This is a genomic window from Chryseobacterium sp. (assembly GCF_019236175.1).
Lineage (GTDB): Bacteria > Bacteroidota > Bacteroidia > Flavobacteriales > Weeksellaceae > Chryseobacterium.
In genome coordinates this window covers 230,685-288,355 of the sequence record NZ_JAFAJM010000009.1, presented here as the reverse complement: position 1 = coordinate 288,355, position 57,671 = coordinate 230,685, and the positions used below count along the sequence as shown (strand labels likewise).

The 57,671-nt window shown below is 35.4% G+C and carries 48 protein-coding genes and 10 tRNA genes (2 of these 58 cut by a window edge); 41 read left to right on the top strand and 17 right to left on the bottom strand.

What is annotated here, in order from left to right; genetic code table 11:
• The 3 genes from JO178_RS08850 to rbfA form a co-directional block, all read right to left on the bottom strand.
• A protein-coding gene (locus tag JO178_RS08850; protein WP_291934408.1) for an endonuclease crosses the window boundary here: on the bottom strand, positions 1-522 show its 5' end (the start). It extends 1,260 nt beyond the left edge of the window; only the first 522 of its 1,782 coding nucleotides appear in the window; its start codon is at positions 520-522; its stop codon lies beyond the left edge, outside the window.
• Positions 523-601: 79 nt separating this feature from the next.
• Positions 602-1,807 carry an ABC transporter permease gene (locus JO178_RS08845; RefSeq protein ID WP_291934407.1) on the bottom strand — a complete coding sequence of 402 codons (1,206 nt, stop codon included), beginning with the start codon at positions 1,805-1,807 and terminating at the stop codon, positions 602-604.
• 3 nt (positions 1,808-1,810) lie between these two features.
• Positions 1,811-2,170, bottom strand: a complete 360-nt coding sequence (gene rbfA, locus JO178_RS08840; protein ID WP_291934406.1) for a 30S ribosome-binding factor RbfA — start codon at positions 2,168-2,170, stop codon at positions 1,811-1,813.
• 93 nt (positions 2,171-2,263) lie between these two features.
• Here rbfA and mce point away from each other — a divergent pair, with 93 nt between their 5' ends.
• Both mce and JO178_RS08830 read left to right on the top strand, forming a co-directional pair.
• Positions 2,264-2,662: a methylmalonyl-CoA epimerase gene (gene mce / locus JO178_RS08835; RefSeq protein WP_291934405.1), complete on the top strand. Its 399-nt coding sequence runs from the start codon at positions 2,264-2,266 to the stop codon at positions 2,660-2,662.
• Positions 2,663-2,724: 62 nt separating this feature from the next.
• Positions 2,725-2,798, top strand: a tRNA-Ile gene (locus JO178_RS08830).
• A 734-nt stretch (positions 2,799-3,532) separates the two neighbouring features.
• Here the strand turns inward: JO178_RS08830 and JO178_RS08825 are convergent.
• The 8 genes from JO178_RS08825 to JO178_RS08790 all read right to left on the bottom strand — a co-directional run bounded on the left by JO178_RS08825 (position 3,533) and on the right by JO178_RS08790 (position 16,923).
• On the bottom strand, positions 3,533-8,389 hold the full coding sequence (locus JO178_RS08825) for an AAA domain-containing protein (RefSeq protein WP_291934404.1): 4,857 nt from the start codon (positions 8,387-8,389) through the stop codon (positions 3,533-3,535).
• Between the two features lies 1 nt (position 8,390).
• Positions 8,391-9,161 (bottom strand): hypothetical protein, encoded by a 771-nt coding sequence (locus JO178_RS08820; protein WP_291934403.1) that lies wholly within the window; start codon positions 9,159-9,161, stop codon positions 8,391-8,393.
• Positions 9,158-9,862, bottom strand: a complete 705-nt coding sequence (locus tag JO178_RS08815; RefSeq protein ID WP_291934402.1) for an OmpA family protein — start codon at positions 9,860-9,862, stop codon at positions 9,158-9,160. Before JO178_RS08815 ends, JO178_RS08820 begins: the two co-directional genes overlap by 4 nt.
• Entirely contained in the window at positions 9,855-11,015 is a 1,161-nt protein-coding gene (locus JO178_RS08810; protein WP_291934399.1) for a MotA/TolQ/ExbB proton channel family protein, read from the bottom strand. The genes JO178_RS08815 and JO178_RS08810 overlap by 8 nt, the downstream gene beginning before the upstream one ends.
• Before the next feature lie 1,443 nt (positions 11,016-12,458).
• Positions 12,459-12,683: a hypothetical protein gene (locus JO178_RS08805; RefSeq protein ID WP_291934396.1), complete on the bottom strand. Its 225-nt coding sequence runs from the start codon at positions 12,681-12,683 to the stop codon at positions 12,459-12,461.
• 182 nt (positions 12,684-12,865) lie between these two features.
• The gene (locus JO178_RS08800) at positions 12,866-13,429 is read right to left on the bottom strand and encodes a DUF6705 family protein (protein WP_291934394.1); all 564 of its coding nucleotides are present in this window, start codon (positions 13,427-13,429) and stop codon (positions 12,866-12,868) included.
• 12 nt (positions 13,430-13,441) lie between these two features.
• Complete coding sequence (locus JO178_RS08795; RefSeq protein WP_291934391.1) at positions 13,442-14,740, bottom strand: hypothetical protein; 1,299 nt, start codon at positions 14,738-14,740, stop codon at positions 13,442-13,444.
• 416 nt (positions 14,741-15,156) lie between these two features.
• Positions 15,157-16,923, bottom strand: coding sequence for a helix-turn-helix domain-containing protein (locus JO178_RS08790; protein ID WP_291934388.1), 1,767 nt, complete (start codon positions 16,921-16,923; stop codon positions 15,157-15,159).
• Between the two features lie 271 nt (positions 16,924-17,194).
• On the opposite strand from JO178_RS08790, the gene JO178_RS08785 reads away from it, so the two are divergent.
• From JO178_RS08785 to JO178_RS08740, 10 genes are all read left to right on the top strand, one after another.
• On the top strand, positions 17,195-17,332 hold the full coding sequence (locus tag JO178_RS08785; RefSeq protein ID WP_291934386.1) for a hypothetical protein: 138 nt from the start codon (positions 17,195-17,197) through the stop codon (positions 17,330-17,332).
• Entirely contained in the window at positions 17,329-19,497 is a 2,169-nt protein-coding gene (locus tag JO178_RS08780) for a prolyl oligopeptidase family serine peptidase (protein ID WP_291934383.1), read from the top strand. Before JO178_RS08785 ends, JO178_RS08780 begins: the two co-directional genes overlap by 4 nt.
• On the top strand, positions 19,497-21,686 hold the full coding sequence (locus JO178_RS08775) for a lantibiotic dehydratase family protein (protein ID WP_291934381.1): 2,190 nt from the start codon (positions 19,497-19,499) through the stop codon (positions 21,684-21,686). Before JO178_RS08780 ends, JO178_RS08775 begins: the two co-directional genes overlap by 1 nt.
• A gap of 27 nt (positions 21,687-21,713) precedes the next feature.
• A complete protein-coding gene (locus JO178_RS08770) occupies positions 21,714-22,553 on the top strand; it encodes a thiopeptide-type bacteriocin biosynthesis protein (protein ID WP_291934378.1) in 840 nt (279 codons plus the stop codon).
• A gap of 463 nt (positions 22,554-23,016) precedes the next feature.
• Positions 23,017-24,768 (top strand): alkaline phosphatase D family protein, encoded by a 1,752-nt coding sequence (locus JO178_RS08765; protein WP_291934375.1) that lies wholly within the window; start codon positions 23,017-23,019, stop codon positions 24,766-24,768.
• A gap of 97 nt (positions 24,769-24,865) precedes the next feature.
• The gene (locus tag JO178_RS08760; protein WP_291934373.1) at positions 24,866-25,558 is read left to right on the top strand and encodes a hypothetical protein; all 693 of its coding nucleotides are present in this window, start codon (positions 24,866-24,868) and stop codon (positions 25,556-25,558) included.
• Positions 25,559-25,652: 94 nt separating this feature from the next.
• On the top strand, positions 25,653-26,519 hold the full coding sequence (locus JO178_RS08755) for a helix-turn-helix domain-containing protein (protein WP_291934370.1): 867 nt from the start codon (positions 25,653-25,655) through the stop codon (positions 26,517-26,519).
• A 199-nt stretch (positions 26,520-26,718) separates the two neighbouring features.
• Positions 26,719-27,642 (top strand): alpha/beta hydrolase, encoded by a 924-nt coding sequence (locus tag JO178_RS08750; protein WP_291934369.1) that lies wholly within the window; start codon positions 26,719-26,721, stop codon positions 27,640-27,642.
• Positions 27,643-27,798: 156 nt separating this feature from the next.
• Positions 27,799-29,379, top strand: a complete 1,581-nt coding sequence (locus tag JO178_RS08745) for a Na+/H+ antiporter (protein WP_291934365.1) — start codon at positions 27,799-27,801, stop codon at positions 29,377-29,379.
• An 11-nt stretch (positions 29,380-29,390) separates the two neighbouring features.
• Positions 29,391-30,437: an MBL fold metallo-hydrolase gene (locus tag JO178_RS08740; RefSeq protein ID WP_291934363.1), complete on the top strand. Its 1,047-nt coding sequence runs from the start codon at positions 29,391-29,393 to the stop codon at positions 30,435-30,437.
• A gap of 118 nt (positions 30,438-30,555) precedes the next feature.
• On the opposite strand, the gene JO178_RS08735 is transcribed toward JO178_RS08740, so the two are convergent.
• Positions 30,556-31,413: a DUF4822 domain-containing protein gene (locus JO178_RS08735; RefSeq protein WP_291934360.1), complete on the bottom strand. Its 858-nt coding sequence runs from the start codon at positions 31,411-31,413 to the stop codon at positions 30,556-30,558.
• 199 nt (positions 31,414-31,612) lie between these two features.
• Here JO178_RS08735 and JO178_RS08730 point away from each other — a divergent pair, with 199 nt between their 5' ends.
• The 3 genes from JO178_RS08730 (at position 31,613) to JO178_RS08720 (ending at position 33,832) form a co-directional block, all read left to right on the top strand.
• Entirely contained in the window at positions 31,613-32,326 is a 714-nt protein-coding gene (locus JO178_RS08730; RefSeq protein WP_291934357.1) for a DUF434 domain-containing protein, read from the top strand.
• A gap of 3 nt (positions 32,327-32,329) precedes the next feature.
• On the top strand, positions 32,330-32,980 hold the full coding sequence (locus JO178_RS08725) for a hypothetical protein (protein WP_291934355.1): 651 nt from the start codon (positions 32,330-32,332) through the stop codon (positions 32,978-32,980).
• A 66-nt stretch (positions 32,981-33,046) separates the two neighbouring features.
• Complete coding sequence (locus tag JO178_RS08720) at positions 33,047-33,832, top strand: TatD family hydrolase (protein WP_291934352.1); 786 nt, start codon at positions 33,047-33,049, stop codon at positions 33,830-33,832.
• A gap of 55 nt (positions 33,833-33,887) precedes the next feature.
• On the opposite strand, the gene deoD is transcribed toward JO178_RS08720, so the two are convergent.
• Positions 33,888-34,598: a purine-nucleoside phosphorylase gene (deoD, locus tag JO178_RS08715; protein WP_291934349.1), complete on the bottom strand. Its 711-nt coding sequence runs from the start codon at positions 34,596-34,598 to the stop codon at positions 33,888-33,890.
• Between the two features lie 292 nt (positions 34,599-34,890).
• Here deoD and JO178_RS08710 point away from each other — a divergent pair, with 292 nt between their 5' ends.
• The 24 genes from JO178_RS08710 to JO178_RS08595 all read left to right on the top strand — a co-directional run bounded on the left by JO178_RS08710 (position 34,891) and on the right by JO178_RS08595 (position 50,862).
• Positions 34,891-35,280, top strand: a complete 390-nt coding sequence (locus tag JO178_RS08710; protein ID WP_291934345.1) for a VOC family protein — start codon at positions 34,891-34,893, stop codon at positions 35,278-35,280.
• Between the two features lie 379 nt (positions 35,281-35,659).
• Positions 35,660-36,307, top strand: coding sequence for a hypothetical protein (locus JO178_RS08705; RefSeq protein ID WP_291934342.1), 648 nt, complete (start codon positions 35,660-35,662; stop codon positions 36,305-36,307).
• On the top strand, positions 36,307-37,440 hold the full coding sequence (locus JO178_RS08700) for an AAA family ATPase (protein WP_291934340.1): 1,134 nt from the start codon (positions 36,307-36,309) through the stop codon (positions 37,438-37,440). Before JO178_RS08705 ends, JO178_RS08700 begins: the two co-directional genes overlap by 1 nt.
• Complete coding sequence (locus tag JO178_RS08695; RefSeq protein WP_291934338.1) at positions 37,413-38,156, top strand: hypothetical protein; 744 nt, start codon at positions 37,413-37,415, stop codon at positions 38,154-38,156. Before JO178_RS08700 ends, JO178_RS08695 begins: the two co-directional genes overlap by 28 nt.
• Positions 38,147-40,543, top strand: coding sequence for a hypothetical protein (locus JO178_RS08690; protein WP_291934335.1), 2,397 nt, complete (start codon positions 38,147-38,149; stop codon positions 40,541-40,543). The genes JO178_RS08695 and JO178_RS08690 overlap by 10 nt, the downstream gene beginning before the upstream one ends.
• Entirely contained in the window at positions 40,533-42,224 is a 1,692-nt protein-coding gene (locus tag JO178_RS08685) for an APC family permease (protein WP_291934330.1), read from the top strand. Before JO178_RS08690 ends, JO178_RS08685 begins: the two co-directional genes overlap by 11 nt.
• Positions 42,214-43,236 (top strand): hypothetical protein, encoded by a 1,023-nt coding sequence (locus tag JO178_RS08680; RefSeq protein ID WP_291934328.1) that lies wholly within the window; start codon positions 42,214-42,216, stop codon positions 43,234-43,236. The genes JO178_RS08685 and JO178_RS08680 overlap by 11 nt, the downstream gene beginning before the upstream one ends.
• Before the next feature lie 137 nt (positions 43,237-43,373).
• Entirely contained in the window at positions 43,374-43,502 is a 129-nt protein-coding gene (locus JO178_RS08675) for a penicillin-binding protein (protein WP_291934325.1), read from the top strand.
• 570 nt (positions 43,503-44,072) lie between these two features.
• A tRNA-His gene (locus JO178_RS08670) sits at positions 44,073-44,146 on the top strand.
• Positions 44,147-44,153: 7 nt separating this feature from the next.
• Positions 44,154-44,227 (top strand) — tRNA-Ile (locus JO178_RS08665).
• 66 nt (positions 44,228-44,293) lie between these two features.
• Positions 44,294-44,365 (top strand) — tRNA-Pro (locus JO178_RS08660).
• A 6-nt stretch (positions 44,366-44,371) separates the two neighbouring features.
• Positions 44,372-44,443: transfer RNA gene (locus JO178_RS08655), tRNA-Glu, on the top strand.
• A 5-nt stretch (positions 44,444-44,448) separates the two neighbouring features.
• Positions 44,449-44,520, top strand: a tRNA-Asn gene (locus JO178_RS08650).
• A 271-nt stretch (positions 44,521-44,791) separates the two neighbouring features.
• Positions 44,792-44,876, top strand: a tRNA-Cys gene (locus tag JO178_RS08645).
• A 407-nt stretch (positions 44,877-45,283) separates the two neighbouring features.
• Positions 45,284-45,355 (top strand) — tRNA-Glu (locus JO178_RS08640).
• A 351-nt stretch (positions 45,356-45,706) separates the two neighbouring features.
• Positions 45,707-45,779 (top strand) — tRNA-Leu (locus JO178_RS08635).
• A gap of 82 nt (positions 45,780-45,861) precedes the next feature.
• Positions 45,862-45,934: transfer RNA gene (locus JO178_RS08630), tRNA-Phe, on the top strand.
• 231 nt (positions 45,935-46,165) lie between these two features.
• Entirely contained in the window at positions 46,166-46,651 is a 486-nt protein-coding gene (locus tag JO178_RS08625; RefSeq protein ID WP_291934322.1) for a ribonuclease H-like YkuK family protein, read from the top strand.
• Between the two features lie 21 nt (positions 46,652-46,672).
• Positions 46,673-47,458 carry a hypothetical protein gene (locus JO178_RS08620; protein ID WP_291934319.1) on the top strand — a complete coding sequence of 262 codons (786 nt, stop codon included), beginning with the start codon at positions 46,673-46,675 and terminating at the stop codon, positions 47,456-47,458.
• Positions 47,459-47,467: 9 nt separating this feature from the next.
• Positions 47,468-47,839 (top strand): cyclic-phosphate processing receiver domain-containing protein, encoded by a 372-nt coding sequence (locus JO178_RS08615; protein WP_291934318.1) that lies wholly within the window; start codon positions 47,468-47,470, stop codon positions 47,837-47,839.
• A gap of 11 nt (positions 47,840-47,850) precedes the next feature.
• The gene (locus JO178_RS08610; protein ID WP_291934316.1) at positions 47,851-48,867 is read left to right on the top strand and encodes an RNA ligase, Rnl2 family; all 1,017 of its coding nucleotides are present in this window, start codon (positions 47,851-47,853) and stop codon (positions 48,865-48,867) included.
• Between the two features lie 139 nt (positions 48,868-49,006).
• Positions 49,007-49,570: a metallophosphoesterase gene (locus tag JO178_RS08605; RefSeq protein WP_291934313.1), complete on the top strand. Its 564-nt coding sequence runs from the start codon at positions 49,007-49,009 to the stop codon at positions 49,568-49,570.
• A 97-nt stretch (positions 49,571-49,667) separates the two neighbouring features.
• The gene (locus JO178_RS08600) at positions 49,668-50,216 is read left to right on the top strand and encodes a 3'-5' exonuclease (protein WP_291934309.1); all 549 of its coding nucleotides are present in this window, start codon (positions 49,668-49,670) and stop codon (positions 50,214-50,216) included.
• A 94-nt stretch (positions 50,217-50,310) separates the two neighbouring features.
• Positions 50,311-50,862, top strand: a complete 552-nt coding sequence (locus JO178_RS08595) for a 3'-5' exonuclease (protein WP_291934306.1) — start codon at positions 50,311-50,313, stop codon at positions 50,860-50,862.
• A 56-nt stretch (positions 50,863-50,918) separates the two neighbouring features.
• Here the strand turns inward: JO178_RS08595 and JO178_RS08590 are convergent, their stop codons facing one another.
• Genes JO178_RS08590 through JO178_RS08575 form a run of 4 tightly spaced genes read right to left on the bottom strand, consistent with a single transcriptional unit; the run spans position 50,919 to position 53,010 of the window.
• Positions 50,919-51,803, bottom strand: coding sequence for an alpha/beta hydrolase (locus JO178_RS08590; protein WP_291934300.1), 885 nt, complete (start codon positions 51,801-51,803; stop codon positions 50,919-50,921).
• Positions 51,803-52,237 carry a DUF1330 domain-containing protein gene (locus JO178_RS08585; RefSeq protein ID WP_291934297.1) on the bottom strand — a complete coding sequence of 145 codons (435 nt, stop codon included), beginning with the start codon at positions 52,235-52,237 and terminating at the stop codon, positions 51,803-51,805. The genes JO178_RS08590 and JO178_RS08585 overlap by 1 nt, the downstream gene beginning before the upstream one ends.
• Before the next feature lie 3 nt (positions 52,238-52,240).
• Positions 52,241-52,579: a GIY-YIG nuclease family protein gene (locus JO178_RS08580; RefSeq protein ID WP_291934294.1), complete on the bottom strand. Its 339-nt coding sequence runs from the start codon at positions 52,577-52,579 to the stop codon at positions 52,241-52,243.
• A 5-nt stretch (positions 52,580-52,584) separates the two neighbouring features.
• Positions 52,585-53,010 (bottom strand): MarR family transcriptional regulator, encoded by a 426-nt coding sequence (locus JO178_RS08575; RefSeq protein WP_291934292.1) that lies wholly within the window; start codon positions 53,008-53,010, stop codon positions 52,585-52,587.
• A 343-nt stretch (positions 53,011-53,353) separates the two neighbouring features.
• Here JO178_RS08575 and JO178_RS08570 point away from each other — a divergent pair, with 343 nt between their 5' ends.
• Positions 53,354-55,885: a DUF6493 family protein gene (locus JO178_RS08570; protein WP_291934289.1), complete on the top strand. Its 2,532-nt coding sequence runs from the start codon at positions 53,354-53,356 to the stop codon at positions 55,883-55,885.
• Positions 55,866-57,671, top strand: the 5' portion of a protein-coding gene (locus JO178_RS08565; RefSeq protein ID WP_291934286.1) for a DUF6493 family protein. 894 nt of this gene lie beyond the right edge of the window; 1,806 of the gene's 2,700 nt are visible here — the first part of the coding sequence; the start codon lies at positions 55,866-55,868; its stop codon lies beyond the right edge, outside the window. The genes JO178_RS08570 and JO178_RS08565 overlap by 20 nt, the downstream gene beginning before the upstream one ends.

The following is a 57,671-nucleotide window of genomic DNA, read 5'->3' as shown; positions in this document are numbered from 1 at the left end:
TGAATATCCCTGAGATACGGATGTTCCTAATTTTGATCCGTTTTTAGAAGTGAAAGAAGCACTTCCTACCACTCCGTAAGGGTAATTAGATCTCACTCCGTTTACTTTTCCATCAGTAGGACGGATAAAGTTGATATCCGCTACCATTGGAGAAGCACTGTTGAATAAACTCTGAGGAATTACGTGTTCTCTGTTGTAGCACTGTCCTTCAGTTGAATAGGTTCCGCATTGGTTGGTTCCCGGAGTAAAGTTGTACTGATCGGGACCGTTCGGGTTTTCAGAATAAATATCCAGTATCGTTCCGTCATTTTCATAGAAATAATCACGGTCAGTCGTGTAATAAGCGGTCCATAAACCGTTATAGCCATGGTCTGAATGTCCATAAGAGATAATGGTTTTAAGCGCTGTTTTAAGACTTGGACCCGTTAAGCCCGTGGCTGCATTGTAATACCCTGCAGGAGCCTGTGCTAAAGTGTTGATGAATATCACACTTAATAGAAAAAAAGATAAAATTCGTTTCATTTTTTAAAATTGGGGCGTAAAGGTACGTAAAAATGTAAACGAAATATTTTATTTGTGTTAAATTTATAAACTCAATATATTAATTTTTAGTAATATACTCTTTGCTGATTTTTGAGAAGAACCAGGAGATGGTAATTCCGAACATGGAAGCGGTAAGTGCTACGATGGTATAGTTTTTTCCTACAATTTTTACAGGGAAAGGAAGTACTTCATTGGCTCTGAAAAATTCTGTATACAACTGGAAGTAGCAAAGTGCGGTTCCAAGGAGTAAACCGGATATAACTCCCGAAATCACGATGAGCAGGCCGGTGTAGAAATAAGTCATTCTCAGATGGCTTAAAGGGAAGCCGAGTGAAATCAGGGATTTTGCCTGTTCTTTTTTATCCAGCTGCAGGATAATAATAGCTCCGGCAAGATTAAAGGTAGTAATGAAAATCACCAATGCGAAAATCAGGTAGATGAACATTTTTTCAGTATTGATCATTTTCCAGAAAGCGGCATTTTCTTCTTCTTTGGTTTTGATCTCAATATTTTTTCCGAGTTTAGAAAGCAGATCCTGTTTTACAGCATCGGCATTATCAGGATTTTTCAGTTTAATGACGATCTGATATGCGGATTTCTTAGGTAAGCTTAGTAATTCTTCTGTCAGTTCAATTGGGGAAATGATGTAATTGTCCAGCTGATCTTTTCCCGGGAAAACTCCTGTTACCAGAATATCCCTTTTGTTATAAATATCCTCTTCTTTATTAATGATTCCGGTACCCGGCTTAGGCATGAAGACGGTTGCATAATTATTTGAAGATCCTACAGGTATTGAAAGCCGGTTATCCAGGCTGTTTTCCATTAATGCTTCATTGGAATATTTGAAACTTGGGTACGTACCGTAGAATACATCTTTATTGATGGGATTCACTTTAACATAGGCAGAGTCGACACCTCTTAAATAGGCTATATCTCCTTTACCATTGAAACTGATGTATACTTTTTCTTCAATGATACGGGAGAAGCTGCTGATTTCTTTATTGTCGTGTAATGCTTTACTGACGTTGTCCAGGTTTTTAATGGTTTTTCCTGAAGTGCTTTTTATGGTCAGGTCTGCATGAAGATTGGAAATAAGATCTTTATTCAGATCTTCCAGTCCTGAAAATACTGAAATAATGACGAACATTGCAGTCACAGCAACCGTCATAGCGCCTACCGCCAGCCACGTAATAAACGTAACGGCAGTACTGCCTTTTTTAGCCAAAAGGTATCTGGATGCTATGTAAAATGCAATATTCTTCAAGATCTATAAAACAGGATTGTCACCTTCTCCTCTTAATTCTCTTTCGAGTTTTTCAACGTCGTCAAGAGCTGTGTCCAGGTAAAAATTAAGCTGTGGAATAATACGTACCTGTTTTGCCATTTTCTGGCCTATGAAGTTTCTGTACTGAGGCTTGTTTTCTTCAATCTCTTTCATCACTGCAGAACGGAATTCCTGTGGGAAAATGCTTAAATAGATTTTAGCGATTCCCAGGTCGGCCGTTACTTTTACATCTGAAACGGAGACTAATATGCTTTGCTTACTGTCTGCAGCCTGTTTGCGGAAAAGCTCTGCGAAGTCTTCCTGAATGATCTGTGCTACTTTTCTTTGTCTGTTACTTTCCATAATTTCTGCAAATTTAGTACTTTTGTTTGAATTGATACTTTGAAATTAAACTACAGTATCAAATTTACGATTTAATTATATTTATTAGTATCTATGAAACTGGAACATATTGGTATTGCTGTAAAGTCTTTAGGAATCTCTGATGAGCTTTTCACCAAATTATTAGGAAAAGAGTCTTATAAAAAAGAAACCGTGGAAAGGGAAGGAGTGGTGACTTCTTTCTATGAAACGGGTGAAAGTAAATTAGAGTTGCTGGAGGCCAGTAATCCTGAAAGCCCCATCTCAAAATTCATCGAAAAAAAGGGGGAAGGGATCCATCATCTGGCATTTGGTGTTGAAAATATCCTGGAAGAAATAAAAAGATTAAAAAAAGAAGGGTTCCAGTTCATCTCTGAAGAACCGAAAGAAGGTGCTGATAACAAATTAGTTGTATTCCTTCATCCAAAGTCTACAAACGGCGTGCTGGTAGAACTTTGCCAAGAAAAGCAATAAAAAATTTTGTAGTGAAATAATTTTTACTATTTTTGCAAACACAAAATTTAACCAAGTTTTGAGGTCCTATAGCTCAGTTGGTTAGAGCACCTGACTCATAATCAGGTGGTCCCTGGTTCGAGCCCAGGTGGGACCACAGAAAATCAACCGCTTACGTCATGTAAGCGGTTTTTATTTTTTTAAGACTTCTCCCATTTCTCTTGCTCATCAAATATCTTTTAATTGAGTTTCCGTTCAAATACTTTTAAAGACCTGATTTCTATTTACTATTTTCTGCTCATATGATAAAATGAACAACGAATTCTAGTCTTTAGAAAATTATATTAATCTTCCAGATTTAAAACTTTCCAATCTCCTTCTTTAGATAGTCATACCCATAATTTATTGAATGTAAAATTTCCGTTTTGATAGATAACTTTTTCTTCAATTAATCTCAGATCCTGTTTTTCTTCTAAAAGGTCTATTATATTTACCCCATATTCCGTATGCTTTTTGATTGGACAAGATTTGATTATTAACAGAAATTTTAAGTTCTTCATTTGAAGCCTGACCTTATCAACTCAATTAAAACTTGAAGATTTATCCCTGTAATACTTGTGTAAGCCATAATTTGTTCAAACCTTATAAAAAGGATTCAAAATTTACATCTGCTATTTTAAACTCTTTTTTTGATTGTATGCGCTAAACATAAAATTTGAAAATCAATTAGATTATTAGAAACTGTTGAAAGATTTGGAATAAGTTTTCTTCCTGCTGACTGCCAGATAACTTGAAAACCTAAAGGATCTTTTGAACCTTTTATAGTGTAATTCTGGTCTTTTTCTGTAATGAAATACATTCCTACTCAAATTATGTTGTTTAAAGAATAATTTATCCTACTTGTAATATTTCGATGAATCGATCAATTCCATCTATTCTCGCTGTTTCTCCTTCAGACTTATTAAGAACTGCCTTTCCGATAGGGCTTTGAATGGAAAGTGGGAGAACATCATCAGATATGTAAGTGCTTTTCATTTCCTCATTAACAACTCTAAATTTTTGAATCGTTTTATCGTTCAAAAATTTCACCTTTATTTCTGAACCTAATAAAATTTTGGAGATTTTTTTTGTTGGCGCTTCAATTGGAGTGCCATCTGTCAAATCCAATATGATTTGTTCATCTTCGTCCTCTTCATCAATTGATAGATTTAAAATATCAAATCCTTGTTGATCATCGGTAGGTATTATTAATTCGTCAGTTGTAATTAATTGTTTGGTCAATGATATATCAAAGATATTACCCACCTTTGGACTTTTTACAATTTCAATGAATGATAATAGCTTTTCCAATTCTGATTCTGGATCACGCCACCAATTTGTTCCCCAAATACGATGAAAAACAAAGCCTTGCGCTTCTAATATACGTTGTCGGTGTAAATCATAAAGATATGCTTCATCACTTGAGTGATACTTTGCCCCATCACATTCAAGTGCAATTTTTGGAATGCCCGGCGTTAGAAAATCAATTACCATATCAATTCTAAAACCACCAACTTTGTATTGAGTTTTAATAAATGTCTTATCCATCCTTTTACTCAATCGCTCAAAAACCTCTTCTTCAAAGGGCGATTCAAGTCGAGGTGTAACGTCGCTGTCAATATTAGCTTCATTAATATAGTTAGCTTTAAGAGCTTCTAAAACAGCTAGACGCAAATCATCATTACCATCACTTACTGCTTTTGAATAAGCTAAGTATGCATAAAGAACTGCTTTTTTATTATTGCTTTTCTGCGTAACTAAATACGATTTGAAATTTAGTATCCTTTCTTCCGGAATTGAAGTGACAATGAAGTTTTTATATTTGGCTCTGGTTACGATTACATTCAGTAATTTATATCCTTTCTCAAAATTCAAAGGACCAAATCTTTCAGCAAAAGAACCATCAACATTATTTCCATAGGTCGTAGATAAAATAATAATATCTCTTTCATCACCCTGAATATTTTCTAAGTTTTTTACAAATAATCCTTCTTTTTCTAACTCGAGAATTTTATTGTTGAAATCTTTATATTTCTCTTGTTTCTGCCGCTCTACAATTTTATTTTTAATGAGATCCCGCTGTGTGATGTTAAAAGTAGCAATACCAACTGACGGATATTTGTTTTTAGCATCTTTCTTAATATTATTTTCTAAAATAGATAAAACCATATCTGCTTCAAGTTCATTTACCCTATTTTCAAAAACACCCCCTACATTGATATAAGAAATAGCTTTGTAGTCCAAAACTTGTGGTAAAGCCTTTAACTTTTGTTTATAGAAAGCATGATTCGAAAATTCTATTAGATCAGGGTGTTTTGATCTGTAATGGAAATCCAAGGATTTCGAGCTAAAGTTCATTTCGGTACCGAATTCCAGAAGCGATAAGCAAGACAAAGCTAATGAATCTAAAGATGATTTATCTTTAATTATGTTTGAATCATCTTCTATTATTTCGTCTTCACTCTCTACGTCGCCATCTAAGATTTTTGAGAAGTAATTTGAAGGCGGCATCTGATGTTCATCACCAGCAATTACAATCTGTTTACCTTTTAGCATTGCTGGCAAATTATCTTCTAATCTCAGCTGACTAGCTTCGTCAAAAAGAACTATGTCAAAATATTTATTATTTTGATTAAATAAATTACTGGCAACGTCTGGAGTGGTTAGGATCACAGGAAAGAAAGAAGTAAATAAATCAATATCTCGCTCTACAATAGATCTAAGCGAATATCTTCGATGTCCAGCAGAACCTTTAAAATTAAATAAATTTTTAACTTTCAAAGCAGCATTATTTCTGTCAAATGTCTCTGTCTTGTTGTTTTGTTCATTGAACCAAATATAATTTACAAAATTTATTTGATTGGTCTTAATATTATGTTCCGCTTCAAATAAGTCATCAATACTATGCTGATCAATAGGTAAATTGTCATTCGCATTTTCTCTTAGCAAGCGATTAAAATAGTTAACATAAAAATCAGTTAGCCAATTAGGAGAATCTAGCAGTGCGTTTACAATAAATGAATTATTCTCAGTAAGACTATTGATGAAATTATGCCAGTCATATTCTTTTCTGAAAGCGTTAGGATCCGCATCTATTGTAGATTTTTTTTGCTCAATCAACGATTGAACAGATGTAATATATGCATTGATATTTTTTGATTGGGAAAGATTATTAATCAGGCGATCTGATTTAATTTTTTCATCTAGATTCTTTAGAAAATTGTTTAGGTATTGGAAGTTTTTTAGATGTGAGAACCTTTCTTTATCTTCGAAGATATCCGCATTAAGAAACTCGAAATCAATCGTACTGTTAATCGAAAAATTTACTTGATCAATTCTCTTAAAAATTTTGTTAGTTTGACTTGAATTTTCTACATCTGATGTTGAGAATAAATATTCATCTTTAAAATCAGAAGATTCATTTATGGATGACTGTAAATTATCATATAATTGCTTTTGATCAATAAAGTAATCCGTAATAAATATTGAAAGATCATTTAAAATTGCCTTCTCATTTTCAGAAATAAAAGGCCTCGATTTTAGGAGATTTATATGTTCTTGTAATTTGGATTGATTTTCTAAACTAAGCAAATAATTAAGATCAAGTCCTGAAAATTTATCTTCAATATCTAGATTTAGTTGCTTTTTTATTTTTTCAGACTCAGAATAAAACTTATCAAATGAATCCAATTTGGACTGCATTGAAGCTTTATACTCAATTCGAGGAAAAAATATGGACCCTTGAACTTTACTATTTAACTCTTCCAAAGTGCTACAGAAAAGATAAAAGTCTGCTATTTTTTGCTTTTTAGCGTTTGAAAATAAGGATGTGATTTTGTAAGAAAAACCTAATAATTTCTCTTCATTTTTAAAATCTAAATCTCCATTATATTTATCGTAAAGTCTTTTTAATAAATCTTTTTCATTGGCAAACCTTTGCAAATCCCTGGAGAAATCTTTGTGTTCTAAATCGTAAAATTTTTGTTTCAAAAGGTTTAGTTGATTGTCCAAATTAAGATTTAAACTATCTATTTTGTCAAGAGCTGATTTAATTTTACTGATGTGATTATACAATGAATTTTTTCGATCTTCGAAATATTCATTGTATAATGCCTCTTTTGAGGCAATAATTTGACTAATAGACTCTTCGTATGTGGAAAAAGCTTCATTAATCCTATCCTCTAACTGATAAAAACTTGTAGATTTAAAGGCCTCAGGCAGTAAAAATGAAGATAATTGAATCTCATCTTTCAATTTAAAGAATCTCTCACCTTCAGTAATGAGACTTGTTAAATAGGCAAATTCATCGTAGTTAAATTCGAATTTTATTTGAGAGGAGAAAGAGATAGGTTTATCGCTTTTTGTGCCGAGATTTTTTAGATAGAGACCGACAACATCTGTCCAGTTCCAATTAGCTAACAGTGGATCTTTTAGTAATGAGTGCTTTGAATTTATTTTTGAAACAAGTTCATTAATTTTTTTTAATTGAGTATCATAAGTAAACTTAGAATTAACAAATTTACTTCTTAAAACACTTAAATCATCAAGTCTGTTTCTGACTGATGTTACAACTTTCTTTCGGTCACTTGAAATGTCATGAATAAGTATTACATGTTGACTAAGTCCAATTTTTTGTAGTGAAGTTTGTAGAATTTCAAGAGCTGTATTCTTTTCGCAAACAACAATTGTTTTTTTTCTATTTTCTAAGGCATTGACAAGAATTCCTGTCAAAGTTTGACTTTTACCAGTTCCTGGAGGTCCCTGAATTACTAAATCTTTGATAGCACACAGAGAATTTAAGGCGCTTTGCTGCGTAGGGTCGGTGGGGATGGAAGTGATGGACTGAAAATCATTGTTTTCTAAGATACCTTGACTTATTTCTTCACCAGCTAATTTTAATAGTTCATCATAATCCTTGATAATATTATGCTTATGAATTTCAAAATAAGAAAACAATCCGGAAAATTGGATAAGAGAATTTGCATCATTTAGTGCTAAGTTTTTAAACCTTTCTTCAGATCCAATCGGTAAAATATCGTTGAAAACATTCTCTAGATTTATTTTTAATTTTTCTTTGCTAGCAATATTTGTTATTTCTAAAACATTCAGGCAAATATCAAATAGTTCGTTTTTGGAAATGAGACCATTTTCTAATGTTTCTGAAGATATTTGCTGAAGATCTATATTTGAATCGGATTTTAAATGATTAATAAGCACTTCATTGATATATATTGGAGAATCTTCATTTTTTTTAATGACCCAAGTGTCATTCTTCTTAGATCTGATAAGTTCTAGTTGCCAAATTATTAAAGGAGCGACGGTTAATTTTTTGTCAATTCTATCTCTTCTAATTAAGAGTGGGAATCCAAAACCAAAAGTTTCAATCCCTTTTTCTGACTTAATTACTTCAACCTGGTTACGTAGATATTCAAAGGATTTACCTAGCGATATGAATTTTTTATGCTCTTTTTCATCAAGATTAAATAGATCTATATCAATGTCTTTCCAGGAAATTTCAAATGAAAAATTATTCTTTGAGAGTAATGTATTTAAAAATTCATTGGGTAAATTTTCATCTATTGTAGAAAGGGTTGAAATATCTAACTTATATGCTGATTTTTTTGGAATAGCATTTAAATGTACCCCTTTACGATTACCAACTTTCAGCCTTTTCTGCAGTTCGATTAGTAGTGATTTTGAAAGTTCCATTTTATATAGAAATTATTGAGTGTTTTTTTGATTTGTTATTTTTCTCTTTGAATGCAAGGAAATCATTTAGGGGTTTTAATCCCTCAAAAGAAAATTTTTCTTTATGGTATTCATCAACATTAGAATGGCATTCGACACAAAGACATTCTAGATTTGATCTGCTATTATTTTCTTTATCACGATCTCTGTGATGTGTATGTAAAAATTTTTTTTCCGAGTTGTTTATAGCTTTAAAACTACATTTTTCACAAGTGAAATTTTTTGTTTCTCGAAAGCAGTATGAGACTTGTTTCCAATTGAGTATATATCCTTTATTATCAGTGATTGTTTGTCTTTTTTCACTTTCTTCTAAGGCTAGCACAAAATTATTAAAAGTGTTAGTTCCTAAATTAAGATTATATCTTTTTCTTAGATTTCGTGCACACTTTTTACAAATCTCAAGATTGGCGTTAATTAGTTTTTTTTGATCTTTCGAATAATAAGTGTTTTTGGATGAGTTAGATACCTTCATTCTGCGTGATAAATCTTCTGTAGTGTCGCAATTGTAGATATGTAGGGACGGATCTTGATTATACTGTTTATTTCTATATTCTGGTAAAAAAATACCTAATCTTTCAAATCCGTTTTTCTTACCTCTCTTAATAAAACCAATTTCATCAAATTCTAACTCTTCTTGGCTTAATTCATATTCCTCCAAATCGTAGTCGTAATCTACATGTAGTAATGAAGATATATAGATTGCGGACTTTCCTTTTCTAAAATCGTAAATCATTTTGTTGACAAGCTTGTTTCTAATTTTTCATTAGAAGTGTTAATTCGGAATTCAACCCGACGGGATTTGTTGAGATCTATGGATTTATCCTTACTCAAGATAGAAACTTCTCCTTTTTTATTTAAGGCTCTTGAAAATGACATCCCATTTGCCGTAAGTAGGAAATCAAGTTTTTCTTTTTTAGAAGCATTCAGATTTTTATAGGAATCTAATGTTCTAATATATTCTAAAACAGATTGCGCTCTAGCAGATGACAGGTTAAGATTATACAAATAGCTTTCTCTTTGATCTTTTTTAGGTGCAATAGTGTCTGTATGTCCTTCAATTCGAATCTCACTAATATATGGCAGATTTGCGCTGTCACTAATAATAGATTGATATTTTGGCCAAATATTAGCAACTTTATTTTTAAAAGATGGTGTCATTTCAGCAGATCCTATTTCAAAGAGTTCATCATTTTTATTAACAGAATCTTGCAGAAATTTTAAGGACATATCGCTATCTAACTGGACATTTTTGCTTTTAAAATCTTTCTTTAGATCTTCCCCAATTGCGTTGTAAATGTCATCTTTAATTATTTTGTCAGACAAGCCCTCTAAAATGTATGCCACTGCTATAAATAGAAAAATGATTGCTAAACAAGTCATAATATCTGAATAAGCAATAAAGTTGTGATCTGATCGGGTGCGACTTCTAGCCATTAGATATTGATTTTAAATTGTTCTGAATCAATTTAGGAATTGCCTCGTAATGTCTTTTAAACATTTCATCCATTGATGCCATAGTTTCTTTTATACCTTGCATGTAAAGTCGCTCCTCATCAATGTCGATATTTCTTAAGTTAGATAATTGGTCATTCAGCAATTCAATATTAGCTCTCAGATTTGTAATGCCCTCTAACTGATTTTTAGTATTTTGAAGATCATTATTGAATTGATTTAATGATTCCTTGATATTCGATGAAGCATTATTTAGATTCGATGTAATTTCACGGAACCTGGTGTCTTGAACCATTACAGAATTAAGTGATTCTATGATATTATGTAGTTTACCATTTTGTGACAATAGATTTGCGTTAGTAGTTACAATCTTTTCAAGATTTGTATCCATATCCTCTGTGTATTGAACGATCTTTTTATAACGTCTGGCAAAATCTTCAATGTACGCTTTGTTCTCTCTCTGCCAATTATTTAGACTATCGATTGAATTCGTTAATTCAGAAAAATTCTGTTTAACCAAAAGACCTAATGTATCCCTGAATCCGGAATTTAAATCATCAATCACTTCTTTAAGGGCTTCAAGTAATGCATCATGATTAGAGGTGGCTAAGTTTTTTCCGAATGTGGCAAGATTATCTGCTAATTTTTTATTTGATTCTTGAATCTTTGTTATCAATTCTTCAGAAAATGCCCTATTAAGGTTGCCAATACCCCTATTTAAATCCCGAAGTAATACATTTGTTTGTCTCATTTCTGTAAACTCAGGCGATTCAGGTGGCTGAATATCTCCATATTTGTTTAATATATCGTTTACTCTTCTTTTATAGATTAGTGAGAAAATAAGTCCTAAAATAGTTACGATGAATGCAAGTCGTAAACCTGATAATAATTCTTTCACACTATCTTTTATTCTTCCAGCATCTGTATCAAAGCTGAATAGTCCCAAGACAATTCCTATACATGTACCAAGTAACCCGATGGTAACGAATGTGCTTGGCATATTTTCTAATTGATAATAATTTACAAATTTTCTCGTAGTGTCATTTTTAGCTTTGCTAATAATAGTTTCATAATAAATTGCGAATACTATTATGGCAAGTATCGCCAATACTATAATATAAATTTCGTTTGACATAAGTTTTCAGTAGTTAGAGTTTTTATTAAATATCTTTTAATATAAAAATTTGATTTGTAGTTTTATTATTTAATGTAAAATTTTAGTTTTTAGCAATTTTGTTTGAAATCTTTATTGTTAAATAGCCTCCGATGTAGAAATTCTAAGCGATTTCAAGAACATTTGAAAAATGCTTTGTGTGATTAATGTAAACATTTCCATTATTTAATCGGGCGTTCCACAATCAATACAAGCAGGTTCGTTGATAGCTAAAATTTCAGGAGGTAATGTAGATTATAGGGTTTGTAAATCTCCTCGGTAAGAATGTTCTCTTTCATTTCCAGTATGAAACGGTCTATTTAAGTTATCAATGTATTGTTGAATTGTCATCATTTTATTAGCAATATTCCAAAAGTAGTGAAACTTTAATTAAATTGAATACGAGATAACGTAATTGAACTATTATTATCATAAAATAACCTATATAACACAAAAAAAATGATATATTTTGACATTCTAAGATTATATAAATAAGGAGAAAAGTAATAACTTAGAATAATGGAAAAGAATAAAAAAACAGATTTCAATTTCATCAAAAAGCTATTTGTACGTCTCGCTTTTGATGATTCATATACCCTCGAAGAAATTCAAAATTCTAATCAGATTGAATTGCAAGCATCAGTTTTTTTATAGATTTTGATTTTTCTAAAATGAAATCATTGGATCATATAGCTATAAGAGAAGAAGATATTTATGATAGTAAGGATAATCCATTGTTTGAGTTTCATTATAGAATTTATATTTTCTACAACAATTTATCACATTTCAAAGAGAGCAACTCCATTATGATTATTTGAAAAAATGCCCACTTTATGATTCTAATATTAGTTTCAATTATGATACAAATAATCATAAAATTCACAATATACTATTAAAATACTGTGTTAGAAATTTTTGTATGTTTTTTGAATTTGACCGTTCTAGCGGAATGATTGATGTTGAATACTTTTTAATGACAGTTGACCTTTATTCTAATCACTTTTCGGTTGATCAGAATGCCATAGAGTGTTTCGAGGATAACGAAGTTTATTCTTAAAAAATAATTCAATCTATCTTCGGAGAAAATTTTGAGGATTAATGATTTCATCCTTATTCAAATCTTTTGAATTTTCATCAGAACTATCATGTTTATTAGGTTTACCTTCTTTTCAATAACGACCCTATTATTTCTTTTAACTTTAAAAATTTCTTCAATAGCAATATCTGGAATTTTATTTTTTTCAGCAATTGTTGCGTAAGTTGTAGAGATCGTTTTGTTTAATGTTTCTGCATTAACAGAAATTGGATACTTTAAGCGTTCTTGTAATATCGTTTTCCCAAGTAATTTTAAAATGGCTTCTAAGTTTTCTCTACGCTTCTGATTATAAAGTTCAAAATTTGATAACAGTAGATTGTTAAAGTTTTTCAGGTTACAATATCATTTTTAATGTCAGCACATTCTGATTTTAGTTTATCATTATTTCTAATCAGAACTTTATTGTTCATTTTCATTTGTGAAAGTTTAAAGTTGAGCGTGTTTGCTTCAACACTTTTTCTGATTCTAGTTTTGGCATTCATCACTATCAGACGGATTGGAATCATTCCATCTCTATTAATTTTTTCTTTTCTGAGCTCGAAATAATACTTCATTTTAATTAGGAGGTAAAATAGGGGGCTGAAATCAAATTAAAACATATTAAGGACTTTCCTGAATACAAACCTGTGATGGCTTGTTTTTTGAAGCTCCCGAAATCAGAATTTTCTGTTTTCATAATAAGGTCAGCTTATAATTTAAATTTTTTTTTTACTGACACAGTTTATTTCACAGTCTCTTATTGCTTAGTAAATACAAGGTTTTGACTTTCGGGTAAGTAAATCGTTAAATCAGGATTTCCAGGACATCTTCCCTTATCTATAATTCTGCTATTTGGAAGATACTCCCATGTTATTTGGTTTGGATTAATTTTCTTTAAATTCACCTTACCCCAGCCTACTCCACAATTGGTACCGTAGTAATTTAAGACAACCTGTCCAAATTGAGGCTTGGTTCCTATACTGTATAAACTGTTTATTTTTGTATCATTGTTTGTTGTATCCTGAAGTATAGTTCCTGAACTATTTTTAATTACATATTTAACAATCAAAGCATCTCTAAAAAATGTTTTATTTGTTCTATTCTCTACTTTTTTTTCTTTTTTTGTTATGAAAATAGTTATTTCATTTCCTTCAAAATTAGCTTTATATGAGCCTATATAAGGGTCCAATTCATGATTTAAATCTTTTAAATATGCATTATGAGGTAAATCCATACTATATGATTTCAAAGGAAGAACCTCTTGTGCTTTACATGAAAAAAAAATTGTTATAAAAATTAGTGTTAAAATTAGATTTTTCATAATTATAAATTTTTAATTAGGACATGGGACATCTGTTGAACTTCCTTGATCATCAAAGTTAATGTTGTTCATTTTATCTTCAGGATTAATTTTTTGAAGTCCAATCTTACCATTTAGTCCAATCTTTTTTAGGATATCCGAAAATAATTTTTCTAAACCTTTATTGTTTAAGGTTGCACCATTATTATTAGAATATTGAGATTGGCTTGATAATAAATTTTCTAAATCTCTATAATCATTTTCAAAAGCATCCATTTGCTCTTGTGAAAAATTAGTGATAGCATCTTGATAAGAACCGTTGAACCATCCTATGTATTGAGTACCATCGGGCCCTACCATTCCAATAAAAGCGTTTTGAATATTATTTCCTTGATTTCCCTGTGCCCGCGCAAAACCTAAAAGTATATCAATATCATCTGGAGAAAGCATGGAGATTCCTAAACTAGTATGATTATGGAAGCCTCCTTGAAATCCCATTTTGTCTCCCAAGTCGACTTCATGCTTTCCTCCATCAATCATATCTGAAGTAGAGCCATCAGCCTTTACTTTAAATCCTTTTTCTCCATTACCCTTTTTTGCATGATCTTTTAAATCTTTTACTTTTTGTTTCACCTGTTCGCTATTTTGTACTTTTTTCCCTTTTGTACATAGATCTGTATTTTGTGGGGTATCCGGCTGATTGGGTTTTGGAGGAGTAATCGTTCCGGGAACAGGAACGGTCGGAACTCCAGGATTAGGATCAAAATGTACGCCTTTACCGGGAGGAGGGATATCCACATTATCAATCTCTCCATGACAGGGCTTACATGAGGGAGAACTCATAGGTCCGAAACCATTTCTGGCCGCTTCCTCAATAAATGCTCCTCCTACAATTTTCTTTTCATATCGGATAGAACCTTCTAAAGAAGCATAAGAAACAGTACCTGTCATTTTTTCCATGATTTTATGAGCCGTAAGATTGTAATCTTCAGGCGAAAAAGCTTCATTGGACTGAAATTTCCAAAGGTGTCCTGATACCATATTCTTATCTACTCTAAAAGAAAGCTCTTCAATAGTATTGGAATTCTCATTTTTAATAGGGACTGTAATGAGAACAATATTTTCTTCATATTTGTATTCTCTTGCTTTTTCCCATTCTATGGTCTTTCCAGCTAACATCTCTTTTCCCTTCAGATATTCATTTTTAATAAATGCAATAGGATTTTGCTGAGTTCCGGTAATTTCTGTTTCCAGACTTTCATGTTTACAGGAATGGGTAGAAAATATCAAAAGCAAAGTGCCGGCCATAATAGCCATAAATTGGTTTTTCATATTCAATAACATTTGTGTTTTTTATGCGCCGGCATCCGGTGCATATAATAATTTTAAGATTTAAAAGTAGAAATAATAATTCTTCACTACGGGAATATTGTGTAGAATGAAATGGCTATTAATGGTCAAATTTTTTCTACATGTATTGGGTTGTGAATAACTTGATAGTTCCCTTTGGAAAATTGAAGTTCACAAGTAAAACAAGTCTTTCACTAAGGCAAATACAAAAGCTGACAATCTCTGAAAAGATTCTCATTTGATGAGCTTTAAGGTGCTCTAAGCTATGGGCCCATAATTTTATTAAAGCTATAATGTGCCCAGGTGGGACCACAGAAAATCAACCGCTTACGTCATGTAAGTGGTTTTTATAGTATTTTTTAATATATTTTCTAGAAACTTAAATACACAATGAAAGTTTAAGAAGCCAGTGAATTTTCAATCTCCTTAATATAAATGGAAGGGGTGGTACCTGTCTTTTTTTTGAAGGCAAGAGAAAATGCCTGCACGTTATTATATCCCAAATCATCTGCAATGGCAGGTAATTTATAGGATCTGAACTTCTTATCATGTATTAAACGTTCCAGTGCATAATCTATACGCAGGTCATTGATATAATTGGTGAAGTTTTTTTCTTTATGGGTATTAATGACTTCTGATAAATAGGCCGTGTTGGTATTGACAGATTTAGCCAGAGTAGATAATGTGACTCCTTTTTTCAGGAAGGTTTCTTTTTTCTCAAAATTATCAAGTCCTTTAAGAATGATCTGTCTTACATCCTCAGGAATATTTTTAGTCACTTTTTCTTCCTGTTCCGGCAGACCGGTTTCCGTTGAATCTGTTATTTCAGGAATATCAGTAATTTCTACCGGTGCAGAATGGTTGACAATGAATATCGGTGCTTCAGTTTTGTCTTTTTCACTGTAGCGTTCTTCCAGAGACTGGATTAATTTCTGAGCTGTTTTTCTATGTTCCTTCTCAGCTTTTTTAGACCTGTAATACAGAGATATGAGGACGAAGAGTACCAATAATAAAATACAAAGCGAAAGAATAAAATAAACTTTTTTATTCTCAAGCTCGTTGATAATAGAATCTTTCTCTTTTAATAGTTTCGGGGTATCATACTGTCTGGGAAGCTCCCTGGAAACATACCTGAACTGGGTATCTAAAGACTGATCTATCTTTAAATATCTGTCAATATAAAAGAGCTGTTTTTCTTTATCGTTTTTTTCTTTGTAATAATTGATCAGATAGGTATATACTCTGTTAAGCTCAGGAAAAACATAATCGCTTTTGTGAAGAAGAGAGTCTATTTCCCTAAAAGACTGGGCTGCTTTTTCTTTTAACTGTAATTTGTCATAAGATTCCCCTAAATAAAAAAGGGTGTAGTTTTTATTTCTTTCATCATCAGAGGAGTTCAGGAAATATTTTTTAGATTGCGATAAGCTTTCAACGGCATCGTGGTATTTGTTGAGTTTCAGATTATTAAATCCGGATAAAGTCAGATATTGATGATATCTGTAAGGATCTTTATTTTTAAACATTTCTAATCCTTTGTTGATAAGTATATTGGCCGAATCTAATTTATTGATTTCAATATAAGTATCTGCAAGATTAACTCTTATTTTTTCTATCTCATTCTCATTGAGATAGTCTGCATTATTCATATAAAATCTTAATACCTTGGCAGCTTCCTGATGCTTGCCGACGAAATTATTTAAATAAGCAATATTGGTTTCTGCCAGCGCTATTTGTCTTTTATTATTATTTTTTTTGGCATATTCCAGTCCCACTACATAATTATCAAGGGCTTCTTTCTGATTATTAAATTTTAAAAATACATTAGCTCTTAAAAGGTAAATTCTTGTGGGATAGATGTCTTCATTTAGCTTTTTGGCTACAATACCCATACTGTCTATGTATTTTAATGCATTTTCTTTATTTTCATTAATATACATAAATGCATAGCCTTCTGCTACTTGTGAATAGTTTTTTTCCTTTTTGGCTCTGGTCAGATAATACCGCGCAATTTGTTCTGCTTTATCAGGTTTACCTGCATAATTATAATCATAGAATTTTTCTTGGAGTTCTTTGTAAGTATATTCTTTTAAAAGATTTGTTTCAATGCTTGCCTGTGCATATAACAAGTTATACCCAATAAATAACAGGAAAAATTTTATTCTCATGAGCGTATTAAAATTCATTTATAGGTACAAAAGTATTATTTATTTGCTTAAAAAATCAATGTTTAACTATTAACAATAATGTTTGTTAAAGTGTTTGAAATAGGTGGTTTTCTTGTTTTTTTGACACTATAAATTTATAAATTTATAATTATATTCACCAGTGTTTGAGAAAATATTGTTTTATTTGTAATATGTTTAATTTTTAAATTATTATTTAATTATGAAAAAAAGAAACCAAAGTGAAAAAAAGTTGTCTCTGAAAAAATTGCAGATGGCTAAAATTACAAATCCAAGTAGAATATTTGGCGGTGTTGGCATAACTTTGCAGCAGATCAATGAATGTACGAATCCGGATGACGGAAGTAATAACCAAAGCGGATTTGATACGAGTAAAAGAACCACTGTATGAGGTATGTAATATTTATTGTTGTTATTTTTTTCTTTGGTACGATAAAAGCGCAGAATACTAATTTAGCCCCTTCCGAGCCTGTTACAGATAAGTATTTCGGTACGTCGATTACAGACCGCTACAGAAACCTGGAAGATTTACAGGACTCTAAGGTACTGGGCTGGATGAAATCCCAGAGCGATTATACTAATGCTACATTGGCAAAAATCCCCAACCGGAATTATTATATTGAAAAACGACTGGATTTAGATAAAAGACAGGGCTATTCTGTATCGGATTTGAAAATTTCTGACAACAATAAATATTTTTACTTAAAAAAAAATGCGGATGAAAAAACATCAAAAGTATACTGTAGAAACGGTTTTGATGGAAAAGAAGAATTATTATATGACCCCTATAATGCAGGTCACAATTATGTGGTTACCCTGATAAGCCCCAGTTGGGACGGGCGTAAACTTGCCATTTCCTTAGCTGAAAAAGGGAAAGAAATTTCCGAAATTCTTGTGATGGAAGTAGCCACAAGATCTATATATCCGCAGGTCATTACCCAGACTATTCCCGGTTCTGTGGGCGGTATAAAATGGCTGGAGGATAATTCAGGATTTTTTTATATATACTATCCTGTCGTTGATATCACTTCTCATTTGTTTGGAAAAAATACACAATCTGTTTTATATAAAATAGGTGAGGACCCTAATCAACGTAATAATGTTTTTTCCAATAGCATTACTCCCCGTTTGGATATCAGTAATGATGTGGCTCCTGCTATTCTGACTTTTAACTCAGATGATAAGTACTATATCGGAATACTGGTGGATGCAGAAGATTTTCGGAAAACATTTATCATCAGTAAAGAAGATCTTGTAAAAGGTAAAAAAAACTGGAAACCTTTATATGATAAAGCAGATAAGGTATATTATTTAAGATTATCGGGGGATGATCTTTATTTTCTTTCCGGAGATAATTCTCCCAATTATAAATTGTGTAAAACCAGTGTAAAACATCCTGATTTTAAAAATCCTCAGATTTTAGTTCCTGAAAAAAAAGATGAAGTCATTAAAGGATATACCATCAATAAAGACGGGATTTATTTCACGACTACAAAAAACGGAGTGGAGGGTAAACTCTATTCATTGAGCAACGGGAAAGAAACTGCTATTGCTCTGCCTTTTGTTTCCGGAAATGTCAGTCTGCAATCCAGAGGAATGAAATTTTCAGATCTATGGGTCACCTGTTCAGGCTGGACGAATGAAGATCAGCGTTTCAGATATAATGCCGCTTCTAAGACTTTTATTCCTGAAAATCTGGCTCCGGTTGTCGAATATCCTGAATTTAAAGATATTATTGTTGAAGAACTTAGTGTGAAGTCCAGAGACGGGCAAGAGATCCCGTTATCTTTAATTTATAATAAAAATCTTAACAAAAATGGTTCGCACCCGACCCTGATCGATGCTTACGGAGCTTACGGAATGTCGAGCAGTCCTTTTTTTGCCAAGAGCTATCTGTTGTGGGCAGAAGCGGGTGGTATTGTAGCCATTGCCCATGTGAGAGGAGGAGGTGAAAAAGGGAAAAAATGGCATTTGGGTGGGTATAAAGAAACAAAATCTAATTCCTGGAAAGATTTGATTGACTGTACAGAGTATCTGATAAAAGAAAATTATACCTCGAAAGATAAAACAGCTATTTGGGGCTCCAGTGCAGGCGGAATTACAATAGGCCGGGCGATAACCGAAAGACCAGACCTCTTTAAAGCCGCTATTGTCGAAGTAGGAATGACCAATATGCTTAGATTTGAAAATACACCCAATGGAGAAGGCAACATAAAAGAATTTGGAACGTCCAAAAATCCGGATGAATTTAAGAATTTACTGGAAATGGATGCTTATCAGCATATTAAAAAAGGTGAAAAATATCCGGCTACGTTAATTACAGGAGGAATCAATGATAACAGGGTTATTGTTTGGCAGCCGGCGAAATTTGCTGCTAAACTTATGGCGGACAATGGGGCAACAACCCCGGTCTTATTAAAAATTGATTATGAAGGAGGACACGGAAATAATATCCCTGTTGCTCAGCGATATTCAGGCCTGAGTGATATTTTTGCTTTTGCTTTTTGGCAATTGGGGCATCCGGATTATCAGCCTAAAGAAATTATGAAAAACTAATGTCTCATTTCCCTTATCAGTTTTTTGAAGAGTATGTGTTTCGTACTCCTTTATTTTCACGTAAAAAATTTCAGGAAAAAACAGAGAAATCTGAGATTGCTCATGAAGCATTAACAGAAGTCTGCAATGATCCCGCTTTCCGGGAAGCTATTTATCTGGCATCTCCCTATGTTTACAATGAAATGATCCGGTGGCTTCAATCAGGAAAGGAAGATGCTTCCAGGGAATTTCAAAAACTGAAAAATACAATTTTAAAATACTATAGCCGTACCAGTACCCGGTGTACCCCTTTTGGCCTTTTTTCAGAGGTCGGGCTGGGAAAATTCGTGACCGGTAAAGAAATAAAGTATCACTCAGATCTTAAAAAAATAAGAGATACCCAGCTGGATATGCACTTTTTGGTAGGATTAACCCAGCATTTTGTGAAAATGCCTGAAATCAGGAATCAATTACTCTTTTACCCCAATAACAGTATTTATAACGTAGGGAAAAGAATGAGGTATGTAGAATACGAATATACCAAAGAAAAAAGAGAGTATATCATCTCTTCTGCTCCGTTGTCTGAAGAATTGAAACAAGTGCTGGATTTTTGTATTCCGGGTAAAACAATACAGCAGGCAGCAGCGCTGCTGACCAACGATGAAATAACACAGGATGAAGCAACAGAATTCATCGAGGAACTGATTGATAATCAGATTTTGGTCAGTGCCTTGGAGCCGAGGGTTTCAGGACAGGATTTTCAGCATACGATCATCTCTGTTTTACAGAAAGCAGGAGCTCAAAAAGAAGCCGATGCACTGACTCTGATACTGGAAAAGCTGGCCGATCTTGACCTGACAGTCGGAAATCCTATTGCAAAATATACCGAAATAGAAAGCATGATCCGGAGTTTTAATGTTGAATACATTCCTAATCATCTTTTTCAGACTGATTTATTCGGAAGTGAAGTCCTGGAGATGTCTTCTTTTTGGAAGAATGAACTTAAAAAAGGAATCTGTTTTCTGAATAAAATTGCATTACGGCCAAAAGGTTCTCATCTTGAAGAATTTAAAAAAGTGTTTTATGAAAGATTTGAAACACAGGAGGTCTCTTTGGCATATGCTATGGACACCGAAGTAGGAATCGGGTATAGACAGGATGCTGTTGTGAAAGGAATACACTCTTACCTGGATGATTTGGTGATCCCTTTATCGCAGGAAAAACCCAATTTAAAAATTGAGCTTGATCCTTTTCAGCAAATTTTAAATCTGAAAATTCAGGAAGCTTCATTGTATGGGAGGTATACCATTGAACTTTCAGATGATGATGTAAGAGATTTTGAAGAAAACTGGAACGATCTTCCCGATACCATTTCTTTTATGACCGAAATTATTTCTGAAAATAATGAATTGAAACTATTCTTTAATGGAGGAGGAGGTAGCAGTGCCGCCAATCTGCTTGGAAGATTTTGTTCTGAAAAATCAGAGGTGTGGAAACTGACCCAAAAAATAACCGAAAAGGAAGAGGTATTAAATCCTGATTATATCTTAGCCGAAATTATTCATCTCCCTGATGCGCGTATAGGAAATGTAATCAGAAGACCTACATTAAGATCTCATGAAATTCCTTATCTGGCACAATCTGTTCTGCCAAAAGAAACCCAATTATCTGTTGATGATTTGTATATTTCTCTGAAAAATAACAGAATAGTTTTACGTTCCAAAAAACTGAACAAAGAGATCAGACCTCATCTCACGAATGCTCATAATTATTCGGCAAACCCTTTACCGGTTTATCATTTCTTGTGTGATTTATCTTCTCAGAACAGAAGATCCGGAGTTTATTTTAACTGGGGTGATCTGAAGAATATTTATCAGTTTTTACCAAGAGTAGAATATAAAAATATTATTTTTTCAAAAGCATCCTGGAAGATTACGGAAGACGAGCTGCAGCGATTTTCATTATTGTTGAAAGATCGGGAACAGTTGTTCTCAGCATTACGGGAGTGGAGAAATCTCAGACAGATCCCGCAATGGATTCAATGGATAAAATCAGATAATAAACTTACTGTTAATTTGGAAAATTACGATCTTGCCAAAATGTTTTTTGATGCAGTAAGGCATGAGCCAATAGTCATTATCGAAGAGTTTTTATATGATGAGAATGATGATTTTAAACGTGAATTTATTTTTCCGGTATACAGAAAATGATATAACTTAAAAAGCAGATAAAAAATCATGATACACAGACAGTTTGTACCGGGAAGTGAGTGGCTGTATTTAAAAATTTATACCGGAATAAAAACGGCTGATGCTATTTTGGAAGAAGGAATACAGCCACTGGTTGCCTATTTTCAAAAAGAACATTTTATTTCCCAATGGTTTTTTATTCGGTATCATGATCCTAAATCCCATTTAAGGCTAAGATTTCGAATAACTGATAGTCGTCATTACAACGAAATTCTCAATAAACTCAATACTGTTTTACAGGATTATATTAATAGCGGTGAAATAGCCGATATCGTCATTGATGTTTATAAAAGAGAACTGGAAAGATATGGACAGCATACGATGGAATCTGCTGAGAAACTATTCTGTATCCATAGCGAATTTACCCTCCGTTGCCTGGATTATAATGATGATGAAAAAATAATGGTAAGCCTTTTTTATTTCGATGAACTGTTGAATACAATCAATATTTCCGTTCAGGAAAAACTTAATTGGGCAAAAGACTCCAATGAGGCTTTTAAAAGAGAATTTAATGCGGATAAAAGACTTAACAGCCAGTTAGACAAAAAATACAGGGAATTTAAAATAAAGTATTTGGACTTTATCCGGTCCGAAGAGTTTTCAGAAGAAAGGAATGCCATTATCTCTAATATAAATGAATGTAATGAAGCATTGCAACATGTTGTGCTGAATCTTAGTGATTCTTTGGAATTATCCCCGCAACGTTTTTTTCAAAGCATCTTTCATATGCATATCAACAGAATATTTATTTCCAATCAGCGGTTGTTTGAAATGGTGATTTATGATTTTTTGATGAGGTATTATAAGACGATTGCTTATCATGCCTGAGAAGGGAAACTTTCGGGAAATAATGTCGTTTTCTGTCGTAAAGTTGTATTGTAAATTTATTCATACAGGTTTGGAGATCTATAAGCTATTTTTTATGATACTAAAAATCGCCTCTTCCTTTTTCATGACTCAAAATCAAATAAAGAATAACAAAGAATATTCTGGTACAGATGATTTACTTGATAGCATTATGGTATGAGTTTATAATTCATTATTTATCTGATTTTTGCTTTGTTCAGAGTATGAATAAACCACCATATGAATATGATGCATTAGAATGAGTATTTCCATTAGGAAGATTTAGAAAATACATGAGGTGAAGAAAAATAGGCTCTAAAAGTTTATAATCAGAATATTAATTCACCAATTTCAGCATTAAACGATTGTTTAAGGAATGATAAGATATAATTAAAACTCAGTTAACATTTTTTTTCACTATATGGTGTTTTTTTGCAGAAAAAAAATGATGGAAAACAATCAGCTTAACAGAAGACGATTTCTAAAGAATTCATTATTGGCAGCAGGTGGAATTTTTCTCGCTCCTTTATTGGAAAGTTGTAATGATAATGTCGTCGATAATAATGAAAAAGCACCTGACGATCTTAAAAGCGGTGGGTTTGAATCCGGAGTAGCCAGCTTCGATCCTACAGCGACAGGAGTTATTATATGGACAAGGTATTCAGTAAATGTAGATGCTGAAATTACATGGGAAATCAGTAAAAATAACAACTTTACTGAAATACTAAGGAGAGGAAAAGCGAATGCAACACTGGTCAATGATTTTACTATTGCGGTAGATATACAGAATATCCCTTCCCATACAAAATATTATTACAGATTTTACAATGTAAAAACAAAAGAGTCTTCTGTTATCGGAGAAACACTTACGCTGCCTTCTAAAACAGATGCTGTAGATGAAGTGAAAATGGCGGTGGTCTCCTGCTCCAACTTTCCTGCCGGACTGTTCAATGTATACGGAGCCATTGCCCATTCAGACGCTGAGGTAGTGGTACACCTCGGAGATTATATCTATGAATACGCTCCCGGACAATATGGAACCAATCCTTATACCAACCAACTTGGACGTACTCATAAGCCGGCTAAGGAAATTCTTACCCTCAACGATTACAGAGAACGATACAGACAATACAGAGGAGATAAAAACCTTCAGCTTCTTCATCAGAAAAAACCGTTTATCTGTGTATGGGATGACCATGAATTTGCCAATGATGCCTATAAATCCGGCGCAGAAAATCATCAGCCCGATGAAGGCGATTTCCAGGCAAGAAAAATGGCTGCATTCCAGGCTTATAGTGAATATATTCCCCTTAAGACAGGAAAAGATCTCAGAATTTACCGAAGTTTCAACTTCGGAAATATTGTATCCCTTTATATGATGGATACCAGAGTGATCGCAAGAGATAAACAAATGGAATATTCAGATTATCTGGATAATGCAGGGAATTTTAATCAGGTGCAGTTTAAAACAGATTTCTTAAGTACCCAAAGAAAGCTGATCGGAAGTGAGCAAATGGCATGGCTTGGATCTCAGATGAATGCAGATACGGCAAAATGGAAAGTCTTGGGACAACAGATCTTAATGACTAAAATGATGGTTCCTGCTGAACTATTAATGTTGCTGAATCAGATTCTTGCAGAAATAAAACAGCATGGAAGTGCACAGCCGGCTACTATGCTGGCGCTTCAAAATACAATTTCACAACTGGTGATCATTAAAATGAAATATAAAGCACAGGATCCGTCACTTACCCCGCAGGAAATAGCGAGAATTACAACAACATTACCTTACAATCTCGATGCATGGGATGGATATTTCATGGAAAGAGAACAGCTGTATTCCATCCTTGCAGGAAAGAAAGTAGTGGTACTGGCCGGAGATACTCATAATGCATGGCTGGGAAAACTTACGGATATGCAGGGGAACTCTATCGGAACGGAGCTTGCCTGCAGTTCTGTTTCTTCTCCGGGCCTTGAAGGATATCTGGGAATTACCTCAGATCCTACACAGGCAATTCAGCTGGCAGGTGCGTTTAAAGAACTTATCGATGATCTGGAATATGCCAATCTTTATAAAAGAGGATACCTTCACGTAAAATTTACCTCGGGAAATTCCGTGGCAGAATGGAGATTTGTAGACAATGTATTTTCTGAAACCTACAATACGGTGACCGAAAAAACCTATACCATCAGTTAATCAGCATATCTTACTTTCAATTGTATCAAAAGAGCTGCAGCGTGCCATTGCAGCTCTTTTCTTTGTTTTTATCACTGTTTTTTCATATCTTGAACCTATGCAAGAAAATGTGGAAAAAGAGTTTTTACCATTAGAGTCTAAACCATGCTGGGGGATGATCTGGCTGATCAGAATTTTTGCCCCGGTCTTTTTACTGATGATCATTGTAGCGCTTTTGATATTGCCGCTGCTGATAACCAGTAATAAAGTGTTTTTTTCTGTCCTGGCTTTAGTATATTATCCGACCCTGATTTACACGATGTACCGCATTTTCGTCCATAGCCGGAAATCATTAAAAGAAAGAGTTACGAAAATTTTGGTGGACAATAAAGGAGTACACTATTACAGAGTAAATGGCATCCCAGAAGAGGTCCTGTATACTCAGATTGAAAAATGGAATCTTACCGATGTGTATGATGTCAGTGCAGCACCCAGAAGAAAAGACTATATTCTTGCCATAAGGTATGGCGGAAACACGATTAAGGTGGACTTTGAAAAAATTGATCCCGGCTATATTTATATAATCAATACAAGATCTCTGAGAAGAAGGTTTATCCAGGGAATAGCCCGCTTCAGACCTGATTTGAAGATAGATCCGTTTGTATACGAAGCTTTTAGCATTGATCCCGTCAATTTCAGATTCGACTGGAAAAAATACTGGCAGATAAGACTGGCTACCATAGCGGTTTTAGCTGTCGGATGTATCGTTCTGGGACTGATCATGCTGGGAATATCAAAATGGCTATTTTGAAATACAAAAGTAAAATGTATCCTTCTTTCCTGAATTTGTATCATAACAGGATTCCTCAAAATATCTAATTTTACATAGTATTGAAGATTCTATCATGAGTACAAAAATATTAAGTATACCGGAATTCAGTCGTTATCTCAATGTAGACGGCTTAAAGAGTGATGATCTTCATATTGTGGATTTTCAGAATCATCAGGATCTTAGGCTAAAGTCAGAGCCTGTTACCATAGATTTCTATCTGCTGGCAATTAAGCCACCTATGGAAACGAATTTTGTTTCTTATCCATTACTCGAAGATCAGTCTGATTCTTCTTATATGTACGCAGACTGCCCCCAAAACACATTAGAATGGGAAATAGCGCCCCCGTTTTCAGGTCTTTGCATTATGGTAAATGCAAAATATCTTGAAAAATATGCCAAAGATTACAGTTTTGTGCATTACAATAACCATGAAGCACTTTTTCTGACAACGGATGAGGAAAGCATTGTATGGGATCTTTTCAGAAAGGCAAATAACGAATTTCAAAAAAATAATTATTCAAAAACGGTTATTATCTCGTACGTCAACTTAATTCTTACCTATGTTAAAGAATTTTACGACAGACAATTCGATACCAGAAAAGAGATTTACCATAAAGTAATCGATGAGTTTTACAGAAATCTGGAAAATTATTTCAGAGAGCATGAAGAAGTCACAGGACTGCCTTCCGTAGCATTTTTTGCCCAAAAAAGTAATCTTTCGCCCAATTATTTCGGAGATCTCATCAAACATTTTACCGGAAAATCTCCGTTAGATCATATCCATGATTATGTTGTAAAACTGGCCAAAGACAAATTAAAAAATACAAGCCTCTCCGTCAGTGAAATTTCATATAGTCTCGGTTTCGATTACCCAAACTATTTTGCGAGATTTTTCCGCAAAAAAACGGGACTTTCACCAAAAGTTTTCAGAAACCAGTAATATGGATCTATTAAATAATGAAGACAACTCACCGAGTTGTCTTCATTATTTTGGTAATGCTTTCGGAAGAAATGTAAAATGTATCTGTTTTTGAGTAATATGTCTCCGTCTGAAAGACATTTACCGCTTTACCTTTGAAGTATCATTTGATAGTACTTAAAAATCAATTCCTCAATAATAACTCATACAATACAACATCATGATACAGGAAAAAATCAGTATTAAAAACAGAAATGCTCAGGAAATTATATTATCAGCGATAATCAGTTATCCTGACGGATTTGACCGGAATAAAAAATATCCGGCCATAGTAGTAGCTCATCCGGGAGGCGGAGTAAAAGAACAGACCGCAGGTCTGTATGCTAAAAGATTATCTGAACATGGGCTGATCACCATTGCTTACGATGCTTCTTATCAGGGAGAGAGTACAGGAGAGCCTCGTCAATTGGAAAATCCTTATATCAGAACGGAAGATATAAGTGCCGTAATTGATTATCTGACAACATTATCCTATGTGGATGCAGGTAAAATCGGTGCTATGGGAATTTGTGCCGGCGCTGGTTATGCGGCAAATGCGGCAATGAATGATCATAGAATTAAAGCTGTGGGAATGATTAGTGCCGTAAATATCGGTTCCATGTTCAGAAACGGTTGGGAAAACAATGTAAAAGATCACGACGCTTTACCTTATTTGTTGGCTGGTTCTCATGCACGAACTGCTGAAGCGGGAGACGGTGAAATTCAGCTGTTCCCTTTAGCACCAGTAAAAGAAGAAGATGCTCCGAATGAAGAATTAAGGGAAGCGTGGGAATATTACCATACCGATCGTTGTCAATATCCTACAGCTCCCGGTTTCTCAACCACAAGAAGTTTTTCCCAGCTCATCACTTATGATGCCTATAATAAAGCCGAAGTTTTCTTTACCCAGCCATTACTGGCCATAGTAGGAAATGCGGCAGGAAGTGCATGGATGAGTGATGATCTGCTCCAACGTGCTGCTTCCCGGGATAAAAGAAAATACATCATCAATGGAGCCAATCATATGTCTTTGTATGACAGGGAAAATTGTGTAGATGAAGCTGTAGGGCAGTTGGCCCCGTTCTTTCTGGAGAAACTGGTGTAAATTAAAAAATGAAATAGGTTGCTGTATATTATTACAGCAGCCTGTTTTTTCCACCTCCGATTGCCTGGATTTATTTTCTGTTTAAGTTAAAATCAGGTTATCAACACTATATTTCTTAAAAATTCTATAATTTGGTTTAAAATTAATCGAAAAACAATGGTGGAAAATTTTATTTATTACTTAGGATTAGTGCTGGTAATTATTGGGGCAATTATGCTTGCCAATCGTCTGAAAATTGCATATCCGATTATACTGGTTATTGCGGGTTTACTCATCAGTTTTATTCCCGGATTGCCTGCTATAACCATTGATCCGGAACTTATATTTATCATTTTTCTGCCACCGCTTTTATATGAAGCCGCTTTTGCGGTTTCCTGGAAGGAAATATGGAAAATGAGACGTATTATTACCAGTTTTGCCTTTGTTGTAGTCTTTCTTACTGCCATATCCGTAGCATTTGTTGCCAATTCTTATATTCCCGGATTTTCATTAGCCTTAGGTTTTGTTTTGGGAGGAATTGTTTCTCCACCGGATGCTGTAAGTGCCGGTGCTATTTTGAAATTTGTAAAAGTCCCTAAAACTCTCTCTACAGTTTTGGAAGGAGAAAGTTTGTTTAACGACGCCTCTTCTCTTATTATATTCAGGTTTGCAATGTTAGCCGTAGCTACAGGACAGTTCCTGTGGCAGGATGCTGTGGCAAGCTTTGGATGGATGATCTTTGGCGGATTGGCAATAGGAGTGGCGCTGGCTTATATATTTCTGAAAATTGAAAAAATATTTCCGACAGATGTTAATATGGATGCCATCTTAAGTCTGGTAGCACCTTATGTGATGTATATTGCAGCAGAAGAAGTTCATGCTTCAGGAGTATTGGCAGTGGTAAGCGGAGGATTGTTTCTTTCTGTACGCAGACATGAAATATTCAGAACCTCAGAATCGAGACTAAGAGGGTCTAATGTATGGGAAAGTTTTGTCTTTTTGATTAACGGAATTGTATTTTTATTAATAGGATTAGATCTGCCGGAAATTATGGTAGGCTTAGATAAAGAGGGAATTAGCTTATCTGAAGCTGTCAGGTATGGGCTGGTGATAACCGGAGTCCTGATTATTGTACGTTTTTTAGCTTCTTTTGGAGCATTATTTACCACATTGTTCATGCGGAAATATATCAATGTTGCAGACAGAAGTCCCGGAATAAAAGCTCCCATTCTGATGGGATGGACTGGCATGCGCGGGGTGGTTTCTCTTGCCGCAGCATTATCAATCCCCGTGGTGATGGAAAACGGACAAGCCTTTCCGCATCGCGATCTCATTCTCTTCATTACCTTTGTGGTGATTCTGGTCACATTAATTCTTCAGGGGCTCACATTACCCACACTTATCAGAAAGCTCAAATTATCTGATTCCAAGGGAGGATATATGTCTAAGGAAGAGTCCGAACATTTCCTTCGCAAAGGAATGCGCCACGTCGCCTTACATTATCTCAATGAAAACTACAGGGAAAGAAGAAATGAAAACCGGTATTTTAATGAGATGCTGGATCGTTGGGAAAAGGAAGATAAAGAAGATTCTCTCCACAAAATGTCTGATGAAGGGAAAAAAATATATTTTGAAGCACTGGAAGAGCAAAGAATCTGGCTGCGTGAAGAAAACAGACGCAATATGAATATTGACGAAGAATATATAAGACATTATCTGACGAGGCTGGACCTGGAAGAAGAAAGACTCAGAATGTAAAAATTAAAGCAATGAATTTAGTAAAACAACTCGGACAGTTTCCCGATGAAAAAAGGAAAGAATATTTCAATACACTTTCCAATTATAAAAACGGAAAATTTCAGAATATATTACCCACACCGGCATTACTGGAAGGAGAAAGTATGACCAAAGCTCTTCTGGGAACCTTACGGAAGATTGACAATACATCTCCCCGAACATCTCTTCCCTTCGTAACAACCGATTTGAAAAATCTTTTCCCTGAAGAAAACGTTATGGTCTGGTTCGGACATAGTTCTTATTTCTTGCAGGTTGACGGAAAACGGTTTTTAATAGACCCCGTTTTTAGCGGAAACGCATCTCCTATGCCGGGATCGATAAAAGCTTTCCCGGGAGCAGATTATTATAAGCCGGAACATATGCCGGATATAGACTTCCTGCTTATCTCTCACGATCACTGGGATCATCTGGATTACAAAACGGTTCAGGCCCTGAAAAATAAAGTAGGTAAAGTCATCTGCGGTTTGGGAACAGGGCAACATTTTGAATATTGGGGGTGGAATCCGGATAAAATTACAGAAAAGAACTGGTGGGAAAGCATTGATATTGCAGAAGGCTTTAGGGTTACACTGACTCCCGCAAGACATTTCTCCGGAAGATTACTGAACCGCAATATCTCGCTCTGGACCTCGTTTGTTCTGAAAACACCCACGAAGAATTTATTCCTGGGCGGAGACAGCGGGTATGGTAATCATTTTGTAGAAATCGGAGAAAAATACGGACCGTTTGATTTAGCAATAATGGAATGTGGACAATACAACGAAAAATGGCCATATATTCATTCTTTACCTGATCAGATTATTACGGAAGTAAAAGAACTGAAAGCCAGAAATTTTATTCCGGTACACCACTCAAAATTTAAGCTGGCACAGCACACCTGGTATGAACCGCTGGAGCTTGTTTCAAAATATGCTGAAGAAAATAAGCAGCCTATTAGTTTACCGGTTATTGGTGAAAAAGTAAATCTGGATCAACTGGATCATTCAGTCTGGAAAAAATGGTGGAAAGACTACATCTGATCTGCCTGCCGATCGGAGATTTCTTAGCCACGGTGTACAATAAAAATATCCATACTAAAAGAAAGAGACCGTCTCATTGAGACGGCCTCCTCTTCCCTGATTATCAGAAAAATAAATACTATTGAGGTTCTTTGTGAGTAACTTTAGTGTGTATAATATCATAGAAGACCGCAGGATTAGCAGTATCAGGAGTAATTCTGTACGTGAATGTGGTTTCGTTCAGAATAAGAATTTCCGTTATACGGGTAAAGGTTACATTTCCTGATGCATCTAAACCGATAAGCGTTCTCTTTTTTCCGTCAGGAGAAATAGACCATTTTCCCTGAGATCTCGGAGTATCATCCAGTGAAACAATTTTAAATGTTCCGTTAGCTCTGAAGTAAGAATATCCCACATATCCTGCAACACTTGCATTCGTTAATGCCACATTATTTCCGTCCTTGTCTTTAGCTCCTGTGGTTTCCCAGGGTGTAGAAGCTAAGGTAAGCTGTCCGTTACCCGGTTCTGCATGGGATGTTCTTGTATGAATGATATCATAATAAACAGACTGATCCGCTGCATTTGGACGTATTCTGTAAGTGAATTCATTTTTGTTTAAAACAAGAATTTCAACATCACGGGTGAAAATAGCAGTTCCATCCGGATTTAATGCTGCAATAGTTCTTGTTTTTCCCAGTGGATCTACAGACCAGGTTCCCCTTGATCTTAATATATCGTCTAGTCCGTAAATAACAAAACTTCCGTTGGTTTTAAAATAAGCAAAACCTACGTATCCGTTAACACTTGCATCTGTCAACGCTACAGCATTTCCGTTTTTGTCTTTAGCTCCGGTAGTTTCCCATGGTGTGGATGAAAGAACTTGTGAAGGGGTCTGCTGCCCGGTAACAATCTCGTCATCATTGTTGGAACATGATACGAATGATGCTGATATAAGCATCAAGGCAAACAGATAACATAATTTTTTCAGTGTAGTCATAAGGATATTATTAATTATTTTGCAAACATATCCTTAATTAAAATCAAAACTTTGTACAGAATATCTCTTTTGTTGTAGAAAACATAACTGTCTGTTTTTTGTAATGTTGAATCCATAAACGAAGGGAAAATATTCATGTAATTCTGCTTATAATAAAATTCAGTTGCCATGGTTTCCTGCTAAAAAACTATTTTTGAATATGAATAACAGAAACCGTGGAAAGAATACAGGCGACGACAAGCTGTTTGGTCCGGAGAAACAGCTCGGAAAGCTGAAACTTGCCGTTCAGGATATGGTGTATCTGCTGACAAGAGGATATGCGGAAAAGGCAGCCTCTGATCTGGTAGGAAACAGATATCGTTTAAAAACCCGACAGGTACAGGCCTTAAGAGGTGCATCAGCTTCTGAATCTCAGATGTATAACAGGAAACAAAAAGAACATAGCTCTTCAGATTTAAAAAATAAAACGATATATCTTGATGGGTTTAATGTACTGATCTTATTGGAAAGCCTGCTTTCCGAAGCCTATATTTTTGAGGGACTGGATGGTTGTTTTCGTGACCTTTCAGGAGTTCACGGAACTTATAAAAGAGTGAATCAGACATTGAAAGCGATAGAACTGGTAGCTCTTTTCTTTGACAAGAACCAGATTCATCAACTGATCTGGATTTTTGACCAGCCTGTCTCCAATAGCGGACGAATTAAACAGCTTATTCTTGATTTTGCGAAGGAAAACAGCCTGAACTGGGAGGCAGAATTACAGTTGAGTCCGGATAAATTTCTTGCAGAAACTAAGGATATAATTATTTCTTCAGATGCATGGATTTTAGATCACTGCCAAGAATGGTTTAATCTGGTGGGATCTCTGATTGAAGAAGAAAAACTTTCTGTTAATCTCGTAAAAGTATTCTGAAAAATGAATTTGTTTGAAAAATATATTCCTTTTATCCCGGATAGCTGGAAAGAAAGATATCAGACCGTTTTAGCTGAAGAACATCTGAGAAGTCTGAGCCGGAATACCAATAAGTTTAAAGAAAACCCATCAGAATGGGATCTGCCTTATTTTAATGAGGAAATAAAAGTTAACAGGGAAGAACGTTTCAATCGTTTTATCTCCATTCTTAATAAGAACTGTTCCGATAAGGATAAAGGAAAAGAACTGGGAGAAATTCCATTTGAAGACTGGCTTATTGTTTTAGGACAAAGACTGACTTCCGCCAGTATCAGAGACGAACATGCAATTCCTCCGCTTCATGAAGTACTTATAAAAGCCTGTTTAGAACCCTTTAATCATGAAATAACAATAGGACAACGGGCTTGGGAAAAACATACGGGAAGAACGGATGATCATTTCTGGGGTGAAGTTAAAGGAAGTAACCGGCAGAAACAGGAAAAAGTAATGGAAAAGATTCTGTATATTATTGAAAATCAAACCTGGTGGAATGTTTTCTTTCACTATAAACATGATCTGGTTTTTGAAGTCAGAGAAAAAGAAGGTCACGGGATCCGTTGGAGCCATAATGGTACAAAGCTGATCGGATTTCTTGAAAAATTTATCAATGAATAATACAATGCTGCGTAAAATGATTGCGCACTTTGTGGCTAGTTTTGCGGGTATAAATTTTAACAACAGATGAATACATACATTGATATTGGCATTAATCTGACCAATAAACAGTTCTATAATGAACATGATGAAATTATCAACCGGGCATTGGATAACGGAGTAGAACAGATGATTCTTACAGGAACCAGCGTAAGAGGAAGTAAGGAATCTGCAGGAATCGCAGAGGATTATCCTGAAATTTTATTTTCAACAGCGGGAATTCATCCTCATGATGCCAAATCTTTTACTCATGAAAGTATCGGTGAGCTACGGAAATTACTGAAACAGGATCATGTGGTTTCAGTAGGAGAGTGCGGACTGGACTTTGACAGAGATTTTTCACCGAGACCTGTCCAGGAAAAATGTTATAAAGCGCAGCTGGAGTTGTCAATAGAAATAAATAAACCGCTTTTCCTTCATGAAAGAGCTGCATTTAAAAGATTTAATGTTATCACAGATGATTACCTTTCCCGATTGCCCGAAGCTGTAATACATTGTTTTACCGGAACACTGGAAGAGGCTAAAAGCTATCTTGATAAAGGTTTTTATTTGGGATTTACAGGAGCAGTCAGTGATGATAAAAGATTTAAACAACTCGAAGATGTTATCAGATATGTCCCGCTTGACAGAATGATGATTGAAACAGACGCTCCCTTTATGCTCCCTAAAAATATGCCCAGAATGCAAAACAGGAGAAATGAACCTTCTTTTCTTCCTTATATAGGACAGACCATAGCCCGTTTAAAGAAAGTTACCTCATCTGAAGTTGCTGATGAGACCACTGAAACGGCCAGAAAATTTTTCAGATTATAAAAAAGAGCTCTACTGATAAAGTAAAGCTCTTTTTTTATAGTAAAATGCAGATGCATTATAAACTCTTAATGGCAGATTCCAAAGCCAGCTCCATCATAGGATTCAAAGCTTTTTCTCTCTGATCAGCAGAAATTTTTTCATGAGTAGGGATAATGTCCGTAACTGTAAGAATAGTCGCCGCATTTTTTCCTAAATGCTGAGCATTGGCAAATAATCCGAAAGCTTCCATTTCTACTGCAGGACAATTGTATTGGGTAGCAATAGCAGGTGTCTCAGGATCTTTTCTGTAGAAAATATCACTACTGTGAATGTTGATTGCTTTAGCATTTATAGATAAATCTTTAGACGTTTCGTTAATCGTATTAAAGATATTTCCCTGGTGAGAAAGAATTTCATCCTCAATTCCCCATGCATATTTAGCGTATGTACTTTCGCTGGCTGCATTTTCAATATTCAAAATATCAAAAAGCTTAAGATCAGTGTTATAAGCACCGCAGGTTCCGATTCTGATAATGGTGTCTACTTCATATTCCGTATATAGCTCGAAAGAATAGATCCCGATGCTCGGAAAGCCCATTCCACTTGCTCCTACACTAATCTCTTTACCTTTGTAAAGCCCTGTATAATACAAAATTCCTCTGGTCTTGCTTACCAGTTTTGCGTTTTCTAAATAATTTTCAGCGATATATTGTGCACGAAGCGGGTCTCCCGGTTGTAATACTACTTTGGCAATTTCTCCTTTGTTGGCACTGATGTGAATACTCATAATTTTATTTTGACTGATGCAAAGATAATAACTTTTAGATTGTATATGGTATTGCATGAAGTGGAACAAAGAAAACAGTTTTATGGAAATACAATACATAGATTGCTATCTGTAAGTGTTTTAAATAAAATTGTAAAGGATGTTTGTTGAATATTTGATATTAAATGAACAGAAGAGCCTCTTGTCATTCAAAAATAAAATAAGGTAAATGCAGAGCAAGAACAGAATAATACTGAGCAAATATTTCAGTGAATAGGCTACTACTTTTGTTTCAATAAATAATTTTTTAAAAATGAAAATTGAACATCTTGCTATTTGGGTGAAAAACCTTGAAGAATCAAAAACTTTTTACCAAAAATATTTTGGAGCAGTTGCTAATGAGAAATACCATAATCCGGTGAAAGATTTCGAGTCATATTTTTTAAGTTTTAATAATGGCTGTCGTCTCGAAATTATGACCAGACCGGCACTTAAAGAAAGTACCAAGTCTTATGAATCTCAGCAATACGGGCTCATTCATCTCGCATTTTCAGCAGAAAGCAGGGAAAAAGTGGATGAGCTGACGGAAATTCTTAGAAAAGACGGATATACCATTGCCGGAGAACCCCGGACAACAGGAGATGGGTATTATGAAAGCGTTATTCTCGATCCCGAAAATAACATCATTGAAATAGTTGCTTAAGTTCATGGAGAGATAATGTATTAAAAAATCCAAGTATCTATGTGGGAATATTTCTTTTGACCACATAGATACCTCGTTTCATCTTCTATTCTATTCGTGGCAAGGTAACCTTTATGATTTTCATACTTTCAGAATATCCCTGTATATATGTGATTAGATTATTTCAATGAGAGAACTATACTCATTCTGTATTCTATTCGTGCATTCGTGGCAAAGCATTCCTCCTGTATTCTCTGCATTTTAATTTTATCCCTAAAATTTCTACACCTTAAAACTACTTCATATAAAAAATGAGTCTTTGTTATTCAAATCCGTATCTGACATTCTAATCCTTCTTTTAAAAATTTTATTCTCAGCGAAATAGTTTTATTTTTGTTAGATGACGGAAAACGGATCACCATTTTTAGAGACCCTCTTTTTGCTTCGAAAAAATGAATGCATCACCCTGTTCTCCAGCTTTCAGGAGATTTCTCCAAAAGAAGAACGGGAGGCGGAGGATTATTTTGAAACAGAATTTGAAGCAGAGAGACTTGAATTTTTGTCTGACCAGCTGATTTGTAACACGAAAGCAGCAGTCTGGGCGGCAAAAGTACTGTATCATAGTGCACAGTTGTATCTGATCAGAGAAAACATCGCGAAAGATATGGATATATGGGTTCCGGAATTTAAAGGAACCCGGGATATTTCTTCCATACTCTCGGCGGACTTATCGTTAAGGTTTTTACCTCAGATCATTACTGCCCTGAATTCAGTAGATCCGGAAGATCAACTGATCAGATTGCTGGAAACTATTCTGACTGAGTTTCATTATTCGGGAGTCGGATATGATCTCGATCTGAAGGATGTGAACTGGGAGAAAGAACTTAAAGATAATACCTACAGAAAACTGTACCTGGAAAGGATTGTGGAAAAAAGAGATTACAAACTGGCGGAAATTCCGTTTATCAATCAATTGCTTACAGCAGAATTCGGGATGTATAAAGATGCATTCTGGAGAGAACTAAAAATAATAACTGAAGAAAATTAATGACTCAGAATATCACTAAACTCAATACCGTTCTTACCTATGTAAAAGATACTTTTATAGGTAAAAATGATGTGGTAGATCTCTTGGGGATCTGTCTTTTGGCGCGGGAAAATGCATTCTTGTACGGTCCTCCCGGAACAGCAAAATCAGCCATTGTAAGAACATTGTCAAACACGGTGAAAGATGGAAAAAATTTCGAATATTTATTAACCCGTTTTACAGAACCAAACGAGATTTTCGGCCCTTTTGATATCAGAAAATTAAAAGAGGGAGAGCTTCTTACCAATACCGAAGGAATGATGCCGGAAGCATCCATGGTTTTTCTGGATGAAATTTTCAATGCCAATTCAGCTATTCTGAATTCATTACTAATGGCCCTTAATGAGAAAATCTTCAAAAGAGGAAAAGAAACCAAACATTTACCCGCACTGATGTTTGTAGGAGCTAGTAATGTTCTCCCTGAAGATGAAGCATTGAATGCATTATTTGACCGTTTTCTGATAAGGATTAACGTAGATTATGTAAATCCGGAATTATTACAGCAGGTACTCATAGCCGGTAGAAAACTTGAAAATGAAGAAGAAACTGACGTTCCGGAAATTCATGCCGATGAAATCAGAGACTTACAAAAGCTATGTAAAACAGTGGATCTTAAACCCATTTATGAAGTATACCTGAATACTATTATGAGTTTGCGAAACACAGGAATCGCTATTTCAGACCGAAGGGCGGTAAAACTTCAGAACCTGATTGCGGCAAGTGCTTTGATTTGCGGGAGAAATGAAGCCGTTCTTTCGGACCTGTGGGTATTAAAACATATCTGGGATACCGAAGAACAGATTGAAATTCTGGAAGGAATTATCAACAGAACAATTGAAAAAGATGATCATCCTAATTCCCATCCGCAGGCTATGCAGAATAAAACACCGGATCCTGAAGAAGTGATGAAAGATGTGAAAATTCTCGTTGATAAATGGAACGGAGGAATATTGAGTTTTGAAGAACAAAATGTGATTAAAGATAAACTAAGATATTTACAAACCCGTTGTGACTGGATCAGAAATCCTGAACAAAAGAAGTATATCCAGCAGGAAATTGAAAGCTTATGGCAGAAGATTCTTCAAAGTATATAAAAGAATTCTGGGCGGAACTTCCCCGTACGGATGAAGATTTTCTGGGCTCAATCAGAGACTGGAAAAATATTCAGGTCGCAACGGATGATGAAATAATATGGATGAAAGGCTTTACCGAAGAACAGGCAGCTGCTTCAGAAATTCACCAGCTCCCGAATTTTATTCTCTATGAGCTTCGTGACGGGCTGCTGTTTAAGAAAGGAGCATTGGTCCCTAGTAGAAAGGTACGTACAGTATTGCTATGGACTTCTATAGATAAAGCATGCCGGCTGGTTTTTCCTGCTTCTAATCAAAATTATTTTGGAATTAATGAAAAAGTAGAGATCCGTTTAAAAGAAAGTGACGAAGAAATGGAGGTAATTGCATTATTTAGCAGAATTTCGGATATTAAAGACACAATGGCAACATTGCCAAAGTTTAAACTTGAAAATATTAGATGGACGATTATCGGAAATCAGGCTTTGTTTGTAGGAACTCCGCTGTTGAGCCTTCCGGGGAAAACCTACTGGACAAAAGACGGCCATCTTCTGCCTGCCGGTTGGGATTTTGAATTTAAAAATCTAAGCATACTTCTCCAGCAGAAATATAATAAAGATTCTGACGGATGGCTCTTATGGGATGAAAACGGAAATTACCTTTGTATAAAGAATTCTGATTTCCGGCAGTTGTCCGTAAGCTCATTCCGTCTCACTGAAAAATCAAAAGAATGGAACTAAAGGAATATTTCCAGTCCTATGAAAATTATTTTTGGGAATGGAAAACAGATGAAGATGTTCCCGGTGATTCCGGATATCATGATTATAATCTCCTCTCCATCCCCGGAGCGGGTGCCATCGCTTATAGAACTTATGTAATGGAAATCCTGAAAGAACTTCAGCCCTTCGGATGGCCTCCGTTTGGAGCATTACTGTTGGTTTTGTATGCAATGCAGGACGGATATACAGATGTTGCGGGAGCTATAAGACGTACAGCTGATTTGCATAAAACAGGAGCTTTTGCTGTTAATGAAGGACATCCTGCCAATGTAGAGGGGGCCATTCTGTTTCTTACTACAATAAAATCACTTCCAAAAGTTTATAAACAAGGCCAAAACAGGATACTGCTTTTACAAACTATATTCACTAATAGCCGGCAGGGAAAATCTTCAACTCATGCCGATGCTCTCCTGAATGTATATTATAAAAGACCTTATGAGCTGGCTGTAAGTGCAGAGAAACAACCCGCTACATTCTCAGCTTTTGTCAGTGATATAAGAGTACTGCAGCTTAACGAAAGGTTCCCTACAGCAGAATCTATCATTGAAGCAATGAAAGGCTTTGCAGGAAAACCGGACCTGGATGATGCAATCGTTCAGGAAGATATATCCACCGAAACGGATAAAGATTTCATTAAAGAATTAATTGAAGAGCCTAAAACATTTCAGGTAGGTAGCCTTATTAAAAGAATCTGGAGCGGCCTGAAAATTCCTATGCGGCATCTTTCTCCGGGTGAACAGCCAGTAGGAGGGATTTCCGATATGACCAATAAAGGTGATTTTCACAGAATGCTTCTTTCCGAATTTGCCAATGATGATGAAGTATTTATGAATCGTGTGGCTAATAATGAAGCGCTTTATATTCAAAGAGAAATACCTCCGGAAGAAAATATTTTTGAAAGAATTATTCTGATCGATACCTCGCTAAGAAACTGGGGAACTCCTAAGGTTCTGGCTTTTGCCTCAGCAATAGCAGTGATTAAACATCCGAAAGCCCATTCGGAATGCAGGGTTTTTGCCTTAGGCCAGACCGGTGTACAGATTTCTCTTGATACAACTGAATCGGTAATTGAAAACCTGAATCAGGTAAGCCCTGTACTGGAAGTTTCAGAAGCGCTTGAAAAGTTTTTTTATGAAGAACAGTCCGAAAAAGACATTGAAGTCTTTTTCATGACCCATCAGGAAAATATGGCAGATGAAAAGATTCAGAGAGTCATTCATCAGAACAGAGACCGCCTCAAATTTCTGGTGACCACCACAGCAGGCGGTGAAGTTAATTTTTATAAACAGGATAAAGGAGCAAGGAAACATATTCAGAGAATACAACTTCCTCTTCAGGAACTATGGGCTAATCCGCCGCGCAGGAAGCATACTGCTGAAAATAATAACGGAAAAAAGACAGATCTTCCGCAAAATTACCCGATTCTTTTTCCTACACCGGTTAATAAAATGGCTCAGTTCTTATACGAAGGAGAGTTTTTTATTCTGAGTTCAAAAAAGCAGCTGCTGAAAACCTATCTTTCAGATAATTATTATGACAGACATTCCTATGATTATTATAAGACCTATCATGGTTGTGAAGTTTTATTTGAAAATATTTCTGTAAAGCCAAGAGGTCAGTTTGCTCTGGCAAAAAATAAACAACAGCATTTTATCCTGTGCCAGTATCAGTCTGATAAAAAACTGATCTCCAAACTTAATATTAATACCAAAGAATATTCGGAACAGAATCTTACCGGGTTGAATATTCCGGCTTCCTACGAATTAATTTATTTTGGAAAAAGCTTTTATCTGCATCATATTGAACACAGCGCATTATACAAAATAAATATAGACGGAAATATCTCTGTTGAAATTCTTCCCGGTAAATTAAAAGACATAGAAAAAAACAATACAAAGGCAGAAGCAGAGGTCGCAAAACTGAACCGAAGCGGATTGAAAATTATCAACAATTTTAATAATGTCGGGGTTAATGAAAGTCATAACCTGGTTGTTTCCGGAAACGAATTGAGCAGTTTGTATGAAAATTCCCTGAATTTGTATAAAAACAGATCGGATATTAAAATTTTTGCAGAACAGAATAAAAACAAATTTATATTTCCTGATGGAAGTGAAATCATCGGAGATTCCCGTGGTATGCTGGTTTTCCGAAGCAGCAATAAAGGAATTGAAGAGTTTTTTATTCCATCTACGGCCCATGGCTTTTTAGCACTCGCTACGTATACCGAGTTTGGAGGCTCTGAATATTACCTTCCCGAACATACTTTGCTGAAAGTAAAAACAATGGAGGAGATGTGTTCCCGTTTTTTAAAAGCATTTATAGAACAGATTTTGGATTATGGAGCTTAGAATTAAACCTTTCCCGAAAAATATATATCCTAAAAAGGGACTTTTGATTAAAGGCTCCTCGCCGGTGATTTGGCTTCAGGAAATGGAAACGCTTGGAATCAGTCTGAATGAGGTAAGATCTTATGCTGTCCCTGCAAATATTCCTGATTTGCTATATGGCTGTTTCCTTATTTTCGATGATTATGTTCCACAGGAAATCGGCAGAAACGCTTATTTCCAGAGCGTAGATGACCGGCTTTTTATTCCTGAAAATACGGTTTTTTATCCTAAAATTAATCCTGAAGACTGGGAACAGCTTGATTCCCGATTTCTGATTATGCATCCGGAATTCGGATTGGTGAAGTTATCCGAAGAAATAGACTGGATAGCCCTTGTTCAGAATCCGGAAATCATAAATGAAGTAATCAGAAAACCTCTTAACGGGGTGAAAATTCCAAAGACCATTGAACGTTATACTGTTGAAATGGATGATGAGAAAGTACTGGAAGCTCTGCAATCTAAACCAACCGAAGAAGAATGGATGAACAACCTGCCCTTTGATTTGAAAAAAGTAATGGCGGGAAATAAAAAAGAGATTGAAAAATATTTAAAATATATTGAGAAATACCCTGAAAGAACAATAGAACTCGGAGTCCCTTTAGATATCATGGGAACATCCAGAGGAGATGGGTTCAGTAAATTTACCTGGCTAGATAACCTGTTCGGAAGAAACTCCGAAAGCACCGGAAATAAAAAATCGCGCAATATTTTCTGGGGTATTTTAATTATTGCTGTTATTTTAAGGTTTGCATTACCTTCAGAAAAAAATAGTACTGAACAGGAACAGGACGAAAATAAAATGTCATCAGGAACAATAGCTGCTGATGCCCTGAAAGCTCCTTCCGATAGGGTAGCTTTTCAGTCCGGAATTTCTGAAATTGATCAGAAAATTGACTCTATCTATCATAAAAAAAGAACTGCGTTATCCAAAGAGCTGGCTGTGGCAAGTGCAATGATCGCTGCTAAAGAGAAAAAAAGAGAAGAATACAGAAAATCAGGAGGAAGAAGTCTTAATGAAATCAGTCCTGACATTGATAAGCTGGTTAATCGTGAGCAGAAAAGCAGAGACTCTCTGAAAATTATTTATAGCAAAAAAATTAAACAACAGGTTGAAGGAAAAACAGAAAAGCTGAAACGTAGAATTTCAGATTCTCTAAAGCAGTATACTCATGGAAAACCAGTCAACGGAGATGTTGTAAAATACCTTCTGAAAAAAAGACAGGCGTTGATGGAAGACTCTCTGGGCAGACTATACGGAACCATAGATCATAAGGATACACCTTCTGCAGCCATCCAGAAATCTAAAGTAAAAGGCATTGATGCCCGTGGAAATCAGATGAAAGAGAAAACCGGGATTTCAGATATTCTTTATCTGGTTATCTTTATCATAGGAGCAGTAGGAATATACTCCTTCGTTTTCAAGAAAAAATCCTTGAGTCTGGGTGGGGATAACGTACCGGGCTGGATAAAAATTTTTCTCATAGCAATTCTTGTTGCTATGTTGGTCTATCTGTTTTATCCATTGGTGAGAATGTTCGGATACAACTGGTTTGTATGGGCTCTTGTTATTTGTGTCATGTTGCTTCTTTACCGGTTGTTCAGGGATGATAAAACACTTTTAAACACTGAAGATGATGAATAAGCAGAAATTTATCGACAAATTTATGGCGGCCTTTGTGCTGCTTGCTATGTTTAAAGTAGTAGGCATTATTGCTCAGCTATTCCATGAGAGCTGGTGGAGTGTGATCGGAACACTGGTGATTTTCCTGATCGTTGCTTTTATTATTCTTCTTGTTATTACTGCTCTGAAAAACAAAGAACAAAGTGAGCGGAAGTCGGGAAAAAGAAGCATGGGCGGTGGAAGCTTTTATCTGGAAACTTCCCTTTTTGACAGAATCAGAAATAAATACGAAGAACTTGCTGAAAAATATATTGCAGAAAATGACTATAAAAAAGCTGCAAAGGTTTATATGAATCTTCTTCAGGATAATTACAGAGGTGCAAAAACACTGGAAAATGGCGAGTTTTATAATGAAGCGGCAGTCGTTTATCTTAAAAAATTAAGAAATAAATCCGATGCCGCCGTTTGCTACGAAAAGGCAAAACAATATAAAAAGGCCATTGAACTCTATAAAGAAATGGAGCAGAAAGAAAAAGTAGGAGACCTTTATAAAGAAATCAATGATATTAAAAATGCTCATATCTACTACCAGATGGTTGCTGATGACTATACGGCCAATAACCAGATGGTGAAAGCTTCTCTGGTATACCGTAAAAAGATGGAAAAAACAGAAGAAGCACAAAAAGTACTGTTAAAAGGATGGAAAGAAGACAAAGACGCATTCAATTGTTTAAATAACTATTTTGCCAATATTTCTGATCTTCAAAATCTGGAAAAAGAAATACAGACACTGTATGAGACAACTCCGGATTATCAAAAGATTACTTATCTGGATGTTATGAAATATGAATTCAGAAAAACTCCGGAGCTGCAATCCGTCATCCGGAATATAGGTTATGAAATTATTGCGGGAAAAGTGAGCACCCGTTCAGAAATTGTGAATGAACTGAAATATTTCAATCCCGATGATGAGGTGATTTTAAAAGATATCTCAAGATTTAAAACGGGAAGAAACAAGATGTTCAGACATTAAATTGCTCTAAAGAAATAAGATGATAAAGAAAATACAGATCATGCAAAAAATGCTGTCAGAAGGGGCTATCATATTCCCCCAACTTGTGAAAATTATGAAATAATAGCAAAAAACATTTATCTTTGCACCAGAAAATTATGACAATACAAAGAGCACATATCAATGCAGAACTATGCGAAAGCCCGTCTACAAAGGGGTTGTTCGTATATGATGAGGTGATATGGAATGAGGCGAAATGTGCTGACTTTGGAAATTATTTACTGTAAACCTGTAAAAATTTAATCAAAATATAGCAGAAACGCCTCGATTTTTCGAGGCGTTTTTTGTTTTTTAGGTCAGAAATTATTTAGAATGAAAAAAAATAACCATAAACATGAAAATTTTTTAATGAGCAATGAAACTTTAATACGCTAAAATAGAGTGATAAGCAACCCGGTGAGAGACAGTCATTTAGGTAATTTAAATATCCGCAACCTATTGCGGACAGAAATCTTCTATTCTAAAAATTAATTATAATTACCTGGTTTTCAATAAGTTGATATTTAAATTTATTTGCAGGATAAAAAAAATCATATTTACTTTGCAACCGAAAATTGAAAGCAACAGGTTTTCAGGATTTCAAAAAAATAATTTAAAAACAAACAAAAAATAAAATGAAACAATTACATCACATACTCAATCAATATTCAGAACTATTCGGACAGGGGCCGGTGGGTACTGTGTGTATTCTTGAAAGTGAAATTGTGGATAAAAGGTGCTTATATACGTGGGTCAGCTAATGATCTTGTATATTAAAATAAATGAAGCGCCTCCCGAAAAGAGGCGCTTTTTTTATGGTTTCTCTAGCTTATTTGGTAAAGCGCCGGTCTGTGGAACCGGAGAACAGGGTTCGATTCCCGGAGATACCCCAAATATAAAATCCCATAGCTCAATTGGTTAGAGCGTCGACCTGATACGTCGAAGGTTGAAGGTTCGAGTCCTTCTGGGATTACGAAGGTTCATGGAAATTTTCTGCTCCGGCTGTCTCCCGGAAAAGAATTGGAAGTGAGCCCCAGAGCTGGAAAGATAACGGTGGTTGTTTACCCGTCTTGGACGCGGGAGGTCGCAAGTTCGAATCTTGCTTTCCAGACTATTTGTTCCATTAGCATAATGGTGAGTGCATTCGGCTTTCTACCGAAAGATAAGGGTTCGATTCCCTTATGGAATACAAATGATTTTGTAGCTCAATGGCAGAGCACCGGTCTGTTAAACCGGAAGTTGAAAGTTCGAATCTTTCCGGAATCGCAGATAACTCAATGTTAATTGTTTCAGGAGAAAAATAAAAGTTTGTCAAGAGCAGAAGATCTTTACACCAAATACAAAAACAAAGACAGACTTTTCCTTCTCTCCCAATGATCAACAGGCAGGAATCAGAAATATCATTTATAAAATTTTAGGTTAAAATAAAGTTTGTCAAGCGCAGAAGATCTTATATCAAACAAAAAATCAGGACAGGCTTTATTTTTTAAATGAATAAATAAGACTCAGCATAAATTATTTTATTCATTATAAATCTGATGGTTCGCCGAAGCGGAAGAGTCGGGGTGGTCTGCAAAACCGCTGCGTAAGCTGAGTGGGTTTGAATCCCATAACCATCTCCAGGTAGTGGTCTGTACCGAAAGTCGGTAACCGGAATAAGGGGAATATGATCACACTTATAAAATATCCTTTATTAGAAAAGAAAAAGTCTGTTAAGCGCAGAAGATCTTTAGTCAAACAAATTGAAACAGGCTTTTTCTTATTAAAAAAGGAAAATAAGAAATCAGAAAAATACTGATGTCTTATAAAAACGGAAGTACGCTGAAACTGGAGAGTTGGGGGCGGGCTGAGATGAGGAACAAATTGAACGTTTCCTTAAAAGATGGAAAATAACAGAGAGTAAAATCTGTTGCTTTATTGCTGGGTAGGTTCGAATCCTGCTACTTCCACCAGCCACTGATAATGTAATGGCAGCATGCAGGAAATGTACTCTTGTTGTTCAGGTTCGATTCCTGGTCAGTGGATAATTGCTCTATTCGTCTAATGGTGAGGACGTCTGCCTTTCGAGCAGAAAATAAGGGTTCGATTCCCTTATAGAGTACAGGATGTGAATGAATGAACCGGTCAATCTTGAATTGATACTAATACCATGAAAATTCAAATTTGAAAAATACATTGGCCGGTCACCATTCAAAAAAAATAAGAAAAGAAAAAAGGTTTGTCGAGAGCAGAAGATCTTTAACCAAATACGAAATACAGACTGCCTTTTTTTTCTGGATACAAAATAATAGATGAGCAGGAATCATATATAACAATTAGGAAAAGAGAAAGGTTTGTCAAGCGCAGAAGATCTTACAAACACTAGCAGGCATAGTTTATAATCCGACAGAGCTTTCTCAAACCTAAATAACGGATAATTAAAGGTAATTTATTATCGGTACTCAAAAAATCTGCGGAAATGGTGGAATGGCAGACACGCTTGATTTAGGATCAAGATATTGAGGGTTCGAGTCCCTCTTTCCGTACAAGAATATAAATAAGAGGCAAGTTATTATCAGCCGGTGATTTTGAATTACATGGCAGATAATGTACTGGCCGGAACACTTTGGAAGAGTGGTGTACAAGGTGTGCACGTTAGTCTGAAAAACTAAAGGTGCAGGTTCAATTCCTGCCTGTTCCACAAAACACGAATGATAAGTAACAGGTAATGGGTAAGAAATGCTCAGACAGTAAGATGATTACTCATTACCGATTTTCTTATACTCACCTTTTTAAATCTGATTCATAGTGTAATGGGGCAGCACACAAGATTTTGATTCTTGGAGTTTAGGTTCGAGTCCTAATGAATTAACAAAAACCGGAAATAAAATATCAACAATCATTTATGAATTATAAATAAAAATATGTAGAAATGGAAACGCAACAACAAATATGGCAGAATATGAACGGAAAAATTTTCCGAAATTCTATTACGCAGCTGGTAGAAGAAGCCATTATCCGCGAACAGGCAAACGGGCATCGTCTGAAAGTATGTGTGGGATCAGATTCCCATGTATATGGAGAAGCCATCAGCTACGCTACAGCAGTAGTATTTATTCGTGAGGGAAAAGGAGCGTTTACCTTTATTAGAAAAGAAAGAGAAATACAGACTATCAGTATCAAAGAACGAATGCTGAACGAGGTCAACAAATCCGTAGAAACGGCTTACGCGATCTGTTCTGTATTAGACACTTATGGAGTAGAAATGGAGGTACACGCAGACATTAATACCGATCCCGATTTTAAATCCAATGTAGCATTAAAAGATGCGATGGGATATATTCTCGGAATGGGATACGTGTTTAAAGCAAAACCCTTTGCTTTCGCAAGTTCCAATTGTGCTGATATGATGGTTTAATCTTTTTATAAAACTAAAAACATGATACATAGTAGAATAGCCGTTGTTGGCTTACACGAACAGGAATACCAATATATAAGAGAACATTTTGACGGCCTTATCATCTGGCATCAGTCGATTCCGAAAATCAAAGTGACGGACGGAACATTGTATGTTGAAAAAGCTCAGGGAGTAGGTATGCTTCCGGTAGACAAAATGATATATCACGGAATTTTTGAAGATGATCTTGATTTTATTGCAGGACTGGCTTTGTGGAACGGCCCCTGCTTTCCAAATGATTTCGGTATGCTGGAATGCAGATTGAAAATCCCGTGCCTCGTAAAAGCTATGAAATATTCTAAATTTAATTCTCCGAGAGGATTTATTTCTGCAGATACCTATGTGAAAACAGATACAGAACTGGTTGCCAAATGGGGAAACTGGCATTGTGGAGAAAACAAGCACAAGTTTACGGGAAATTGGGAAAGTTGGGAAAACAGTGTTTTAGAACCCTATTTTGAAGGCGAAGCAGTAAGGATTTTACATATTGGTGAACAATCATGGCAGATCAGTCTTGAAGGTGAAACCTGGCTGAAATCCATTCATCCTGATAATGCCCGGATGATGGAAATTGATGCCGGGCTTTTAGAAGATACCCTGATGCTGAAAGATAAAATAGGAATGGATGTGATTGCCAATGATTATATCATTCAGAAAGACGGAACAAAGCATTTGCTGGAAATTAATCATATTCCCAATATCACAAGATTTGAAGAAGTAAGACAGCACTTTTTAAAGACTGTGACAGACTGGATCAATAATGAGTAAACAAAAACGATGGAAATAACAAAAGGATTATTATTTCTGGATGATATCAGATATCCGGCTGAAGTATATCAGTATACGGATCAGGACATTTTCCTTAGAAAAGACTGGCATATTGTAAGAAACTACGAAGAGTTTGTCAACAGGATTTTAGAAAAAGGACTTCCGGAAATAATATCTTTTGATCATGACCTTGGAGATGAACATGAGCTAAAAAACAATGCCCGGAAATGGCTTGAAAAAACAGGCTATGATTGTGCAAAATGGCTCACGGAATACTGTATGGATCATTATTTAGACTTACCAATGTTCTATTGTCACTCTATGAATCCTGTAGGAAAGGAAAATATTATCAGCCTTTTAAAAAACTTTAAAAACTATTAAAACAAAAAGAAATGATTTTCAAAACATATAACAGTATAGAAAATGCTTACCAGGCCCGCGTGATCGAACAGATCAGACTGCAGGGGTTTGGGGATGAGGTTTTCATCGTACAGGAAAAAGTTCACGGAGCTAATTTCTCTTTCTTTACCGACGGGAAGGAAATTAAAATCGCGAAAAGAACTGCTTTCATCGGAAAAGATGAAAAATTTTTCAATGCCCATCAAATTCTGGAACGCTACAACAATAATGTTATTGAAGTATTCCGGAAAGTAAAAACTATATATCCGGATCTTAAGACAGTGGTAATCTATGGTGAGCTATTCGGTGGCGGTTACAAACATAAGGGAGTAGAACCGGCTGAGGGTGCTGTAAAGGTACAGAAGGGCATCGAATATGCTCCTTACAATGAATTTTATGCATTCGACATTAAGCTGAACGGAACGACCTATCTGGATACCGATCTGACCAACTCCGTTTTTGAAGAAACCGGATTTTTCTATGCAAAAACTTTGTTTCAGGGAACTCTGGAAGAGGTATTGAAATACCCGAATGCTTTTGATTCTAAGATTCCGGATTGGCTTGGGCTTCCTGAAATGGAAAACAATAGGTGTGAAGGAACTGTTATAAAAACTTTGAAAACCCGATATTTTGGAAATGGAGCAAGAGTCATTCTGAAAAATAAGAATGAAAAATGGATTGAGAAATCTAAAATGGTTAAAAAGCAGCCGAAAACTGTTCATAAGCAGATTCATTTCAGTGAGGTAGCCCAAAATATCTGGGTGGAGATCCAGTTATATGCAACTGTCAATCGACTGAACAATGTGATGAGTAAGATTGGTGAATTCGAACCCCGAATGATTGGGAAGGTAATCGGCCTTTTTGCGCAGGATATTTTAGAAGATTTTGAAAAGGATTTTCCGGCAGTTTTTACGACTATCGAAAAAGAAGAACAGAAAAAGATCAACAAAAAGTTGAATGCTTTAGTGATTGATTTTATAAAAGAAGAGCTGATGACTCTTAAAGTTTAGTTTCGGTATTTTTTACCGGAACTTTTTTATTTACAAAACTGCAAAAAGGATTGCTCTTCCAAAGATGGTATATTGAAAAATAGGGTAAGCTTTGGAAGAGCAATCCTTTTTGTGATCACAATTTAAAACAATTAAAACAATGAAACCCAATATATTTTTTACAGCAGACCATCATTTTGGTCACGAAAATATTATCCGATTTTCCGAAAGACCTTTTGAATCTATGGAACAGATGAATGAAGAAATGATTCAACGATGGAATGAGAAAGTAGGACCGGAAGATACAGTCTATCATTTAGGTGATTTCAGCTTGGGAAAACCTGATTTTACAAAAGAAATCTTAGATCGTTTAAACGGAACAATTCATCTGATAAAAGGAAATCATGAAGGAGCGGCCTTAACTTATCCTAAACGCTTTGCTTCGTTAAGAGACTATCATGAATTAAAAATTAATGAACCGGACAATAACAATGGAAAACAGAAAATTATTCTTTTTCACTACGCCATGCGTACATGGAACGGCTCACACCGCGGAGTTTGGCAGCTATACGGACATTCCCACGGAACCTTACCGGATGACGAGATGGCATTAAGCTTTGATGTCGGGGTAGACTGTCATAATTTTTATCCGGTCTCCTACGAAGAAGTTAAAGAAATTATGATGAAGAAAAAATGGATTCCGCCGTTCAGTCCGAGAGAATAAAACGGGAAGACAGTCATAATGACGGAATTAAAGCGGATATATCCCTTTAGATTTCTGCTGTCTGACTTTCCATCATCATGTATATGAACAATCAATCATGAAAATAACCAATGAAATATTAATTATCGATCTGGAAGCTACCTGTTGGGAAAATGACAGACCTCCTGCAGGGCAGAAAGTTGATATTATAGAAATAGGAATTTGCAAACTTAATGTAACGTCAAAAGCAATTTCCCAAAAACAAAGCATCTATGTAATTCCTGAAAGATCGGAAGTTAACAGATTCTGTACAAAGCTGACGGGAATTACCCCACAGCTGATCGAAGAAAAAGGAATCTATTTTGAAGAAGCCTGCGAAAAAATTAAAGATGAATACCATTCGGAACCGCTTACCTGGGCCGGATATGGGAATTTCGACGGAGAACAGATCATTGAACAATGTGACTGGCTTGGTATTAAAAACCCTTTTTCAGAACATTATCTGAATGTAATGTACGAGTTTAAAAGACATTTCAGACTTTATAAATCAGTAGGTCTTAAAAGGGCCCTGGATCATCTGAATATGGATTTTGAAGGAAACCACCACAACGGAGCAGATGATGCCTATAATACAGCCAGAATTTTAAGCCATATTCTGGGTAAATAATCCGATGGAAGGCCGGAAGGTAAGTATAAATTATAAATAATGATGTGAATATTACCTTTTGTGCCTCTCTTCCAATTTTAAAAAATATAAACAAATGAAAACAACAGAAAACATACTCATTGTAGACCTTGAAGCAACGTGTTGGGAAAACCGGCCGCCAAGAGGACAGGAAAGTGAGATCATTGAAATCGGTGTCTGTATCATGAATGCCAGAACCGGTAAGGTCTCCAGAAATGAGGGAATCCTTATAAAACCTCAATTTTCAAAAGTAAGTCCGTTTTGTACGGAACTTACAACGCTTACACAAAACATTCTCGATAATGAAGGAGTCATGCTGGATGATGCCTTCGATATCCTGAGAGCAGAATATGATTCGGAGGAACTGACCTGGGCAAGCTACGGAAATTATGATCTCAATATGCTCCAGCATCAGGCAAGAAGATTTTATACTGATTATCCGATGAGTGATGATCACATTAATGTAAAAACTCTATTTGGCCAGTTGCATCCTACCATCAGGAAAAGTGTAGGAATGAACAGAGCCCTAGATGAGCTTGGTTTTGCGCTGGAAGGCACCCATCACAGAGGAGTGGATGATGCTAAAAATATCGCAAAAATTTTACACTGGTGTCTGAAGAATAATTAAATCTTCAACAGGATTATCAATAAAAATAAGGAAAGCTGTACACGGTACAGCTTTCCTTATTTTGTTAAGCTAAGAATATGACGGGAAAGAAGTCCGAATAATTCAGCCGGAATAGAATGCCCCATTCCGTCAATAAGAATGAGCTGAGAATCAGAAATACCGGCATGCAGATCTTTTGCACAATCCGGATGAAAAATCAGATCATCTGTTCCATGGATAATCAGTGAAGGAACTGTTATTCTTTTCAGAATATCCGGATTGTACTGATAGGAGCCCATAGCCATCAGTTGTCTGATCATCCCGTTTTTTGTTCTGGAACGGTTTAGCTCTTCTTCAATTAATGAGATTTCCTTTACGGTATCTAACGGGTATATTGTTCCGGCGATACTTTGTGCAAAATTTAATTTTTCCCTGATGTAGGCTTCCTTTTCTGTTACAGGATCAGCGGGAGGCTTTGTCATCATCCGCATCACTTCAGGATCAGGGGGAGGTAATTCCGGATTGAGAGATGTAGACATTATAATCGTCATGCTGATAAGTCTTTCAGGGTGAAAAGCTCCCAGGATCTGGGCAATAATTCCACCCATTGACCGGCCTATAATATGGGCTTTGTCGATTTGTAAATGATTAAGCAACCTTATCACATCCTGAGCCATATCCGTTAATGAATAAGGGAGATCTTCTTTTTTTAAATTTGAAAATAACTCCTCGATACTTCTGCCGGAAGTCATCTCTTTTTGACCGGTAAAAACAGAAGCGCCGGAATCCCTGTTGTCAAAACGGATAATCCTGAATCCCTGACCGGATAATAACCGGCAAAATGAATCTTCCCATCGTATCATCTGGCTTCCCAGTCCCGGGATCAGCAGGATGGTTTTGTTATTTTCTTTACCCAGTATCTCATAGCATAATTCTACATCATCAATAGTAAGTGTTTCCATTACATTTTTTTATTTAATAATATTTCCTCCAAGGGCAAAAGTCTGGAATCTTCAAGAGCAGCTATTCTGTGACCGGTAATTTTCATATACCTCTCATTCTGCTCAAAATTAAAAAAATCACTTACGCTTTTTTGCCTGATCAGCATACAGAGGTCCCAATATTCATTTTCAGGACCTATCAGAAACAGATCTCCTTTTCCTATGAAAAGAATTTCTCCGCCACTTTCTTTTAAAAAAGGCTCTGCCTCCCTGATATAAGTGAAATAAGCATCCAGGCCACTGATCTTCTCATTCGGCATCAAGTCCGGATGGCCGGAATAATCGGCTTCCTTTTTGAGTTTAATTAAATTCAGATTAATGATAGATCCCTTTATATTTTTAAGAAAGAGATGTTTGCCGGATTCAAAAGTAGGAGATAGATATTTTTCTGACATCACTTAATAAAGGTCATTATTTATTTCAGAAATAAAAGTCTGCTCCGCTTTTTTAATTTCCTGACGTTCATTGATATACTGGTTTTCCTGAGATGGGATGATGACTACGAATTCAAATGTAAAAGAATCACTTCCCTGCTCTGTCCAGTCTTTTTGCAGCTGGCTATTATTGAACTGACCGCCATTCAATAAAAATTTCATTTTGTTGACCAGCGCCTCCAGATTTAAAGATCCCTGAATATAACGTCTGCCATTGATTGTATTCGTAACAGCAATTACCCCCATCGTTATCTTATGGTTTTTTGCTTTTTCCCTCAGTTCTTTTTTTAATGTATTTTTCATGTTTGTTACTGTATATTTCCTCCCAGATCGGATAAGAACTCACTGACAATCCGAAGTGATTTATTCTTTTTGGAAGAAAGGATTTCTTTTGTAATATTTTCCGCACTTATCTGAGCCTCTTCAAATATCTTCTGACCACTGGAGGTGATGACGACATAGCTCACTCTGGCATCTCTTTCGTTGATTTCTCGGGTTACCAGTCCTATTTTTTCCAATGGATTCAACAGGCGGGTTATTCCGGAAGCTGTAAGTCCGATTTTTTCAGCAAGATCAATTCTTCGCATTTTACGCTCGGAAGAAGTACCCAGAATATAAAGAATAACAAAGTCATTGAATCCAAGACCATGTACACTCAGTGCATCAAATTTTCGTGCGATAACAGATTGTAATTTATTGATGTTGATTAATAGTAATAATTCTGAACTTATCATTGAAATGTATTTGAGTTGTCAAGTATTTTTATAATGCAAATATATAAATTTAAATCAATTACAATTTTTATTTAAAAAAAATAATCTGAAAATATTTTTTTAACATTTATTTATTTGTCTTTTAGAATAGAAAACCTGCCAAATTGTAAAATATTGTTGGAAAAATCACCGTTTTTATTCGAAATTGATCAATATATCTAAATACAGAGATTTTATTTTGTCTGTTAATAGTTGTGATAGAACAGGTTTCAATACTTAATATTTTGTTAAAAAAATCACTTTTATGGGATAATTTGTCGCCTGTCACTCATTTTTTGTTATTTTAGCCGGCAAGAATGAATTTATGCTTATTGAGGAGGAGTTTAAAGCAATCTATTTAAACTATAAAATAAAGGAAATTGTTCCTTTTCTGAAGAAGCTTACACCGAAAGACAAAAAAGAAATTGCCGCTCTTTTAAAGAAACGTATCAATAAAGAATGGGGGCACAATAGTATTTCTGTGTTGGCTGCGTTGACATGTTGTACAACTGGAAATGAATACAGTAAGGTCAGTCCGGGTTATTATTCCATGCCGGTAGATCTTATTGATGAATTGTTTGAATCCTATGTCCCTGAATGGATAGGAGAAAACTACCAGTTTTTAAAAGAAATTGAGTATCTTAAAATACTGGAATGGGAAGAGAAAGGATATCTGATACTGAATGATGAGATCTGTGCATCATTGCTTTCAGCCTCTATTTCAGAAGATATATTATTTAAATATCCCATTACCCTAGAATCTCATATCTGGCTCTTATTCGAATATGACTGCAATATTACAGCCCGTTATCAGGATAAGAACTGGAAAGATTTATTAAAAACTCTTGTTCAGGAAAATAAAATTGATCGTATCAGAGTTTTAAAATCATGTCTGAAAGCCATTAATTATAATTTTTCAAAAGAATATAATGCATGGTTTCTTGAGCTTTTTATTCATCTGGAACTTACCCATACAGAAATTCTGAAATTACAAGATGAGTTGTTTCTTATTTTTCATTCCGCACAACAATCATTGTTTCCCGGAATTATAAAACTTTTAAGTCCGGTAATGACGGATAAATGCTTTAAAACTGAAACATTTTTACACTCAGTAGAGTCTTTGCCCACCCTTTCAGCCAAAAATGTTTTAAATGGAATATTGGCAGCGTTTGAAAAACTGGCAAAGCATGATCCGAAGTTCAAAGAGCAGATCTGTATTCTTCTTATGCCCGTATTTTTGAATAAAGATACAACGATACAAACAAAAGCAGCAAAAATTATAGCCCGATATGGTGATCCGGAAGCCGACAGAATAAAACAGGAACTAAAATCTTATCAGGAAACACTTCTTTCAGATCCTTATCTGCTGTTAGAGCATTTTTTTACCGGAGATCAAAAGACCGATCAAAAAACAGGACAAGGATATGAGAACAAAAAATGGCATATTTCAGAACCTGTCTCTTCTGTGAAAACGATTGAAGACTTTATATTTCTGGCCTCTCAGGTATTCAACCAGCATGAGACTTTTCATTTCGATCAGTTTCTGGATGCATTGATGAGGGTGAATAATACACTTGAAGAACACCATTTAAATCAGCTTGAACCGGCTTTTAAAGCTGCTCTTAAAGTAAAAAACACATCAGGACTCCGCCATTTGCTGGCAACTTTCTTTATCAATTACGGGTTATCCAGACAGAAGAAGATATCATCTGTTCTGCAGGAAGCCAGACAGGAATTTCCAAGATTAGAAAATTGGGGAGAGAAAAGAACATCTTTGTTTTTTAAAGCCTATCAGCAGCTTCTTTTGGATATTTTTGAAAGATTGGAGCAGGGAAAAAATCTTCCTCTCCTCTCCATGCCGGATCATACTCCTTGCTGGGTTTCCTGTCATCAACTTATTCATCATCTGAAAATATATCAGGATCAAAATGAAAAACCTATTCCTTTTGATCTTCAGATTGCTGTACTTCGTGTAAAAAAAGAAAATATTAAAGAGGCAGAAAAGTATGCAAAGACATTGCTTAATGAAGACTATTATGCTTTTCTGAAACCTGTCTTTGACGAAAAATATTACAGGGAGCGGTATGAATATACCTATCTGGATGGGAGTTTTGAATGGAAGCTGAGTCATAAAAAAATATATAAATGGAATACGACTGAAGAGATTCCGCAGTTACTGATATCCATCGAAAATAAACAGGAACTTCCGGAAAATCCTTCTTTTTTAGACTATTTATTCAATTCTTATCATGGAATTTATCAGGATGATCTGATTCATATTTTATACACGGCACCCTATTTTTCCGGGTCTGTTTTTGCCAAAAAATATAATGAGACTTTATCTAATGCAAGTTACCAGTATGACAGTAAAGGCAACATAGAATTTCTCGATGCATGGATGAAACTGGATCTGCCTTTTCAGCCGGTTCATTATTTATTTCTTTCAGCCGGATTGCTGAATAAAGATAAAACATTCTGTGGTATAGCTTTTGAAGTACTGATAAACAAAGCGGTTTCGGACGATTTTGATAGCTGTCAATTCGGACGGTTGATCGGTGGGAAAATCAGTTTTGACCTTGCACCGGTGAAAAGATTAACAGACGGATTGTCCGGATTTATCAATCTGACTTCCAGCCATAATATGGCTTTTGAGAAACTGTTGATAGCCGTTCTTTCAGCGATTGAAAAACCGGTATTTAACCTGAAAAAAATTCTGGAACTTTATTATGAACTAATAAACATTAACCAATCTGAAGCAGATAAAGCCATCGCTGATCAGCTAACAGAATGGGAAAAAGAAAATAACCTGAAAAAAATTATTCATCAAATTAAAACACATGAAAGAAAGACTTTATGAGATCCTTAATGAGGGCAAAACACATGAGATTATTCCTTTTTTAAAACAGCTGAACGCTGAGGAAAGAAAAGCACTTGTACCGGCAATTAAAAAAATGGACCGGGAGATCAATAAAATCGTAATGACTAAAAATTCATATCATACGATAGGCTCTGTAGCTCAACATTCGATCTTGGACATTGCATCGTTGGTCTGTATGGACCAGAAAAACTTCGGGAAAAATTACTGGAGTATTTTCAGAAATATGGAACAAACAGAAAAAGTACTGGAATGGGGATGCCCGGACTGGTTCTCAGATTTTATCAATGAGTCTGTAGATGCTGAATTTACTGCTTTTAATTACCGGGATATTTTAGGATGGAGTGAGAAAGGCTATGTACAGCCTAAGCCGGAACTATTAGGCCATCATTTAAGTAATTACCCGGCTGAGCTCGATCAGCACCCTGAAACACTGAAAACCCACTTCTGGTATTTGTGCGAATATCCGTCCAAATCTTTACCCTTTCGTAAAGAATGGTTTCCGATTATTCAAAAGCTGCTGGCAGAACAAAAAATTGACAGAAAACGATTTCTCAAAGAATGCCTTTTGGCTTCCAACAGAAACTTTAATAAAAATGTGACCGGCTGGTTTATGGACACATTTACAGCATTAAAACCTACAGAAGAAGAACTGATAGAGCTTCAGAATGAGCTATTGGCAGGATTAGCTTCTGTGCAGTCAAAAGCTGTGAATACCATTCTGGCTCATTTAAAAAAAATAATAACGGTTCCGGGATTTAAGAGCGATGAATTTTCACACTATCTTCCCAACTTATTGAGTTCGGAGGTGAAAACAGTAGTGATGGCCAGTCTTATTGTCACAGAAAAAATTTTTCAGCGAAGAAGAACCAACCCGGAAAAACTGAGTGTAGCTTTAAGTACGGCATTTGTGAGTAAAGATGACGGGATACAGTCTAAAGCGGCAAAAATCATCCTGAAATATATTCCTGTTTCTGACAACATCAGGGAAGCGCTTTTTCACTATTCAGACAATATCCTGACGAATGTACGTCCTATTTTGGCAAAATATATTGAAGACAGACAACAGGAACTGGAAGAAGATCTGGTAACAGAAAAACGGGCTCTAATCACCGAAGAAAATAGAATTAAAGAACCGGAAAGTTTTGAAGATCTTATGTTTTTCATTCCTTTAGCCATAGAGAATCCGGGAACTTATCACTATGATATCGCGTTGGCCGGCCTTATCCGTTTTGCTGATGATGCCAATACGGATTCCGTAAAATTAATAGAACCGGTATTTCAAAAGGCCTGTAAAACAATTGCAAGATGGGAAGTTCCTTACTTTAACGTACTTCTTTGTAATCTTGTAATCAATTACGGGTTGAATTTACTGACCAGGTTTCCGGTGCCGTTAAAAAATCTGGAGAAAATATATCAAAAAACCGTTCAGGATGAGGCTACCAGGGAAGAATATACCAATTATAATAAAAAATTAGGACCAATAGGAGGAATCGGAGTAGGAACCCTTGCTATGAATGTCTTTAAAGAGATTGCAGGGGAGGTATCTCATAAAATACGCTCAGGAAATAAAATCCCTCTGTTATCAACAATTACGAATACTCCCTGCTGGATTGATCCTGTGAAATTGGTAGAACGACTTGAAATGTATCAGGAACAAAATATTGAACCTAACCATCTGGACGCCCAGTTGGCTTTACAGCGTTGTGCATTAGATAATACCTCCAAAGCTTTATCGTTGGCTGAGAAAAAATTAAAAGGAGAATAT

Bases quoted from the DNA above. Each gene is read 5' to 3' on its own strand.
- rbfA (WP_291934406.1), bottom strand. From the start codon at position 2,170: ATGGAAAGTAACAGACAAAGAAAAGTAGCACAGATCATTCAGGAAGAC.
- mce (WP_291934405.1), top strand. From the start codon at position 2,264: ATGAAACTGGAACATATTGGTATTGCTGTAAAGTCTTTAGGAATCTCT.
- JO178_RS08825 (WP_291934404.1), bottom strand. From the start codon at position 8,389: ATGGAACTTTCAAAATCACTACTAATCGAACTGCAGAAAAGGCTGAAA.
- JO178_RS08820 (WP_291934403.1), bottom strand. From the start codon at position 9,161: ATGATTTACGATTTTAGAAAAGGAAAGTCCGCAATCTATATATCTTCA.
- JO178_RS08815 (WP_291934402.1), bottom strand. From the start codon at position 9,862: ATGGCTAGAAGTCGCACCCGATCAGATCACAACTTTATTGCTTATTCA.
- JO178_RS08810 (WP_291934399.1), bottom strand. From the start codon at position 11,015: ATGTCAAACGAAATTTATATTATAGTATTGGCGATACTTGCCATAATA.
- JO178_RS08805 (WP_291934396.1), bottom strand. From the start codon at position 12,683: ATGAAGTATTATTTCGAGCTCAGAAAAGAAAAAATTAATAGAGATGGA.
- JO178_RS08800 (WP_291934394.1), bottom strand. From the start codon at position 13,429: ATGAAAAATCTAATTTTAACACTAATTTTTATAACAATTTTTTTTTCA.
- JO178_RS08795 (WP_291934391.1), bottom strand. From the start codon at position 14,740: ATGAAAAACCAATTTATGGCTATTATGGCCGGCACTTTGCTTTTGATA.
- JO178_RS08790 (WP_291934388.1), bottom strand. From the start codon at position 16,923: ATGAGAATAAAATTTTTCCTGTTATTTATTGGGTATAACTTGTTATAT.
- JO178_RS08785 (WP_291934386.1), top strand. From the start codon at position 17,195: ATGGCTAAAATTACAAATCCAAGTAGAATATTTGGCGGTGTTGGCATA.
- JO178_RS08780 (WP_291934383.1), top strand. From the start codon at position 17,329: ATGAGGTATGTAATATTTATTGTTGTTATTTTTTTCTTTGGTACGATA.
- JO178_RS08775 (WP_291934381.1), top strand. From the start codon at position 19,497: ATGTCTCATTTCCCTTATCAGTTTTTTGAAGAGTATGTGTTTCGTACT.
- JO178_RS08770 (WP_291934378.1), top strand. From the start codon at position 21,714: ATGATACACAGACAGTTTGTACCGGGAAGTGAGTGGCTGTATTTAAAA.
- JO178_RS08765 (WP_291934375.1), top strand. From the start codon at position 23,017: ATGATGGAAAACAATCAGCTTAACAGAAGACGATTTCTAAAGAATTCA.
- JO178_RS08760 (WP_291934373.1), top strand. From the start codon at position 24,866: ATGCAAGAAAATGTGGAAAAAGAGTTTTTACCATTAGAGTCTAAACCA.
- JO178_RS08755 (WP_291934370.1), top strand. From the start codon at position 25,653: ATGAGTACAAAAATATTAAGTATACCGGAATTCAGTCGTTATCTCAAT.
- JO178_RS08750 (WP_291934369.1), top strand. From the start codon at position 26,719: ATGATACAGGAAAAAATCAGTATTAAAAACAGAAATGCTCAGGAAATT.
- JO178_RS08745 (WP_291934365.1), top strand. From the start codon at position 27,799: ATGGTGGAAAATTTTATTTATTACTTAGGATTAGTGCTGGTAATTATT.
- JO178_RS08740 (WP_291934363.1), top strand. From the start codon at position 29,391: ATGAATTTAGTAAAACAACTCGGACAGTTTCCCGATGAAAAAAGGAAA.
- JO178_RS08735 (WP_291934360.1), bottom strand. From the start codon at position 31,413: ATGACTACACTGAAAAAATTATGTTATCTGTTTGCCTTGATGCTTATA.
- JO178_RS08730 (WP_291934357.1), top strand. From the start codon at position 31,613: ATGAATAACAGAAACCGTGGAAAGAATACAGGCGACGACAAGCTGTTT.
- JO178_RS08725 (WP_291934355.1), top strand. From the start codon at position 32,330: ATGAATTTGTTTGAAAAATATATTCCTTTTATCCCGGATAGCTGGAAA.
- JO178_RS08720 (WP_291934352.1), top strand. From the start codon at position 33,047: ATGAATACATACATTGATATTGGCATTAATCTGACCAATAAACAGTTC.
- deoD (WP_291934349.1), bottom strand. From the start codon at position 34,598: ATGAGTATTCACATCAGTGCCAACAAAGGAGAAATTGCCAAAGTAGTA.
- JO178_RS08710 (WP_291934345.1), top strand. From the start codon at position 34,891: ATGAAAATTGAACATCTTGCTATTTGGGTGAAAAACCTTGAAGAATCA.
- JO178_RS08705 (WP_291934342.1), top strand. From the start codon at position 35,660: ATGACGGAAAACGGATCACCATTTTTAGAGACCCTCTTTTTGCTTCGA.
- JO178_RS08700 (WP_291934340.1), top strand. From the start codon at position 36,307: ATGACTCAGAATATCACTAAACTCAATACCGTTCTTACCTATGTAAAA.
- JO178_RS08695 (WP_291934338.1), top strand. From the start codon at position 37,413: ATGGCAGAAGATTCTTCAAAGTATATAAAAGAATTCTGGGCGGAACTT.
- JO178_RS08690 (WP_291934335.1), top strand. From the start codon at position 38,147: ATGGAACTAAAGGAATATTTCCAGTCCTATGAAAATTATTTTTGGGAA.
- JO178_RS08685 (WP_291934330.1), top strand. From the start codon at position 40,533: ATGGAGCTTAGAATTAAACCTTTCCCGAAAAATATATATCCTAAAAAG.
- JO178_RS08680 (WP_291934328.1), top strand. From the start codon at position 42,214: ATGATGAATAAGCAGAAATTTATCGACAAATTTATGGCGGCCTTTGTG.
- JO178_RS08675 (WP_291934325.1), top strand. From the start codon at position 43,374: ATGACAATACAAAGAGCACATATCAATGCAGAACTATGCGAAAGCCCG.
- JO178_RS08625 (WP_291934322.1), top strand. From the start codon at position 46,166: ATGGAAACGCAACAACAAATATGGCAGAATATGAACGGAAAAATTTTC.
- JO178_RS08620 (WP_291934319.1), top strand. From the start codon at position 46,673: ATGATACATAGTAGAATAGCCGTTGTTGGCTTACACGAACAGGAATAC.
- JO178_RS08615 (WP_291934318.1), top strand. From the start codon at position 47,468: ATGGAAATAACAAAAGGATTATTATTTCTGGATGATATCAGATATCCG.
- JO178_RS08610 (WP_291934316.1), top strand. From the start codon at position 47,851: ATGATTTTCAAAACATATAACAGTATAGAAAATGCTTACCAGGCCCGC.
- JO178_RS08605 (WP_291934313.1), top strand. From the start codon at position 49,007: ATGAAACCCAATATATTTTTTACAGCAGACCATCATTTTGGTCACGAA.
- JO178_RS08600 (WP_291934309.1), top strand. From the start codon at position 49,668: ATGAAAATAACCAATGAAATATTAATTATCGATCTGGAAGCTACCTGT.
- JO178_RS08595 (WP_291934306.1), top strand. From the start codon at position 50,311: ATGAAAACAACAGAAAACATACTCATTGTAGACCTTGAAGCAACGTGT.
- JO178_RS08590 (WP_291934300.1), bottom strand. From the start codon at position 51,803: ATGGAAACACTTACTATTGATGATGTAGAATTATGCTATGAGATACTG.
- JO178_RS08585 (WP_291934297.1), bottom strand. From the start codon at position 52,237: ATGTCAGAAAAATATCTATCTCCTACTTTTGAATCCGGCAAACATCTC.
- JO178_RS08580 (WP_291934294.1), bottom strand. From the start codon at position 52,579: ATGAAAAATACATTAAAAAAAGAACTGAGGGAAAAAGCAAAAAACCAT.
- JO178_RS08575 (WP_291934292.1), bottom strand. From the start codon at position 53,010: ATGATAAGTTCAGAATTATTACTATTAATCAACATCAATAAATTACAA.
- JO178_RS08570 (WP_291934289.1), top strand. From the start codon at position 53,354: ATGCTTATTGAGGAGGAGTTTAAAGCAATCTATTTAAACTATAAAATA.